52 protein-coding genes (1 of these 52 running past the window's edge) are annotated in these 57,671 nt (G+C 66.7%); 15 read left to right on the forward strand and 37 right to left on the reverse strand.

Annotation, left to right across the window (positions count from 1 at the left end; genetic code table 11):
• The 5 genes from A5733_RS14335 to mutA form a co-directional block, all read right to left on the reverse strand.
• The coding region (locus A5733_RS14335; protein ID WP_304528747.1) for a polyketide synthase at positions 1-1,014 on the reverse strand (1,014 nt) is incomplete at its 3' end.
• A gap of 959 nt (positions 1,015-1,973) precedes the next feature.
• Positions 1,974-3,239: a serine hydrolase domain-containing protein gene (locus A5733_RS14340; RefSeq protein ID WP_076240606.1), complete on the reverse strand. Its 1,266-nt coding sequence runs from the start codon at positions 3,237-3,239 to the stop codon at positions 1,974-1,976.
• Between the two features lie 111 nt (positions 3,240-3,350).
• Entirely contained in the window at positions 3,351-4,334 is a 984-nt protein-coding gene (gene meaB, locus A5733_RS14345) for a methylmalonyl Co-A mutase-associated GTPase MeaB (RefSeq protein ID WP_076240607.1), read from the reverse strand.
• Between the two features lie 2 nt (positions 4,335-4,336).
• Positions 4,337-6,598, reverse strand: a complete 2,262-nt coding sequence (gene scpA / locus A5733_RS14350) for a methylmalonyl-CoA mutase (RefSeq protein ID WP_076240608.1) — start codon at positions 6,596-6,598, stop codon at positions 4,337-4,339.
• A 1-nt stretch (position 6,599) separates the two neighbouring features.
• Positions 6,600-8,459 carry a methylmalonyl-CoA mutase small subunit gene (gene mutA, locus A5733_RS14355; RefSeq protein WP_198938822.1) on the reverse strand — a complete coding sequence of 620 codons (1,860 nt, stop codon included), beginning with the start codon at positions 8,457-8,459 and terminating at the stop codon, positions 6,600-6,602.
• 137 nt (positions 8,460-8,596) lie between these two features.
• On the opposite strand from mutA, the gene A5733_RS14360 reads away from it, so the two are divergent.
• Positions 8,597-9,352, forward strand: coding sequence for a TVP38/TMEM64 family protein (locus A5733_RS14360; RefSeq protein WP_067776467.1), 756 nt, complete (start codon positions 8,597-8,599; stop codon positions 9,350-9,352).
• Positions 9,353-9,408: 56 nt separating this feature from the next.
• Positions 9,409-9,894, forward strand: coding sequence for a nitroreductase family deazaflavin-dependent oxidoreductase (locus A5733_RS14365; RefSeq protein WP_369830940.1), 486 nt, complete (start codon positions 9,409-9,411; stop codon positions 9,892-9,894).
• A 5-nt stretch (positions 9,895-9,899) separates the two neighbouring features.
• Here A5733_RS14365 and A5733_RS14370 read toward each other — a convergent pair whose 3' ends face one another.
• Together A5733_RS14370 and A5733_RS14375 are read right to left on the reverse strand one after the other, a co-directional pair.
• On the reverse strand, positions 9,900-11,090 hold the full coding sequence (locus A5733_RS14370; protein ID WP_067776463.1) for an SPFH domain-containing protein: 1,191 nt from the start codon (positions 11,088-11,090) through the stop codon (positions 9,900-9,902).
• 20 nt (positions 11,091-11,110) lie between these two features.
• Positions 11,111-11,545 (reverse strand): NfeD family protein, encoded by a 435-nt coding sequence (locus A5733_RS14375; protein ID WP_067776461.1) that lies wholly within the window; start codon positions 11,543-11,545, stop codon positions 11,111-11,113.
• Positions 11,546-11,602: 57 nt separating this feature from the next.
• Between A5733_RS14375 and A5733_RS14380 the strand changes: the two genes are divergently transcribed.
• The gene (locus A5733_RS14380; protein ID WP_076240610.1) at positions 11,603-12,460 is read left to right on the forward strand and encodes a hypothetical protein; all 858 of its coding nucleotides are present in this window, start codon (positions 11,603-11,605) and stop codon (positions 12,458-12,460) included.
• 22 nt (positions 12,461-12,482) lie between these two features.
• Here the strand turns inward: A5733_RS14380 and A5733_RS14385 are convergent, their stop codons facing one another.
• The 9 genes from A5733_RS14385 to A5733_RS14425 form a co-directional block, all read right to left on the reverse strand.
• Positions 12,483-13,517, reverse strand: a complete 1,035-nt coding sequence (locus A5733_RS14385) for a ferrochelatase (RefSeq protein ID WP_076240635.1) — start codon at positions 13,515-13,517, stop codon at positions 12,483-12,485.
• Positions 13,518-13,604: 87 nt separating this feature from the next.
• The gene (gene inhA / locus A5733_RS14390) at positions 13,605-14,414 is read right to left on the reverse strand and encodes an NADH-dependent enoyl-ACP reductase InhA (RefSeq protein ID WP_076240611.1); all 810 of its coding nucleotides are present in this window, start codon (positions 14,412-14,414) and stop codon (positions 13,605-13,607) included.
• 60 nt (positions 14,415-14,474) lie between these two features.
• On the reverse strand, positions 14,475-15,239 hold the full coding sequence (gene fabG1, locus A5733_RS14395; protein WP_067776451.1) for a 3-oxoacyl-ACP reductase FabG1: 765 nt from the start codon (positions 15,237-15,239) through the stop codon (positions 14,475-14,477).
• A gap of 84 nt (positions 15,240-15,323) precedes the next feature.
• A complete protein-coding gene (locus A5733_RS14400) occupies positions 15,324-16,331 on the reverse strand; it encodes a VWA domain-containing protein (protein ID WP_067776449.1) in 1,008 nt (335 codons plus the stop codon).
• A 43-nt stretch (positions 16,332-16,374) separates the two neighbouring features.
• On the reverse strand, positions 16,375-17,322 hold the full coding sequence (locus tag A5733_RS14405) for a DUF58 domain-containing protein (protein WP_067776446.1): 948 nt from the start codon (positions 17,320-17,322) through the stop codon (positions 16,375-16,377).
• Positions 17,319-18,479 carry a MoxR family ATPase gene (locus A5733_RS14410; RefSeq protein ID WP_067776443.1) on the reverse strand — a complete coding sequence of 387 codons (1,161 nt, stop codon included), beginning with the start codon at positions 18,477-18,479 and terminating at the stop codon, positions 17,319-17,321. Before A5733_RS14410 ends, A5733_RS14405 begins: the two co-directional genes overlap by 4 nt.
• Before the next feature lie 134 nt (positions 18,480-18,613).
• On the reverse strand, positions 18,614-19,303 hold the full coding sequence (ripB, locus tag A5733_RS14415) for an NlpC/P60 family peptidoglycan endopeptidase RipB (protein WP_067776440.1): 690 nt from the start codon (positions 19,301-19,303) through the stop codon (positions 18,614-18,616).
• 10 nt (positions 19,304-19,313) lie between these two features.
• Positions 19,314-20,735, reverse strand: coding sequence for an NlpC/P60 family peptidoglycan endopeptidase RipA (ripA, locus tag A5733_RS14420; protein ID WP_076240636.1), 1,422 nt, complete (start codon positions 20,733-20,735; stop codon positions 19,314-19,316).
• A gap of 351 nt (positions 20,736-21,086) precedes the next feature.
• Positions 21,087-21,674 carry a DUF6676 family protein gene (locus A5733_RS14425; protein ID WP_076240612.1) on the reverse strand — a complete coding sequence of 196 codons (588 nt, stop codon included), beginning with the start codon at positions 21,672-21,674 and terminating at the stop codon, positions 21,087-21,089.
• 316 nt (positions 21,675-21,990) lie between these two features.
• Between A5733_RS14425 and A5733_RS14430 the strand changes: the two genes are divergently transcribed.
• Positions 21,991-24,819: an aconitate hydratase gene (locus tag A5733_RS14430; RefSeq protein WP_076240613.1), complete on the forward strand. Its 2,829-nt coding sequence runs from the start codon at positions 21,991-21,993 to the stop codon at positions 24,817-24,819.
• A gap of 70 nt (positions 24,820-24,889) precedes the next feature.
• Positions 24,890-25,480, forward strand: a complete 591-nt coding sequence (locus A5733_RS14435) for a TetR/AcrR family transcriptional regulator (RefSeq protein WP_067763602.1) — start codon at positions 24,890-24,892, stop codon at positions 25,478-25,480.
• 28 nt (positions 25,481-25,508) lie between these two features.
• Here A5733_RS14435 and A5733_RS14440 read toward each other — a convergent pair whose 3' ends face one another.
• The 13 genes from A5733_RS14440 to A5733_RS14500 all read right to left on the reverse strand — a co-directional run bounded on the left by A5733_RS14440 (position 25,509) and on the right by A5733_RS14500 (position 36,936).
• Positions 25,509-25,724, reverse strand: coding sequence for a helix-turn-helix domain-containing protein (locus tag A5733_RS14440; RefSeq protein WP_255376490.1), 216 nt, complete (start codon positions 25,722-25,724; stop codon positions 25,509-25,511).
• A 107-nt stretch (positions 25,725-25,831) separates the two neighbouring features.
• On the reverse strand, positions 25,832-27,460 hold the full coding sequence (locus tag A5733_RS14445) for an ABC-F family ATP-binding cassette domain-containing protein (RefSeq protein WP_076240614.1): 1,629 nt from the start codon (positions 27,458-27,460) through the stop codon (positions 25,832-25,834).
• Between the two features lie 12 nt (positions 27,461-27,472).
• Positions 27,473-28,303 carry an enoyl-CoA hydratase gene (locus A5733_RS14450; protein WP_076240615.1) on the reverse strand — a complete coding sequence of 277 codons (831 nt, stop codon included), beginning with the start codon at positions 28,301-28,303 and terminating at the stop codon, positions 27,473-27,475.
• Between the two features lie 18 nt (positions 28,304-28,321).
• The gene (trxA, locus tag A5733_RS14455) at positions 28,322-28,696 is read right to left on the reverse strand and encodes a thioredoxin (protein WP_067763611.1); all 375 of its coding nucleotides are present in this window, start codon (positions 28,694-28,696) and stop codon (positions 28,322-28,324) included.
• Positions 28,697-28,813: 117 nt separating this feature from the next.
• Positions 28,814-29,506, reverse strand: a complete 693-nt coding sequence (locus A5733_RS14460; RefSeq protein ID WP_076240616.1) for a heme peroxidase — start codon at positions 29,504-29,506, stop codon at positions 28,814-28,816.
• A 106-nt stretch (positions 29,507-29,612) separates the two neighbouring features.
• A complete protein-coding gene (locus A5733_RS14465) occupies positions 29,613-30,593 on the reverse strand; it encodes a hypothetical protein (RefSeq protein WP_076240617.1) in 981 nt (326 codons plus the stop codon).
• 82 nt (positions 30,594-30,675) lie between these two features.
• The gene (locus A5733_RS14470; protein ID WP_067763621.1) at positions 30,676-31,017 is read right to left on the reverse strand and encodes a metal-sulfur cluster assembly factor; all 342 of its coding nucleotides are present in this window, start codon (positions 31,015-31,017) and stop codon (positions 30,676-30,678) included.
• A complete protein-coding gene (gene sufU / locus A5733_RS14475; protein WP_197508146.1) occupies positions 31,014-31,487 on the reverse strand; it encodes a Fe-S cluster assembly sulfur transfer protein SufU in 474 nt (157 codons plus the stop codon). Before sufU ends, A5733_RS14470 begins: the two co-directional genes overlap by 4 nt.
• An 11-nt stretch (positions 31,488-31,498) precedes the next feature.
• Positions 31,499-32,746, reverse strand: a complete 1,248-nt coding sequence (locus A5733_RS14480; protein WP_076240618.1) for a cysteine desulfurase — start codon at positions 32,744-32,746, stop codon at positions 31,499-31,501.
• Between the two features lies 1 nt (position 32,747).
• A complete protein-coding gene (gene sufC, locus A5733_RS14485) occupies positions 32,748-33,512 on the reverse strand; it encodes a Fe-S cluster assembly ATPase SufC (RefSeq protein WP_067763630.1) in 765 nt (254 codons plus the stop codon).
• Positions 33,512-34,681 (reverse strand): Fe-S cluster assembly protein SufD, encoded by a 1,170-nt coding sequence (gene sufD / locus A5733_RS14490; RefSeq protein WP_369830941.1) that lies wholly within the window; start codon positions 34,679-34,681, stop codon positions 33,512-33,514. Before sufD ends, sufC begins: the two co-directional genes overlap by 1 nt.
• 15 nt (positions 34,682-34,696) lie before the next feature.
• Positions 34,697-36,127: a Fe-S cluster assembly protein SufB gene (gene sufB / locus A5733_RS14495; protein WP_067763636.1), complete on the reverse strand. Its 1,431-nt coding sequence runs from the start codon at positions 36,125-36,127 to the stop codon at positions 34,697-34,699.
• Entirely contained in the window at positions 36,124-36,936 is an 813-nt protein-coding gene (locus A5733_RS14500; protein ID WP_142254001.1) for a metalloregulator ArsR/SmtB family transcription factor, read from the reverse strand. The genes sufB and A5733_RS14500 overlap by 4 nt, the downstream gene beginning before the upstream one ends.
• A gap of 116 nt (positions 36,937-37,052) precedes the next feature.
• Here A5733_RS14500 and mptB point away from each other — a divergent pair, with 116 nt between their 5' ends.
• The 4 genes from mptB (at position 37,053) to A5733_RS14520 (ending at position 41,522) form a co-directional block, all read left to right on the forward strand.
• On the forward strand, positions 37,053-38,729 hold the full coding sequence (mptB, locus tag A5733_RS14505; protein ID WP_076240620.1) for a polyprenol phosphomannose-dependent alpha 1,6 mannosyltransferase MptB: 1,677 nt from the start codon (positions 37,053-37,055) through the stop codon (positions 38,727-38,729).
• Positions 38,730-38,815: 86 nt separating this feature from the next.
• Positions 38,816-39,724, forward strand: coding sequence for an ABC transporter ATP-binding protein (locus A5733_RS14510; protein ID WP_076240638.1), 909 nt, complete (start codon positions 38,816-38,818; stop codon positions 39,722-39,724).
• Positions 39,721-40,503, forward strand: a complete 783-nt coding sequence (locus tag A5733_RS14515; RefSeq protein ID WP_076240621.1) for an ABC transporter permease — start codon at positions 39,721-39,723, stop codon at positions 40,501-40,503. The genes A5733_RS14510 and A5733_RS14515 overlap by 4 nt, the downstream gene beginning before the upstream one ends.
• Before the next feature lie 98 nt (positions 40,504-40,601).
• Entirely contained in the window at positions 40,602-41,522 is a 921-nt protein-coding gene (locus tag A5733_RS14520; protein ID WP_198938826.1) for a heme A synthase, read from the forward strand.
• Here A5733_RS14520 and A5733_RS14525 read toward each other — a convergent pair.
• Complete coding sequence (locus A5733_RS14525; protein ID WP_076240623.1) at positions 41,519-42,457, reverse strand: RimK family alpha-L-glutamate ligase; 939 nt, start codon at positions 42,455-42,457, stop codon at positions 41,519-41,521. The two genes, A5733_RS14520 and A5733_RS14525, sit on opposite strands and share 4 nt — an antisense overlap.
• 32 nt (positions 42,458-42,489) lie before the next feature.
• Between A5733_RS14525 and A5733_RS14530 the strand changes: the two genes are divergently transcribed.
• Positions 42,490-43,464 carry a quinone oxidoreductase gene (locus A5733_RS14530; RefSeq protein ID WP_076240639.1) on the forward strand — a complete coding sequence of 325 codons (975 nt, stop codon included), beginning with the start codon at positions 42,490-42,492 and terminating at the stop codon, positions 43,462-43,464.
• Between the two features lie 92 nt (positions 43,465-43,556).
• Here A5733_RS14530 and A5733_RS14535 read toward each other — a convergent pair whose 3' ends face one another.
• The gene (locus A5733_RS14535) at positions 43,557-44,486 is read right to left on the reverse strand and encodes a DUF1254 domain-containing protein (RefSeq protein WP_198938828.1); all 930 of its coding nucleotides are present in this window, start codon (positions 44,484-44,486) and stop codon (positions 43,557-43,559) included.
• 51 nt (positions 44,487-44,537) lie between these two features.
• Positions 44,538-45,470 (reverse strand): heme o synthase, encoded by a 933-nt coding sequence (locus A5733_RS14540; protein ID WP_076195563.1) that lies wholly within the window; start codon positions 45,468-45,470, stop codon positions 44,538-44,540.
• 232 nt (positions 45,471-45,702) lie between these two features.
• Here A5733_RS14540 and tkt point away from each other — a divergent pair, with 232 nt between their 5' ends.
• The 5 genes from tkt to pgl are packed head-to-tail and all read left to right on the forward strand — an operon-like array spanning position 45,703 to position 52,133.
• The gene (gene tkt / locus A5733_RS14545) at positions 45,703-47,793 is read left to right on the forward strand and encodes a transketolase (protein ID WP_076240625.1); all 2,091 of its coding nucleotides are present in this window, start codon (positions 45,703-45,705) and stop codon (positions 47,791-47,793) included.
• 24 nt (positions 47,794-47,817) lie between these two features.
• Positions 47,818-48,933 carry a transaldolase gene (gene tal / locus A5733_RS14550; protein ID WP_076240626.1) on the forward strand — a complete coding sequence of 372 codons (1,116 nt, stop codon included), beginning with the start codon at positions 47,818-47,820 and terminating at the stop codon, positions 48,931-48,933.
• Positions 48,930-50,474: a glucose-6-phosphate dehydrogenase gene (gene zwf, locus A5733_RS14555; RefSeq protein ID WP_076240627.1), complete on the forward strand. Its 1,545-nt coding sequence runs from the start codon at positions 48,930-48,932 to the stop codon at positions 50,472-50,474. Before tal ends, zwf begins: the two co-directional genes overlap by 4 nt.
• Positions 50,475-50,493: 19 nt before the next feature.
• A complete protein-coding gene (opcA, locus tag A5733_RS14560; protein ID WP_076240628.1) occupies positions 50,494-51,405 on the forward strand; it encodes a glucose-6-phosphate dehydrogenase assembly protein OpcA in 912 nt (303 codons plus the stop codon).
• Positions 51,402-52,133 carry a 6-phosphogluconolactonase gene (pgl, locus tag A5733_RS14565; protein WP_067763673.1) on the forward strand — a complete coding sequence of 244 codons (732 nt, stop codon included), beginning with the start codon at positions 51,402-51,404 and terminating at the stop codon, positions 52,131-52,133. The genes opcA and pgl overlap by 4 nt, the downstream gene beginning before the upstream one ends.
• Before the next feature lie 192 nt (positions 52,134-52,325).
• Here pgl and A5733_RS14570 read toward each other — a convergent pair whose 3' ends face one another.
• The 5 genes in view from A5733_RS14570 to A5733_RS14590 are tightly spaced (at most 29 nt apart) and all read right to left on the reverse strand, a layout consistent with a single transcriptional unit that may run on beyond the window.
• Complete coding sequence (locus A5733_RS14570) at positions 52,326-53,606, reverse strand: ethanolamine utilization protein EutH (RefSeq protein ID WP_076240629.1); 1,281 nt, start codon at positions 53,604-53,606, stop codon at positions 52,326-52,328.
• Positions 53,607-53,635: 29 nt separating this feature from the next.
• On the reverse strand, positions 53,636-53,866 hold the full coding sequence (locus A5733_RS14575) for a hypothetical protein (protein WP_076240630.1): 231 nt from the start codon (positions 53,864-53,866) through the stop codon (positions 53,636-53,638).
• Entirely contained in the window at positions 53,863-54,702 is an 840-nt protein-coding gene (locus A5733_RS14580; protein WP_076240631.1) for an FAD-dependent oxidoreductase, read from the reverse strand. Before A5733_RS14580 ends, A5733_RS14575 begins: the two co-directional genes overlap by 4 nt.
• Entirely contained in the window at positions 54,699-56,156 is a 1,458-nt protein-coding gene (locus A5733_RS14585; protein ID WP_076240640.1) for an NAD(P)/FAD-dependent oxidoreductase, read from the reverse strand. Before A5733_RS14585 ends, A5733_RS14580 begins: the two co-directional genes overlap by 4 nt.
• On the reverse strand, positions 56,156-57,671 hold the 3' portion of the coding sequence (locus A5733_RS14590) for an FGGY family carbohydrate kinase (RefSeq protein ID WP_233152693.1). 47 nt of this gene lie beyond the right edge of the window; the window shows 1,516 of its 1,563 coding nt (coding positions 48-1,563); the start codon falls outside the window, past its right edge; it ends in the stop codon at positions 56,156-56,158. Before A5733_RS14590 ends, A5733_RS14585 begins: the two co-directional genes overlap by 1 nt.

Here is a 57,671-nt window from a genome sequence, read left to right on the forward strand (position 1 = left end):
CGCCCTGGCTCGGCTGAGCCCGACCCCCCGGGCCTGGCTCCGTTCGGGGGTCTGGGCCGGGCGGGGCGTGCCCGTTCCGTGCGCTTCGATCCCGACCGTGGCGGCATCGATCCCCCCGGCCGACAGCGCCGCCCGATAGACGGCGCTCTGCGCTGCCTCGGACGGGGTTGCGATGTTGATCGTGTGACCGTCTTGGTTGGCTGCGGTCCCGCGGATCACCGCGAGCACCCGATCACCGTCGCGCTCGGCATCGGCCAGGCGTTTCAACAGCACCATTGCCACGCCTTCGCCTGAGACGAACCCGTCGGCGCCGACGTCGAACGCGCGGCACCGCCCCGTGGGCGACAGCATGCCCTGGGCCGAGCCGGCCACCATCTTCTTGGGATCCAGCAGGAGGGAAGCGCCGCCGGCCAGCGCCAGGTCACTTTCCGATTCGTGCAGGCTGCGGCACGCGAGGTGAATGGCGAGCAGGCCCGACGAGCAGGCCGAATCAACCGTCAGCGCAGGTCCGTGTGCGCCGAGTGCGTAGGCGACCCGGCCTGACGCCAGGCTGAAATTGGTTCCGGCGAAGCCATATGCGCCGTCGAGCGCATCCGCCTCGGCAGCGACCATCTGATAGTCGTTGTGGGTCATTCCGAGGAACACGCCGGTCAGCGACTCCGCGATGTCGGCCGGGGCCAACCCCGCGTGTTCGAGAGCTTCCCACGACGTTTCGAGAAGCAGTCGGTGCTGAGGGTCGATGGACGGGGCCTCGCGCTCGCCGTAGCCGAAGAAATCTGCGTCGAAGCCGGCCACATCGTCGAGGAATCCACCCCACTTGGACACCGATCGCCCTGGTACGCCAGGCTCCGGGTCGTAGTACTCGTCGGCGTCCCAGCGATCGGACGGAACCTTCGTGACCAGGTCGTCGCGGCGCAGAAGGGCCTGCCAGAACCCGTCCGGTGAGTCGATCCCGCCGGGGAGCCGGCATGCCATGCCGATCACGGCAATCGGGGTGACGGGCGTCTCGGCCAAGCGGCTCAACCTCTCTCGATGTCATCGACGAGCAAAGTTCGATCAACGTACTAGGACTGCGGAAAAGAATGGGCCCTACGTCACCATCGGCGGGCCGTAACCGAATCCCCCGCATCCGACTCGGGTCGTTGCCAATGGCGCGCCGTAGCGTAACGCGTGAACCATCCTTCATGTTGGAAACAACCGTTCCCAAAAACTGCTCGCGTTCGCTGTGTCGCGCGTTTTCGGAAATTTGGCAGAGGCTGCCAATGTCACGGCAAGCAACAGACCAAAACCGCCTCAGGCCGCCATGGCTGCATAGTTATGTTGTGTAACAACATCTTTCGGACTACAACCCAAGGCGTGACCGAACTAATCGAGTGCATACCGCTAACCAGAAAAGCGGTAGCGCCACTTCACTGGACGCAATTTCACAGGTTGTCCATAGCTTGAAAACGATGACCATCTCGGACGGTGCGGCTAATTCAGCAAGGTATACGAAGCAGTTAGCCAGCCAATGGCACGCAAACGCGTATTCGTCTTTAGAACCGAATTTATGTTCCGCTCCGATTGGCCGCTCCAACCGGTACGAACACGTACCCAGGCGACCGCATCAGCTAATGGTTGACGTTGACAATGCAACGTAAGTGACCAGCGTCGATCATGAACCCCTGCCCGGCAGTCGCAACTCTGCCGTGGGGCACGAAACCGAGTTAGACAACGACGGGTGTCAGTTCGAGATCCAGCTCACGTTGACCATCTGCCGTGAGTGCCCGCACAGGCCCCACCCCGAAGCAAAGGCGCCCCGGTTAACGACACGCATCCGCTCCACAGACGGGAAGGTTTTCCCGCGGCCGGGACGCGATGTGACGCATGTCACTGACACTTGCAGGTACACAGCCGTTCCGCCACCGGGGCTGCCGGGACAACAAAAAGCCGACCTGACGTCGCACGTCAGGTCGGCTCAGGGCGAAATGGAGTCACCCGGCGACGGGCTTGGACACCTCGTATGGCGCAGCACCGAGTTCCGGCACCGCCTCGAACCCGCGTTGCCGGGCTCGAGCGACGTCCTTGCGGATCAGGGCGTTGAGCCCGACGAAGGTGGCCATGTCCAGAACCATCGGCGTCAACAGCCGGTTGTGGACGAAGCCGATCGCCAATCCGCTGGACGGGTCCGCCCAGCCCACCGATCCGCCCAGCCCGACGTGGCCGAACCCCGGCATCACCCCGAAGGGCACGGAGTGGTAACCGAGGTAGAAGCCGAGTGGGACGCCCAGGTTCCGGTCCGGCCGTAACCCGGGCGGACCGGTCAGACCTGCGACGGTGCGCTCCGACAGGTATTCCGTGCCGAGCAGCCGGCCGCGGTTGGCGATCGCGCCGTACATTCTGCCCAGCCCACGTGCGGTGGCGACGCCGTTGACAGCAGGTGCTTCCGAATCCAGGAACGGGGTTTCACCCTGGACCAGCGACATCACCCCGGGGAAGTACATCGATCCGAATACGCCGGAGAATTTCAAGGCCGCGACCCGCGGTGCCACGAAGTCGAAGAGGTGGTTGGGCCATTTCCCTTGCGGCCCCAGGATCTGGGCTGCCCGGGTGGGGGCATCAGCGGGCGGACGTCCCAGATGCAAGCCGTCGGTTCCCAGCGGTTCGGCCAACTCGATGCGGAAAAGTTCACGCATGCCCTGCCCGGTCACGGCGCGGGCCAGGCCCGACAGCAGCCAGCCGTAGGTCAGCGCGTGATAGGCGGACTTCCCGAACAGCAGCGAATTCACGGAAGCGGCGGCCACCCGGGCCTCCATCGCACGATGGTCCAGCAGATCAGCTTTGCTCACACCGTTCAGCTGCGATAGTCCGGCTTCATGCGCCATCACCTGCCGAACCGTGACCTCGGATTTACCGTTGACCCCGAACTCAGGCCAGTACGCGCACACCGGGCTGTCGTACTCGATCAGGCCGCGGTCGACGAGGCGATGGATGACCGTCGAGGCCATCCCCTTGGTCGCCGAGAACACCATCGCGCCGGTGTCGGCAGTCCAATGTTGGGTGCCTGCACGATCGGAGTACCCGGTCCAGACGTCGACGAGTGGCACGCCATCCAGGTAGATCGCCAGCGCGCCGCCCCCGTACTTGCGGCCCGGGAACAGTTTCGAGAAGCCGCGCACCGTGCAGGAAAAGTTTCGGTCCGCAGCACCTTGGACGCCGTGTGGGAGCGCCGCGTCGCACGCCGGATTGTGATCGGTCACACAGTCGAATTTACCTGGAGTCACAGCAAATTATTCAAGTGTTACCTACCTGTTAGCCAAGCATCGCGGCGGCAGGTCACGTGCGGTGCTTGGCCGCCAGCACCGCATCCCTCATCGTTTCGCCTCGGCCGCGTCGAGAATCTCCTGGGCCGCCAGTGCCGGGGTGAGTTCGCCCTCACGCACCCGGCGTTCCACCTCGGCGCGGATACCGCGTACCCCTGGATGCGACAGCACCCGATCCAGCACCGCGTCGCGCACCATCGACCAGGTCCAGTCCACCTGCTGAGCACGGCGGCGAGCCTCGAACTCGCCCGCCTCGGTGAGCACCTCGCGGTGCTTGTTCACCGTCTCCCAGAGCTCGGCCAGCCCGTGCCCCTCGATCGCGCTCATCGTGAGAACCGGTGGCCGCCAGAGTGTTTCACGCGGATAGATCAGCCGGATGGCGCCGGTCAGCTCACGTGCGGCCTGCTTGGCCTCGATCGCGTGCTCTCCGTCCGCCTTGTTCACGACGATGACGTCGGCCAGCTCGAGCACACCCTTCTTGATGCCCTGCAACTGATCGCCGGTACGCGCAAGGGTGAGAAAGACGAAGGTGTCCACCATGTGCGACACCGTCACCTCAGACTGGCCCACCCCGACCGTCTCGACCAGGATGACGTCGTAACCCGCTGCCTCCAGCAACACGATGGTCTCGCGGGTGGCCTTGGCCACCCCACCAAGCGTTCCAGAGGTCGGTGACGGCCGGATGTAGGCGTCGGGATGCACTGCCAGGCGGGCCATCCGGGTCTTGTCACCCAGGATCGAACCGCCGGTGCGGGTCGACGAGGGGTCCACGGCCAGCACCGCCACCCGGTGACCGGCCTCGATCAGGAACATGCCGAGCGCTTCGATCGTCGTCGACTTACCGACCCCCGGCACGCCGGTGATACCGATGTGTTGGGCTTTGCCGGCGTCGGGCATCAGTTCCAGCAGCAACTGCTGAGCCTGGTCACGATGGTCGGCCCGGGTGGACTCGACCATGGTGATGGCCCGGGCCAGGGCAGCGCGGTCACCGCCCCGGATCGCGGCCGCGAGCTCGGTAACTGAGAGCGCCACGGCTAGCTCAGCTGGTAACCGAGCCGCTGGGCCAACTTCTGCAACAAGCCGACCGCGGCATCGGCGATCACGGTGCCCGGCGGGAAGATCGCGTTGGCCCCCGCCTCATACAGCTCGTCGAAGTCTCCGGGCGGGATCACGCCACCGACGACGATCATGATGTCGGGCCGGCCCACCTCGGCCAGCGCGTCCCGCAGCGCGGGCACCAGCGTGAGATGTCCGGCGGCCAGGGACGACACCCCCACCACATGCACGTCGTTGTCGGCGGCCTGCCGGGCCACCTCCTCCGGCGTGGAGAACAGCGAGCCCACATCGACGTCGAAACCGATGTCGGCGAACGCGGTGGCGATCACCTTCTGCCCGCGGTCGTGCCCGTCCTGGCCCATCTTGGCCACCAGGATGCGCGGCCGGCGGCCGTCGGCCTCGGCGAACTTGCCCACGAGCTCGGTCGCCTTGGAAAGCGGAGTGATGTTCCCGGCTCCAATCTCATCGCGGTAGACGCCCGAAATCGTACGGATCTCGGCCTGATGGCGTCCGTATACCTTCTCCAGGGCGTCGGAGATCTCACCGAGGGTGGCCTTGGCCCGGGCGGCGTTGATGGCCAGCGCCAGCAGGTTGTTGCCCAGCCCGTCCTCGCCCACGGCCCCGGTCGCCTCGGCGGCGCGGCTCAACTCGGCCAGTGCGGCCTGCGTCGCCGACTCGTCACGGTCGGCCCGCAGCTGCTGCAACTTGGCCAGCTGCTCGGCCCGCACGCGACTGTTCTCGACCTTGAGGACCTCGATCTCCTGGTCCTCTTCCACCTGGTACTTGTTGACCCCGATCAGCGGCTGGGCGCCGGAGTCGATCCGAGCCTGGGTGCGAGCAGCGGCCTCTTCGATGCGCAGCTTGGGGATGCCGTCGCTGATGGCCTGGGCCATGCCGCCGTGCTCGTTGACCTCGTGGATGTGAGCCCGCGCCTTGTCGGCCAACTGATGCGTGAGCCACTCGACGTAGTACGAACCGCCCCACGGGTCGATCGGCCGGGTGGTACCGGACTCCTGCTGCAGCAGCAGCTGGGTGTTGCGGGCAATGCGCGCGGAGAAATCGGTGGGCAGCGCCAGCGCCTCGTCGAGCGCGTTGGTATGCAGCGACTGCGTGTGGCCCTGGGTGGCGGCCATGGCCTCGATGCACGTGCGCGCGACGTTGTTGAACACGTCCTGCGCGGTCAGCGACCAGCCCGAGGTCTGCGAGTGCGTGCGCAACGACAGCGACTTCTCGCTCTTGGGGTCGAACTGGGCCACCAGCTCGCTCCACAGCAGGCGCCCGGCCCGCAGCTTGGCCACCTCCATGAAGAAGTTCATGCCGATGCCCCAGAAGAAGCTCAATCGCGGCGCGAACTTGTCGATGTCCAGCCCGGCGTCGAGGCCGGCCTTGATGTACTCGACACCGTCGGCCAGCGTGTAAGCCAGCTCCAGATCCGCTGTGGCACCGGCCTCTTGGATGTGGTAGCCCGAGATCGAGATCGAATTGAACTTCGGCATCTTGGCGCTGGTGTAGGCGAAGATGTCCGAGATGATCCGCATCGACGGCTTGGGCGGGTAGATGTAGGTGTTGCGGACCATGAACTCTTTGAGGATGTCGTTCTGGATGGTCCCGGCCAGCTTCTCCGGCGGCACCCCCTGCTCCTCGGCCGCGACGACGTAGAGCGCCAGGATCGGCAGCACCGCGCCGTTCATCGTCATCGACACACTGACCGTCGACAGGTCGATCCCGTCGAACAGCTGGCGCATGTCGAGAATGGAATCGATGGCCACACCGGCCATTCCGACGTCACCCTGTACGCGCGGATGGTCTGAGTCGTAGCCACGGTGGGTGGCCAGATCGAAAGCCACCGAAAGGCCCTTCTGGCCGGCGGCCAGGTTGCGCCGGTAGAACGCGTTGGACTCGGCCGCGGTGGAGAATCCGGCGTACTGCCGGATGGTCCACGGCTGGTTGACGTACATGGTCGGGTAGGGCCCGCGTACGAACGGCGGCGCGCCGGGGAAGGTGTCGAGCGGATACCCCGCCTCGGCCGCCGCGTCCCGGTCGGCGGCGATGTACACCGGCTTGACGTCGATGCCCTCGGGCGTGGCCCACGTCAGTTGTTCCGGGGCGTACCCGTGCGCGGCGGCTGCTGCGGCGACGTGCTGCTCGACGGCGTCCGGGGTGGCCGGCTGCGCCTGCGCGTCACCCTTGAGCGGTACGTCGGCGAAACTACGGATCTCTGATCCTGTTGTGGCAGTCATGTCAGGCCCCCAGTCCGGTGAGCAGGTTCGACAGTGCTTCGACCGCGTCGATCTTGGCGGTCAGATATCCGTCGGGTTTCGAATCGGCTTCGGCCACAGCCTTTTCCGGGCCGGCCAGCAGCACCTGCCGGACACCGGCCGCGCGGGCGGCGGCCACCGCATCGGAGGCCTCGGCCCCGTAGCGGGTGTCGGCACCGCACAGCACCGCCACCGTGGGCGCGCCGGCATCGGCGACCGCCGCGGCGATCGTGGCCGCATCCAGGGGTCCGGGATTGACCGCCTCGATGCCGCCGGAAGCCAACAGGTTCGCGGCGAAGGTGGTGCGGATGTTGTGCTCGGCCAGCGGTCCCAGCGGCAGCAGCAGAACCTTGGGCCGGGATCCGTTGGACGCCAGGAAGGCATCCGAGCGGTCCCGCAGCGCCTCGAATCCGGCGGCGTACCGAGCGATCGACGATGCCGAATCGGCCTGCGGGAGCGGCTTTTCGTCGAGGTTGGGGAATTCGTTGACCCCGGTGATCGCGGTGCGACGGTGCGCGATGTCGTCGCTCCGTCGTGCGGCGACCTCGGCAATCTGAGTCGCGATGTAGTCGCGGGCGGCGACGAAACCGCCGCGTGCCTCGATGTCCTGGAAATGCGCCCAGGCCTGTTCGGCGAGCGCAGCGGTCAGGTCCTCGACGAACCACGATCCGCCGGACGGGTCGAGCACCTGTCCGATGTGTGACTCCTCGAGCAGCAGCAGCTGCGTATTGCGGGCGATGCGCCGCGCGAAACTCGTGGAGGTACCTGGAAGTCCGCCGGGGATCGCCGCGTCGAACGGGTGCACCTGGACGGTGTCCGCTCCCCCGACACCCGCGGAGAAGGCGGCCAGCGTCGTGCGCAGCATGTTCACCCACGGATCGCGCTGGGTCATCATCGGCAGCGAGGTGACGGCATGAATCCGGGCGGCTCCCGCGTCCGGGGCGCCGACCACTTCGGCGACGCGGGCCCACAACTGGCGTGCCACCCGCAGTTTGGCGATCGTCATGAACTGGTCGTCATCGGCGGCGTAGCGGAAGCTGATCTGGCGCAACGCATCCGGTGTGGCGACCCCGTGATCGCTGAAGATGCGGAGGTAGGCGACGGCTGCGGCGACCGATCCTGCGAGCTCCCAGGCGGCGCTGGCGCCGAGATTGTGGAAGGCCGGACCGTCGACGGTGATCGCCCGTACCCCGCCGCCGTGCCCGACGAGCTTGCCGACCGTGGCACCCAGATCCGACTCAGTGGTGGCCGGCCGGCCCGAAAGCGGCGCGGTCAGCGGGTCGACGCCCAGGTCGATCGACAGGCGCGAACGCTGATCGTCGTCAAGGTTCGCCAGCAGGGGCAGCACCGCGTCGGCGGTGGCGGCCAGGTCGGCAACGCCTTCGAAGATGACCGGCACCAGATCGAGGAACACACCGTCGAGCAGACGGTCCAGCTCGGCCAGGTCGATACCGTCCTCGCCACCGACTCGCACCGCCAGCGCGCTGGCTCCCTCGGTCAGGGCCACCAGCACCGCGCCGTTGACGGTGCCCACGGCCGAACCGGCAACGGCCGGGAAACTTTCGACGACCTTCCAGCCGGACTTCACGTCGCGAAGGGCGTCACCGCCACGCACAAAGGGCCACTGCCCGGGAAGCCCGGTCTCGGGCCGGGCGTCCAGGCTGGTGTACAGCGGCCGAATCGGGAAGCCCTCGTACGTCTGCGAATCCAGCAGGCGTTCCGGTTCGGCCGGCAGATCCGCCGCGTCACGCCGGCTGCTCTTGTCCAGCACGCCGGCGACCGCCGTCCGCCATTTCTGGCGGTCCGCTTCGACCGCACTAGTCCCCTGTAATGACACCCGCATCTCCTGTTATCGCAGCGTGTGACCTACCCACTGGCCATCAGGCTAAATGATCGCCATCACGGCCCTGACCGCCGGGCAGCAGACTCACGGCGCTGCCGGACGGTGTTCGGTGGCCGCGGCCCGTACTCTGGTAAGACGTGAAACCCGTCGTCAGAACCCTGCGCGTCGTGCGCGCCGCGGTGATCGCGACGGCTTCCCAGTTGCCACCACGGCGCATCGTCGGCCTGTTGGCCGGCATTGTGATTCTCGTCGCAGTCGCCGTGCTCGTCCCGCTGCCCACCGCCATGCAGATGCGGGATTGGGCCACCTCGGTCGGACCGTGGTTCCCGCTGGCATTCCTCGGCGCGCACATCGTGGTGACGGTCTTTCCGTTCCCCCGTACCGCGTTCACCTTGGCCGCCGGCCTGCTGTTCGGGCCGGTCCTGGGTGTGGCGATCGCGGTGGTGGCGAGTTCGGTCAGCGCGGTGCTGGCATTGTTCCTCATCCGCGCAGCCGGCTGGCAGCTCAATCGCCTGGTGTCGCATCCGCGGATCGACTCACTCGATACCCGGCTGCGCCGACGTGGCTGGCCGGTGGTGCTGTCCATGCGGTTGATACCGGCCGTGCCGTTCTCGGTCCTCAACTATGCGGCGGGCGCGTCGGCCGTGCGGGTCCTGCCCTACACGCTGGCAACCGTCGTCGGACTGTTTCCCGGTACGGCGGCCGTCGTCATCCTCGGCGACGCCCTGACCGGCAACATCAGCCCGGCGCTGTTCCTGGTGTCGCTGAGCACCGCGGCGCTCGGGGTGGCCGGCCTGGTCTACGAAATGCGCCTGCACCGCCGCGAACGTGCGCGTCTGCAGGCCGACACACCGAAATCGGTAGGCATTACGGGCACGCTCAGCGAACCGTGAGCGCCCGCTGCCGCGTCGGCGTGACCTTCGCGGCCCGTGACGAGAGGAGCCAACGAATGAGCGGTATGAGCGCACTGGCCGACATCGGTGCTCGACTGCTCCGCAACCGCCACCTCGTGCGTGCCCCGATCTGGCTCTACCGGATCCGCGCCGGGGCGCTGCTCGGATCGCGGGTGATGATGCTCGAACACATCGGCCGCACCTCCGGGCAACGGCGCTATGTGGTGCTCGAAGTCGTGGACCGGCCGAATCCCGACACCATCATCGTGGCGTCCGGTTTCGGCACAAAAGCCCAGTGGTACCGCAACATTGCCGCTGATCCCCACGTCCGGGTGTGGCTCGGCAGCCATCCACCGGTCGCGGCCATCGCCCATCCACTCGACCGACACGGCGTCGACCGCGTCCTGGCCGATTACCGCAGACGCCATGCCAAGACCTGGGATCAGTTCAAGCTTGTGCTCGAGCAGACGCTCGGCCAACCGATCACCGACACCGATTCCCCGCTGCCGATGGTGGAGATCGCGCTACAGCGCCGTCGTTGACGGCCTCACTGTGCGCGGTGCGCACCGCCGGGAAGCTCGTGGGACGGCGGGTTCTCCAACGACGCCTGTGATGAGGGGGCGCCCAGCGGCGGTGTGCTCGCCCGCGCCTCGGCCTCGGCCTTGGCCACGGCTTCGGCGATCGCCGGATCGGTGTCCGTGGAGAACCACTCGGCGACCTCGTCGGTGTCGTCCTCGGGCTTGGGCAGATTCTCCTCGACCGGCGAGGGCGTGTACCGGAACACCCCGTCCTCGCCGGGAGCCCCGAGCAACTTGGTGAAGCCCTGCAACGCCGCACCGAAGTCGCTGGGCACCAGCCAGACCTTGTTCGCCTCGCCCTTGGCCATCTGCGGCAGCGTCTGCAGGTACTGATACGCCAGCATCTCCGGGGTCGGCCGGCCCGCCTTGATCGCGGCGAACGTCTTCTCGATGGCCTTGGCCTGGCCCTGAGCCTGTAGGTACTGTGCGGCCCGTTCGCCCTGGGCCCGCAGCATCCGCGACTGCCGGTCGGCCTCGGCGGCCAGGATCGCTGCCTGCTTGGCACCCTCGGCCGCCAGGATCTGCGACTGCTTCTGTCCCTCGGCCTGCTTGATCGACGACTCTCGCACACCTTCGGCGGTCAGGATCATGGCCCGCTTCTCGCGGTCCGCCTTCATCTGCTTTTCCATCGACTCCTGGATCGACGGGGGCGGGTCGATGCTGCGCAACTCCACCCGGGCCACCCGCAGGCCCCACCGCCCGGTCGCCTCGTCGAGCACACCCCGCAGCTGCTGGTTGATCGAATCGCGGGAAGTCAACGTCTGTTCGAGGGTCATGCCGCCGACCACGTTGCGCAGCGTGGTGGTGGTCAGCTGCTCCACGCCGACGATGTAGTTGCTGATCTCATACACCGCCGCCTGCGGGTTGGTGACCCGGAAATAGACGACGGTGTCGATGGCCAGGGTCAGGTTGTCCTCGGTGATCACTCCCTGCGGCGGGAACGACACCACCCGCTCGCGCAGATCCACCCGCGCCCGGATGCGGTCGATGAACGGCACGAGGAGGGTCAGCTGACCGCTGACGGTCCGGCTGTACCGGCCCAGCCGTTCGATCACCGCGGCCTCGGCCTGAGGAATGAGCGCAACCGATTTGGCCACGATGATGATCGCGAAGACCACCAGCACGAGCAGCACGATGAGCCCGGCTACGGCACCTTCCATGGCGATTCCCTCCCTGGGTCCTACGTCGTTTTGAAGACCACCGCGGTGGCGCCGTCGATTCGCACGACGGTCACATGGTCACCCGGTTCGTACACATCGTCGTCATTGAGCGGTCGCGCCGTCCAGACCTCGCCGTCGAGCTTGACCTGGCCGCCGTGCTCGGCCACCCGGTCCAGCACCAGAGCGGACTTGCCCTCCAGCGCCTTGACCGGGTCGGGAAGCCCCTGGCCCGCTTCGAAACGCCGTCGCAGCGCGGGCCGGACCAGCACCAGCAACAGCACCGACACCACGAGGAACACCACGCCGTCGGCCCAGATCGGCAGGTCGAACAGCCAGCTCGAACCGGTTGCCGCCAGCGCACCACCGGCCAGCATGAGCAGGAACATGTCGCCGGTCAGCGCCTCGGCTCCGGCAAGTCCCAGCGCCACGATGAGCCAGATCAGCGGTGCCGCCATGGACCCACCCTAGCGAATACCGCCTCACCGGCGACCGGCAATTACACTGCCAACATCATGTGGTGTCCAAGTGCAACGCTCTCGATGTGGGTCAACGCCTGGCTCGCCGGCGCGGCCGCGCCCGACGACGTGCTCGACGCGTTATCCCAATGGGCACCAATACATTCTGTGACCGCCTACGACTCGCAGGCGGCGGTCCGCACCGGCCTGCCCTGGCCCGAATTGGAGGACTCGGGTTCGGTGTCGTTGCTGCAGACCCTGCGCACCGCGGTCGGCCGATCCGGTACCAGACCCTCCATCAGGGTGGCCTTGCCCGTCCCCGGTGACGTACGCGGACTGCCCGCAGGCACCCAATTCCAGCGGGACGCCCTCACCGTCGGCGAAGCAGTACTGGTCACCCACGACGAATTGGACGGCGTCGGCCTGGTGCCGGAGTTCGAGTACTTCGAATTCGATGACCCGGAAACCGAATCCACCTTCGAGCCCGAGCCGCGGGCACTGTCGTGGACGGTGTACTCCCTTCCAGTACTCCCGCCGGCGCAGCACTACGATTTGGGCGAGGCCGAGTACGAATTGCGCTCGGCAGTACGCTCGGCTGCCGACACCCTGGGCGCGTTGCAAGCCGGCGCCGCGGCCGATGTCGACGATCCGCGCGGCCTGGTGCGCGACATCATGGAAGCCACCCAGATGCACAGGATCCCCGACCACGCTCCCACCCGCGCGGTGCGGGTGCTGGAGACTGCTGCCCACGTGGACGCGATCATCACCGTGAGCGCCGGGCTGATGCCGATCGGCCTGCAAAGCTCCTCCGAGCTCCAGATTGCCGGCGACGCCATGCGACCACTGGCGCTGGTGGTCCGCTCGGCACGGTTGGCCGCACTTGAGGCGATCCTGCAATCCGCTTGGCGTGACTGAGTTCTGGGCCCGAGCAGTCGAGTCAGGACACGGTGCCGCAGCACTCCGGTGCGCACGGAGCGCCGTTGACGCTGAATCCGTAACCGGCCACCGGATCGGGGCCTGCGACACGCAGCGGCGTTGCGCCGCTGCGTAGTTCATCGATCAACCCGGCGACCAGCCGGGCGAAACGCGCGTCGGCGTTGGGAGTGCCGGCCCGAGCGAAAGCGATGCCGGCCTGCTCCGCCTGCAGCCGCAGCTCGTAGTCGAGATCCCAGACGACCTCGATGTGGTCGGCCACAAAACCGATCGGACAAACGATTACCGCCCGGGTTCCCTTTTGTCCCAGCGCGGTGAGGTGATCGGCGACATCGGGCTCCAGCCACGGGATCCGGGGCGGACCCGACCGCGACTGCCACACCTGGTCGTAGTCCGCGTAGCCTGCTGCCGCGGCCACCAGTCGGGTCGCGTAACCGACCTGCCGGCTGTAGAGCCGTGGGCCGTGCCGCTCGTCGGCGGCGATCGGCACCGAGTGCGCGGTGAATACCAGCCGGGCCTCGTTGCGTAGCTCCTCGGGCAGTGAGGCGGCCGCGGCGCCGATGGCGTCGGCGAACATTTCCACGAACAACGGATGGTCGAAATACTGTCGTAGCTTGACCAGTTCCGGGGCGTCAGCGCCCACCGCGGCCCGTGCCCGAGCGATGTCCTCGACATATTGTGTGCAGCTGGAATAGCCACCCCAGGCCGATGTGGTGAACACAGCTGCGCGCCGAATACCGTTGTCGCGCATCGCCGCAACAGTGTCTTCGACGTAGGGTTCCCAGTTGCGGTTACCGAAATAGACGGGGAGGTCGGGCAATTCACCCCGCAACTGCTCGATCAGTGCCCGGTTGATGCCATTGATCGGCGATACCCCACCGAAATGCAGGTAGTGCTCCGCCACATCGGCCAACCGCTCGGCCGGGATGCCGCGCCCCCTGGTCACGTTCTCCAGGAACGGCATCACCTGCTCCGGCGCCTCCGGGCCCCCGAAGGACAGGAGCAGGACGGCATCGAAGCCTGTTTCATCGCCGGCCATCATCTCGCCTCCCTCATACGGCGAAACCGCATTCCAGCAGTACTTGTGCGGGTGCGCACCGGCCGGAATGCGGTTTCGACCAAAAGATCACAGCAACTGCGTGCTGGCGCCGCCGTCGGCGTAGATGATGGTGCCGGTGGTGGCGGGCAGCCAGTCGGACAGCAGCGCGCACACGGTCTTGGCGACCGGCGTCGGGTCCTTCATGTTCCAGCCGATCGGCGCGCGCTGATCCCAGCCCTCCTCCAGCAGCTGCATCTGCTGGCCGGCCTCGTCACCCAGCGCACCGCCGACGATCGCGCTCATCGCCAGGGTCCGGATCGGCCCGGCGGCAACGAGATTGGAGCGCACACCGAACTTCCCGGCCTCGCGGGCCACGAAGCGGTTGACCGACTCCAGCGCGCTCTTGGCCACCGTCATCCAGTTGTAGGCCGGCATCGCCCGCGTGGGGTCGAAGTCCATGCCGACGATGCCGCCGCCTTCGTTCATGATCGGCAGCAGCGCCTTGGCCAGTGAGGCGTAGGAGTAGGCCGAGATGTGGATGCCCTTGGCGACATCCTCATACGGAGCGTCGAAGAACGGGTTGACGCCCATGCCGCTCTGCGGCATGAACCCGATGGAGTGCACCACACCGTCGAGTTTGTTGCCCTCGCCGATCACCTCGGTCACCCGGTCGGCGAGCGTGGCCAGGTGCTTCTCGTCTTGCACGTCCAGCTCCAGCAGCGGCGCCTTGTTCGGCAACCGGTCCGCGATGCGCTGGATCAGCTTCATCCGGTCGAACCCGGTGAGCACCAGTTCGGCACCGGCCTCCTGGGCCACCTTGGCGATGTGGAATGCGATCGACGAATCGGTGATGATCCCGGTTACGAGAATGCGCTTGCCTTCGAGCAAACCTGCCATCAGTGGGACTCCTTCTTCACAGAAATTTGGGGAAAGGTTCGGTACACCAAGGCTTCTGGATCAGTGACCCATGCCCATGCCGCCGTCGACCGGGATCACGGCGCCGGCGATATAGCCGGCGTCCTCAGAGGCCAGGAAGCTCACCGCCCCGGCCACCTCCTCGGCGGTGCCGACGCGCTTGGCCGGGATGAAATCCAGAGCGCCGGCCTGGATCCGCTCATCGAGGGCACGGGTCATCTCGGTGTCGATGTAACCGGGCGCGACGACGTTCGCGGTGACCCCGGCCTTGGACAGTTCCCGGGAGATCGAGCGGGCCATGCCGATCAGGCCGGCCTTGGCGGCGGCGTAGTTGGCCTGGTTGCCGATGCCCCACATGCCCGAGACCGATCCGATGAAGATGATCCTGCCGAAACGCTTGCGCTGCATGCTGCGCGAGGCCCGCTGCGCCACCCGGAACGCCCCGGTCAGATTGGCGTTGATGACGTTCTCGAAGCGCTCCTCGGTCATCCGCATCAAAAACGCGTCCTGGGAGATACCGGCGTTGGACACCAGCACCTCCACCGGCCCCTGGTGCTCCTCGACCTCTTTGAACGCACGGTCGACGGCCTCGTTGTCGGTGACGTCGCACACCACGCCGAACAGTCCGTCGGGGGCGCCGGAGCCACGGTGGGTGACGGCCACCTTGTGACCGTCGGCGGCCAACCGCTGCGCGATCGCCAGACCGATACCCCGGTTACCACCGGTGACCAGTACGGAACGGGAGACGAACGCCGGTCGACCGCCGGCTTCTGCGGGGGCACTTTCAGTGGCGACAGTGTCACTCATGCCCGTCAACTTATCTCCTCACCGGCAGGGTCTGAAAATCGCATCGCTCGTGGTGACCGCGGTCCGCGGGCCCGGGATCGACGGCTAACCAGGCAGTCTGCGGTTGATCACCAAGGCCGCCACCCCGGCGACGGCCAGCACCAACGCGCCCAGCCGCAGCCAGCCGAGGCTGGCATCGCCCTTGATGGTCTCGTAGCCGATCTGCTGCTGCAGCGAGGTGAAAACCTGCTTGAGCTGCTCCAAGCTGGACGCAGTGAAGGCGTCACCACCGGACAGTTTGGCGATCTTGTCGAGCATCTCGTCGTCGACCGGAACCGGCTGCCGCTGATCGTTGATCTCGACGTAGCCGTACGGGGTTCCGAAGGACACCGTGGAGATCGGGACACCCTGGTCCTTGGCCGTGCGCGCCGCGGTGTAGGCGCCCTTGGGGTTGTCCGGGTTGGACGGCACAGTCTCCTTGCCGTCGGACATCAGCACGATGCGCGCGGGAGGCTTCTCGTCACCGCCGCCGATCACCGCACCCACCGTGGCGATCGCCTGCAGCGCGGTGAAGATGCCCTCACCGGTGGCGGTGCGATCGGCCAACTGCAGTTTGTCCAGGCCGTTCTTGGTCGCCTCGCGGTTGGTGGTCGGCTGCACCAGCACCGTCGCCGTCCCCGCATAGGCGATCAGACCGAGGTTGATACCCGGTGTGAGCTGATCGGCGAACTGCTTGGCCGCCTCCTGCGCGGCCACCAGCCGGCTCGGCGACACGTCAGTGGCCCGCATCGACTGCGATACGTCGATCACCAGCATCACGACCGCCCGATTGCGTGGGATCCGCACGTCATGCGTGGGACCGGCCATCGCGACCGTCAGGAAGACGAGCGAGATCGCCAGCAGGATCGCCGGAAGATGTCGCCAACGCGTGGGCTGTTTGGGTGCGACGCTCTCCAGCAACTCCATGTTGGCGAACCGCAGGATCCGCTGCTTACGCGCGCGCTGCACCACGACGTAGTAAGCGATCAGGCCCGCCACCACGAACAGGAACAGGAACCACCACGCATGCGCGAAGCCCGACAGGCTCATCGGACCGAGTATCGGTAAAGTCATGTGCTAGAAGTCATTTCGGTTTGGTTGCTGATCAGGCATTCGTCTACCGCTGGCCGGCCAGGGCACCCCGCCGCCGATTCGCGACAAACCGCACCACGTCGGCGATCCAGTCACGGTCGGTGCGCAGGCTCAACAGCGGTGCGTCGCAACGCCGCAACGTGCGGGCAACCTCGGCGCGGTGCGCCGCAGCGGCCCGCTCGAAATCGCTGCGCAACTGTTCGTCGATGGTGAACTCGCGGGTGGCCCCGGTCTCGGTGTCCTGCAGCACCACATCGCCGACGGCGGGCAACTCCACGTCGCGCGGATCCAGGACCTCGATGCCGAGCACCTCATGCCGACCGGAGATCGCCCGCAACGGCCGCATCCAGTTGATCGGCCCGAGGAAGTCGCTGATGATCACCGCCATGCCGCGGCGCCGCTCCGGCCGCCGCAGGGCGTCGATCGCGGCCGCCAGGTCACCGCGGACGCCGACCGGCGCCCGTGGGGTGGTCGCAATCGCCCGCAACAGTTCCTGCTCGTGCACTCGGCCACTCAGCGCCGGTACGCGGCGCGTGGTCTCACCGTTGGAGATCACCGCGCCCAGCCGGTTGCCGCCGCCGCTGTTGAGGAAGGCGATGGCGGCCGCGGCGGCCACGGCCAGGTCGCGCTTCTCACAGCCGGTGGTGCCGAAATCCAGGCTCGCCGACATGTCGACCACCAGCCAGGTCTCCAGCTCACGGTCGGCGATCATCTGCCGCACGTGCGGCGTCATCGTCCGCGCCGTCACCGACCAGTCCATGCGCCGGACGTCGTCGCCGGGCTGGTAGATCCGTGAGTCCCCAGGCTCCGAGCCGGGGCCCGGAATCAGACCGAGGTGATCGCCGTGCAGCACACCGTCGAGCTTGCGCCGCACGGTCAGCTCAAGTTTGCGCAGCGCAGCGCTCAGCGCGGGGTCACGGATCTCACCGCGCTGCAACGACGGCAGGTCCACGGTGCGCCGCGAAGTGGTCACCGACCACCCGCGCCGGCCGCGGCGGGAACGGCGGGCGGAACCGAATGTCCTTGCTGCGGAAGGGCATTCACCTGCGGAAGGGCAACCGTCTGCAGGATCCGGTTGACCACGGTCTCGGCCGAGACTTCGTCGGCCAGTGCGTCGTAGGTGAGCACCAGACGGTGCCGCAGAACGTCGGGGATGACCTCGACGACGTCCTGCGGGATGACGTAGTCCCGCCCGCGCACCAGGGCCAGCGCCCGCGCTGCCGAGATGATGCCCAGCGAGGCACGCGGCGAGGCGCCGTAGGCGATCCAGGCCTTGGCGTCGGGCATGCCGAACTTCTCCGGCTCACGGGTCGCGGTGACGATCCGCACCACGTAGTCGACCAGCGCGTGGTGCACAAAGGTGTTGGCGGCGAGCTCCTGGAGCCGCAACAGATCGCCGGTGTCCAGGATCTGCTTGGGCTCCGGCGGCTTGACGCCCATCCGGTAGATGATCTCGCGCTCTTCTTCCGGCGACGGGTAGTCGACGTTGAGTTTGAACAGGAAGCGGTCGCGCTGGGCTTCCGGCAGCGCGTAGACGCCCTCCTGCTCGATCGGGTTCTGCGTCGCCATCACCAAGAACGGGCTGGGCAGCGGGAAGGTCTTGCCGCCGATCGAGATCTTTCGCTCGGCCATCACCTCCAGCAGCGCCGACTGCACCTTGGCGGGCGCGCGGTTGATCTCGTCGGCGAGCAGGAAGTTGACCACGACCGGGCCCAGCTCGATGTCGAAATCTTCCTTGCCCTGGCGGTAGATGCGGGTACCGATGATGTCGGTAGGCACCAGGTCGGGCGTGAACTGGATGCGGGCGAACGTGCCGCCGACCACCTTGGCGAACGTCTCGACGGCCAGCGTCTTGGCCACGCCGGGGACACCCTCAAGCAGGACGTGACCTTTGGCGAGCAGACCGACGAGCATGCGCTCGACGAGCTGGTCCTGGCCGACGATGATCCGCTTCACCTCGAAGATGGCGCGTTCCAAGGTGTGCACCTCGGCCTGCAGACTTCCGTTGGTCGCGCCCTGCGGCGCGGCCGGCGCAGCGTGGGAGCCCGTTGACCCGGGCGGGAAGCCCGGCGCCGGGCTCGAACCGGGATAGCCTCCGGCGCCCTGCGGCGGTCCACTCGGTGACGTCATCAACTTCCTCCCACGGTGTTCGACTACATAACGCTGGTCATGCTCGTTGCTCAGTGGGCACACGGGTGCCCGCCGTCAACTATTCCAGGCACTTCGAGATCCGTCGACGCTGCCCGGAAGAGTTCAGCTTCCGCTCAGGATTCGACGATGCGTGCGGCATAGGGCTGAATGCCCGCGGTACGTACGGGACTTACGGTCACCTTGCCCGCGCTGCCCGACGCCTCGAGCATCTTCCCGCCACCGAGGTACATCGCCACATGTTGGCTGCCGCCGGGACCCCAGAACAACAGGTCACCGCGTTTGGCCTGGGCCACCGGCACCTTGCGGCCGGTGTTGTACTGGTCGCCGGAGTACTTGGGGATCAACACCCCCACCCCGGCGTACGCGAACTGAGTCAGCCCCGAGCAGTCGAAGCCGACGGTGTTGGCACCGGACTCGATACCCTTGGTCGGTCCGCTGGGCTTACCGCCGCCCCAGGAGTACGGCACTCCCATCTGCGAACCGCCCCGACGGATCGCGTACTCGATGGCCTGCGGGCCCCGGACACTGCCGACCGCCACGCTGGCCGGTTCATCCTTGACCAGCCCGAGGCTGGCCAGGAACTTGTGCCCCAAACCCATGGTCACCTGGGTGGCCTGCGCCGTCGCGGCCAGCGACGCGTTCGCGATGGCCAGCGGATCCCCCGGTGCGCCCGCGCTGATCAGCTTCGGCAGCGTCGGATCCCATCCGTCATCTGGTGCGGCATTGGCCGGCGCCACGAGACCGATCGCCGCAAATGCGATTGCGGCGATCAGGGTCAGGCAACGTAAGGCGAAGAAGCGCAAGGTATTCCCATCAATATTCGATGTAGCGGACGACGTACGGCGTCATCCCGCTGGTCCGGACCGGCGAGATCTTGACGTGCGAACCCGTGTAGGGCGCCTCGAGCATTTGGCCGTTACCCAGGTAGAGCGTCACGTGCTGGCTGCCGCCGGGGCCGTAGAAGATCACGTCGCCGCGGCGCATCTGCGAGGACGGAATCTTGCGGCCGGCGTTGTACTGCGAGCCCGAATAATGCGGCAGTTTGATACCGACACCGGCGAACGCGTAAAGGATCAGACCCGAGCAGTCGAAGCCGACGGTGTTGGCGCCCGAGTCGATGCCGCGGCTCGGGCCCGCCGCGTTGCCGCCACCCCAGGAATACGGCACACCCATCTGGGAGCCGGCCCGCTGGATGACGTACTCGGCGGCCTGTCGGCCGTACACCCGCGGGATCGCCCCGTTGGTGTAGCCGGTCGGCGTCGGCAGAATCCCCAGCTTCTGCAGGAACTGGCGACCCATGTTCTGGGTCACCTGGGCCGAGGTCGCCGAAATCCCGAGAACGGTGTTGATGATCGCGATCGGGTCGCCGCTGACGAAGGCACTGGGAATCGCCGGCAGCGTGGGATCCCATGCGGTGTCCCAGTTTTGACCCGATTGGACGGGCGCGCCAGGTTGACGATCCCAATTGCCCGCTGCCGCCTGCGGCGGTGGCGCCGACGTGGCCGGCCCGGTCGAGGCCGAGGCCTTCTGCACCTGGGCGAGTTGCGCTTGCGCGGAGGCACGCTCGGCGGTCAACCGCTTCAGCTCACCCTGCTGAGAGTTGAACGTCTCCTGAGCCTGGCGTAGCGCGTCGACGGCGTTGTCCTGGCTGGTCTGCGCGTTGACCGTGGCCTGATCGGCGTTCTGCTTGGCCAACCGTGCCGCCGACTCCCGGTTCACCTGTTCGGTGCGGGCCCGTTGCAGATCGGCGATCACCTTGTCGGCGCTGGCAATCAGGGTCTGGCCGGTGGCGGCCGTGTTGACGATGTCGGAGGGATCCGAGGCGGTCAGATACGAACTCGACGGTCCGTTGACGTACGTCGCGGCAGCGAAGGTGTCGAATCGTTTCTGCGCCTGGTCGATGGCCACGTTGGCGTCGGTGATCGCCTGTTGGCTGGCCTCGACCTCCTGTTGCGCGGTCGCGGCGGCGTCGCGGGCGTCCTGGACTTCGACGATCGCCTTGTTGACGGCTTCCTGCTGGGTCTGAATGGCGGCACCCAACTCCTGCAGCTTCTGGTCTGCGTTGGCCACCGCCGCCACGAGCGTTGCCAGCTGATCGGACCCGCCCGGTTCAGCGGACGCCGGGGCACCGCCCGACATCGCCGTCGCCACCAGCAACGCAGCGGTCAGCGGCACAGCCCAGATCCGACCGAATACTTTCGCGACAACAGAGCCATCCGCTCCTCGCGTGCGCAGAGACTGTTTCGCTCCTCGCGTGCGCAGAGACTGATCCGCTCCTCGCGTGCGCAGAGACTGATCCGCTCCTCGCGTGCGCAGAGACTGTTTTGCTCCTCGCGTACGCGGGACGCCAACGGTGCGTCTCATTCGACTCAAGTCTCCTATGGCTCAACGGGCGGCGTACCGGCTGATTGCTCGGAGCCTTTGCGCAGAAGTCACACGAAGCACAACTACAACAATGGGTACCGTTTGCACCGTACGTCACATCTGACGCCAAAGAAACTTTAGTCACAAACTACATTTATGTAATTGCGCAGAGTGTGACCAATTAGTGATATTGAGCGTTATTCCGAACGAATGTTCGAGCGACTACGAGGATTCAGCGGACGATGCGTCCGACGCCTCTGACCGGGCGAATCGTTTGCTACGCACCTGCAAAACCCGGGTGAGAGCAGCCGCTGCGGCAACACCCAAGACGAGCGTGATCGCGAGCGCTGTCCAGGGAAAATCGGGAGTCGAGATCTCCCCCACGAAATTCTTCGCCGACAACACGGCATTACCAGTTTTCGCCACATCCTGACCGGCTTCCAAAGTCACCCGATCGATTGTCGGACTGTAGGTACCGGCAAAAGACGGGCTCAACACCAGGACGGTGGCACCCGGGTTCGCGTGCCCGACCTCGCTGGCGATGTCACGCAGCGGGGTATCGATGCCGGGGTTGTTCGGCAACACGACGATCTTGAGGTCGACGCCGTTCTGGCGGGCATCACTGACGACCTGACGCAGACCCGCGACGTCGGCGTCGGGCGCACTGACACCGTCATCACGGACGTCGGCCTGCACAGCATCCATGCACTTGGCCACGCCGTCCGGTTGAGCCGGGTCCATCCCAACCGTCTCGCACACCTCGACCGGGATGTAGGCCGGCAGGAACGGGATGACATGGGGTCCGGTCACAGGGGCACGGTACGCCGCAACCGCCCTGCAGGAGAAAGCGGCACGGCCATCGTCACCGCTTCGACCGCCGATCGTCACGCCGGCGTGACGCTCGGTCAGGCCCCCCGGCTTTCTACGCCAAGGTCGTTCGTCGGCCGGGTTGGCGACCGTGACGTAGAAATCGGCGTGGGCCAGGGTTCGGGCCGGGGGGTAGCACCGCGCACACGACTGGAGAAGACTGGACCCCGGCCCGCTGGGCATTGCAGGACAAGCGTACTGTTAAGGTCATAACGCCGCCGACACAGCCCGTCGCGGTGAGATCTAGCCGGGAGTTGATGTGAGCAGCGAGAATACGGAAAATTCGTCCCTTAACTCATTTGGTGCCCGCGACACACTGACCGTCGGGGATCAGAGCTATGAGATCTACCGCCTCGACGCGGTACCCGGCACCGAGAAACTTCCTTACAGCCTCAAGGTGCTGGCCGAGAACCTGTTGCGCACCGAGGACGGTGCCAACATCACCAAAGAGCACATCGAGGCCATCGCGAACTGGGATCCCTCGGCCGAGCCGAGCATCGAGATCCAGTTCACCCCGGCCCGCGTGCTGATGCAGGACTTCACCGGTGTGCCGTGCATCGTCGATCTGGCCACCATGCGCGAGGCCGTGGCCGCCCTCGGCGGCGACCCGGACAAGGTCAACCCACTCTCCCCCGCCGAGATGGTCATCGACCACTCCGTCATCCTCGACGTCTTCGGCAACGCCGGCGCCTTCGAGCGCAACGTCGAACTCGAATACGAGCGCAACTCCGAGCGCTACCAGTTCCTGCGCTGGGGCCAGGGCGCCTTCGACGACTTCAAGGTCGTCCCCCCGGGCACCGGCATCGTGCACCAGGTCAACATCGAGTACCTGGCACGCGTCGTCATGGTCCGCGATGGGAAGGCCTACCCGGACACCTGTGTGGGCACCGACAGCCACACCACCATGGAGAACGGCCTCGGCGTACTCGGCTGGGGCGTCGGCGGTATCGAGGCCGAGGCGGCCATGTTGGGCCAGCCCGTCTCGATGCTGATCCCCCGCGTCGTCGGCTTCAAGCTGAGCGGTGAGATCAAGCCGGGCGTGACCGCCACCGACGTGGTGCTCACCGTCACCGACATGCTGCGCAGGCACGGCGTGGTCGGAAAGTTCGTGGAGTTCTACGGCAAGGGTGTGGCCGAGGTGCCCTTGGCCAACCGCGCCACGCTGGGCAACATGAGCCCTGAATTCGGCTCCACCGCAGCCATTTTCCCGATCGACGAGGAGACCATCAACTACCTGCGGCTGACCGGCCGCACCGAGGAGCAGTTGGCCCTGGTCGAGGCGTACGCCAAGGCGCAGGGCATGTGGCACAACCCGGACAAGGAGCCGGTCTTCTCCGAGTACCTGGAGCTCGACCTGTCCACCGTGGTGCCCTCGATCTCGGGCCCGAAGCGTCCGCAGGACCGCATCGAGTTGTCCGACGCAAAGAACGCCTTCCGCAAGGACATCCACAACTACGTCGAGGAGAACCTGCCGGCCCCGGAGACCAAGCTCGACGAGGCTGTCGACGAGTCCTTCCCGGCCAGCGACCCCGTGTCGCTGTCCTTCGCCGACGACGGTGCGGTAGATGTGCGTCCGTCGGCGGCCAACGGCGCCGAGGGCCGGCCGTCGAAGCCGATAACGGTCAAGTCCGAGGAGCGCGGTGAGTTCGTGCTCGACCACGGTGCCGTCGTCGTCGCCGGAATCACCTCGTGCACCAACACCTCCAACCCCTCGGTCATGATCGGCGCCGCGCTGCTGGCGAAGAAGGCGGTCGAGAAGGGCCTGACCTCCAAGCCGTGGGTCAAGACCAACATGGCCCCGGGCTCGCAGGTGGTCACCGACTACTACAACAAGGCCGGGCTCTGGCCGTACCTGGAGAAGCTGGGCTACTACCTGGGCGGCTACGGCTGCACCACCTGCATCGGCAACACCGGTCCGCTGCCGGACGAGATCTCCAAGGCCATCAACGACAACGACCTGTCGGTCACCGCGGTGCTCTCGGGCAACCGCAACTTCGAAGGCCGCATCTCCCCCGACGTGAAGATGAACTACCTGGCGTCCCCGCCGTTGGTCATCGCCTACGGCATCGCGGGAACCATGGACTTCGATTTCGAGACCGACCCGCTCGGACAGGACCAGGACGGCAACGACGTCTTCTTGAAGGACATCTGGCCGTCGGCCGCCGAGATCGAGGAGACCATCGCCTCCTCGATCAACCGCGAGATGTTCTCCGAGTCCTACGCCGACGTGTTCAAGGGCGACGAGCGCTGGCGTTCGCTGTCCACCCCGGAGGGCAACACCTTCGAGTGGGACGACGCCTCCACCTACGTGCGCAAGGCCCCGTATTTCGACGGCATGCCCGCCGAGCCGGAGCCGGTCTCCGACATCAAGGGCGCCAGAGTCCTTGCCCTGCTCGGTGATTCGGTGACCACCGATCACATCAGCCCGGCCGGTTCGATCAAGCCCGGCACTCCCGCGGCGCAGTACCTCGATGCCAACGGCGTGGAGCGCAAGGACTACAACTCGCTGGGGTCGCGGCGCGGCAACCACGAGGTGATGATCCGCGGCACCTTCGCCAACATCCGCCTCAAGAACCAGTTGCTCGACGACGTCTCCGGCGGCTACACCCGTGACTTCACCCAGCCCGGTGGGCCGCAGTCGTTCATCTACGACGCCTCGGTCAACTACAAGGAGGCCGGCATCCCGCTGGTCGTGCTGGGCGGCAAGGAATACGGCTCGGGCAGCTCGCGCGACTGGGCGGCCAAGGGCACGGTGCTGCTGGGTGTGAAGGCCGTCATCACCGAATCGTTCGAGCGCATCCACCGGTCGAACCTGATCGGTATGGGTGTCATCCCGTTGCAGTTCCCCGCAGGCGAGTCGGCCGCGAGCCTCAAGCTCGACGGCACCGAGACCTACGACATCACCGGCATCGAGGAGCTCAACAACGGCAAGACCCCGAAGACGGTGAAGGTGACCGCGACGCGCGAGAACGGCGAGAAGGTGGAATTCGACGCCGTGGTCCGCATCGACACCCCCGGCGAGGCCGATTACTACCGCAACGGCGGCATCCTGCAGTATGTGCTGCGCAACATGCTGAAGTCGAAGTAATCCTGACCGGACTGACCGAAGCAGGTAAGGGACAGCGCCGCGACCGGCGCTTGCGCGAGGAGTGGTCTGAATGCCCCGGGTGACGGACGACCATCTCGCGGCCCGGCGCCGTCAGATCCTCGACGGCGCCCGGCGCTGCTTCGGTCAGTACGGATATGAGAGTGCGACCGTGCGGCGGCTCGAAGAAACCATCGGGCTGTCGCGCGGCGCGATCTTCCACCATTTCAAGGACAAGGACACCTTGTTCTTCGAACTGGCCCGCGAAGACGCCGAGCGCATGGCCGACGTGGCCGCACGCGAAGGCCTGATCCAGGTGATGCGCAACATGCTGGCCGCACCCGAGCAGTTCGACTGGCTGGCCACCCGGCTCGAGATCGCCCGAAAACTCCGTAACGATCCGGCTTTTCACCAGGGCTGGGCGGAGCGATCGGCCGAACTGGACGCCGCCATCACCGAGCGTCTCCGTCGGCAGAAGCAGGCCGGACGCCTGCGTGATGACGTACCGAGCGCAGTCCTGCACATCTATCTGGACCTGGTGCTCGACGGCCTGGTGGCCCGGATCGCCTCGGGCGAGGATCCGAAGAACCTCACCGCTGTCCTGGACCTGGTCGAGGCCAGCGTGCGCCAGCCGGACGCGCACGGACTAGCCGCGGAAGCCTGAATCCCCTACCGCACAGCGGTGCTGATCCTCACGCCCTGGATCGGGTGCGGTGGTTGGGTCCGCCGCGGCTGCGCATCGTCGTCCCCGACTCACGCAGCAAGCTGTGAATCGAACCGTAGGAACGCCCGGTCGAAGCCACCAGCGAGCGGATGCTGGCGCCCCCCTCATACGCCTTGCGCAGTTCGGTCAGCAGTTCGTCGCGATTCTTGTTCATATCCCTCATCGACATCTCCACGCTCGTGATGTCCCGACGGTTACCCACAGTAGAAACCGCCCACACACCCGGGCGAAGATTTGTCCAACGTCTTAATTGACGTCCCCGAAGATGCGGTGGTACTTGAGGTTTCGCGATCAGGCGAGCTCGATGAGGTCGCGATATTCAGTCGACCAGAAGTCCTCGGTACCGTCCGGCAGCAGCACGACCCGCTGGGGGTCGAGTGCCTCGGCCGCACCCGGATCGTGGGTCACCAACACCACCGCCCCGTGGTAGCTGCGCAGCGCATCGAGAACCTGCTCGCGGGAGGCGGGATCGAGGTTGTTGGTCGGCTCGTCCAGCAACAACACATTGGCCGTCGAGGCGACCAGACCGGCCAGTGCCAGGCGCGTCTTCTCACCGCCGGACAGGGTGCCCGCAGGCTGCTCCAGCTGAGAGCCGGTGAACATGAACGCACCCAACAGCCCGCGCAGGTCCTGCTCGCCGGTGTCCGGGGCGGCATGGCGGATGTTCTCCCAGACCGTCGCCTCGTTGTCGAGGGTGTCGTGCTCCTGGGCGAAGTACCCGATCTTGCAGCCGTGCCCAGGCTCGAGCACTCCGGCATCGGCGGTCTCGGCACCGGCGAGCAGTCGCAGCAAGGTCGTCTTGCCGGCACCGTTGAGACCGAGCACCACCACGCGAGAGCCGCGGTCGATCGCCAGATCGACACCGGTGAAGATCTCCAGCGATCCATAGGTCTTGGTGAGGCCCTTGGCCACCAGTGGGGTTTTGCCGCACGGAGCCGGGGTGGGGAACTTGATCCGGGCCACCTTGTCGGCCACCCGCTCGGCATCGAGCTCGGCGATCATCCGCTCGGCGCGCCGCAACATGTTCTGGGCGGCAACAGCTTTGGTGGCCTTTGCGCCCATCTTGGCGGCCTGGGCCCGCAGTGCACCGGCCTTCTTCTCGGCATTGGCACGTTCGCGGCGACGACGCTGCTCATCGGTGGCGCGGGCGTCGAGGTACTTTTTCCACCCCATGTTGTAGACGTCGGCCTCACCGCGCACCGCGTCGAGGAACCACACCCGGTTGACGACCTCGTCGAGCAGGTCGACGTCGTGGCTGATGACGACGAGGCCGCCGGTGTGGTTGTGCAGGAAGTCCCGCAGCCAGCCAATCGAGTCGGCATCGAGGTGGTTGGTGGGCTCGTCGAGGAGCAGCGTGGTGGCCGATCCAGAACCGGTGTCGCTCGCCGCAAACAAGATGCGGGCCAACTCGACGCGTCGGCGCTGACCGCCCGAGAGAGTGCGCAGCGGCTGGGTCAGCACCCGGTCGGGCAGGCCCAGGCTGGCGCAGATCCGGCCGGCCTCGCTCTCGGCGGCGTAACCACCCAGCGCCGAGAACCGCTCCTCGAGCTGACCGTACTTGCGGACCGCCTTGTCGCGAGCCGCGTCGTCGGCCACCTCGGCCATCAAAACCTGCTGCTTCTCCAGGTCGGCCAGCAGCGTGTCGAGACCGCGCGCGGAGAGCACCCGGTCGCGGGCCAGCACGTCGAGGTCACCCTCTTTGGGATCCTGTGGCAGATAACCGATCTCGCCGGTCGTGGTGACAGATCCGGCGTAGGGCTCGCCTTCACCGGCCAGAATTCTCATCGTGGTGGTCTTGCCGGCGCCGTTGCGTCCGACCAGCCCGATCCGGTCACCGGGCTGCACCCGCAGCGCCGAGCCCTCGAAGGACAGCAGCGTGCGCGCGCCGGCGCGGACCTCCAGGTCCGTTGCGGTAATCACGCTGCGGTCCTCCTATTTCTCGTCGGTAAAGGCCGGGGGACGCTTCTCCGCGCGCGCAGCAACCGCTTCCTCGAAGTTTGCGGTGAGCAGGCGCACGAAGAGTTGTCCCAGGCCCTCGGCCTGCATGTGCCCCTCCAGGCTAGCGGCGTCCAGTCCACTCCAAAGTGTGCGCTTGGTCAACTCGATTCCCGGCCGGGAGAACGCCGCCATCCGCTCGGCCATCGCGTAGCAGGTATCCAGCAGCACCTCCTCGGCCACGACGTCGGACACCAGGCCAATGCGTGACGCCTCCTGGGCGTCCACGTCGCGGCCGGTCAGCATGATGTCGAACGCCCGCGAGGAGCCGATGGCCCGCGGCAACAGATAGGACAAGCCCAGCTCACTGGCGGTAAGCCCGTTGTTGATCCCGGCCGCGCGGAAGTAGGCGCCCGTGGCGGCGACGCGGATGTCGCAGGCCAGCGCCAAGCACAGGCCGCCCCCGATTGCCGCCCCGTTGACCGCGGCGATCACCGGCTGATGCAACCGGCGTAGGGCGAGAATCACATCGTCGAGGATCTCCATTGACCGCAACGCGTACGTCGGCCTCGTCAGCCCGGCCACATGCGGCACCGCCCCGGCCGATTTGTGGTCGGCCCCGGATGAGAACCCGCGGCCCGCTCCGGTCAGCACCACCACGCGCACGCTGTTGTCGTAGCGCAGCTCTTCCAGGACACTCTTGAGCGGCACCATGACGTCGAACGCCATGGAGTTCATCCGCTCGGGACGGTTGAGCGTCACCAGGGCCACGTCCGGTCGTGGCCGGTCAACCAGTATGAACTCGTTTTGCGCAGTCACGCCCAGCACGCTATCGCGTGCCGGTCATCAGACCTGTTCAGCGTCGCCCTGAGCCGCCTGTTCCTTTAACGCCGCCTCGACGTCGAACTTCTTGAGCTGTTGAATCACGTCCTCCAACGCTGCCGGCGGCAGCGCCCCGGCCTGGTTGAAGACCAGGACACCCTTCTTGAACGCCATCAAGGTGGGAATCGACCGGATATCGGCCGCGGCGGCCAACCCCTGCTCGGCCTCGGTGTCAACCTTGGCGAAGACGACGTCGGGGTGCTTTTCCGAGGCCGCCTTGAACGTCGGCGCAAACGCCCGGCACGGTCCGCACCACGACGCCCAGAAATCGACCAGCACGATCTCGTTGTCCTTGACGATGCTGTCGAACTGTTCTGTGGTGATGTCCTGCGTAGTCACGATTGTCCTAACGTCGGGGCGTAACGGCCTGTTCCCACCATATGGCCAACATGAGCGGGCAGCAGGCTTTCGACGGGCGGGATACCCGCCGAAAGCCTGCGCTATCCGCCCCGATCGTCAGGCCGGCACGTCGCGCTGGTAGGGACGTTTCGACTCGAACCGCCAGATCGCATGGTCGAGATCGATCACGTTCCAGCCACGCGCCTCGGCCACTGCGCGGAGGAGTTCTGCGGCCCGGCCCGCATCGATTGCACCGACTTCCCGGCAGACGTAGCCGAGCACGATCCGGTCGGCCTTCACGCCAGGTACCCGCGCCAGCATCCGGGCGTAGTCCCAGGTGATGCCCGACCGTTGCCCCGGTACGGCACACCAGGCCGCCTTGACCTCGCCGCTGCGGCCCTCGTCGGAAGTGACCGCCCGCAGCTCCTCGGTACTCCGGACATCCAGGGACACAAGGATTTCCGCGACCTTCGCCAGGGCCACAGCCTTCAGTGGGGCACCGGCAGCGGTGGACGTCGGCCTGCGGTTTCCGATCTGGGAAGCCCACTGCTCCGGCCCACCCACCTCGGCGATGTTGTGCAGGAGCTCCTCGGCACCGTCGGTCTCCGGATCGGCGCCTTGGGCACCGCGATAACCGCGGTAGCGCGCGATGATCTTCTCGACCGTGACATACCGCGCCCCGGGCGAATAGATCGCGTCGATCACGCACAGCGCCAGCGAGTCGGGGTAGCCCCGCGGGGCGAACCAGCGCTGCGGGTCACCCAGATCGCGATCGCAGGCTGCAAGCAATTTCTCCACATCCGACGGCATCTCAATTTCCTTCCGGCTGGGGAACGTCGACCGTTCCCGGTTGAGTCGGAAGCTAACGCTGGGAGCCGACAAATTTCGGTGTCGAGCCGCAGTTATCCACAGGCTGCTACCACTGCCCGTCGGTGACGGTGTCCCCGGGCGCACCGTTGAGCGTGACGACGCTGGCGGAATCGACTGGTACGAACGACTTTTCGTCGTGTCCGAAGCACTCCCCCACACTCTTGACGTTCGCCAGCGGGTCCGGGGCCGGCAAGTCGTCGGCATCGGCGTCGTAGTAGTCGAACCACGGCAGCCCGGCAGCGACATACGCGTCGCGGTCCACCGGAGTCGACGGTGGCACCTCGCCGGTGATGGCAGTCCACTGCACCGCACTGCACAGATGCACGAACACCCGCCACGAGCGGTCCTCGTCGTAATCCGACAGCGGACGGTCGTCGGCGTACACCTCCTGGCGCATCCGACCACCGGCACCCAAGCCCATGTCCGGTGCCCCACATGGCACCGGAAGAATGTCGCACAGGCTGTCCTCCAGGATCAGGTCGTCGAACCGCGGCCGGGCCTGCCAGGCCCGCAGCGCCTGGGCGGTGAGCCCGACGGCGCGCAGCTGCACCCCGCCGTGGATTTCCTGACCGGTCAGCTGACCTTCGACGGTGGCCCCGGCCCCGAGCGGCACCGCCACGAACTGGCGGATGAATCCCTCACCGGCATTGATGCCGTCGAGCCACGGTTGCTCCGGCAGCGCGACGTAGTTCTGGGAATCCTGGACCAGCCGGTCCTGCCAACCGCCGCCACTGATCGCACACACCTTGCCGATGCCGACCTGCAGCGCAGCGGGCTCGGCAGAGTGGAACGACAGCCACATCGCCTCGCGTTGGTAGATCGGCAGCATCACGCCGCCGTGCGCCAACCACTCGGGCGGTACCCGATCGGGATAGTCCTGCACCCGGCGCAGCGGGAACGAGCCCACACTCGGCGGCAACGGGTGCAATCCGACCTCGGGGATACGAAGGGTCCGCTCGAAACCGACCGAAACCGGCCCCAACACCAACTGGTCGTCGATGACCTTGACCTCAGTACTGTCCGCCATGTGCACCTCCGTTGTCGCTTGCTGGCGACATTGGTAGCACCGGACACCGACAGTCCGTCGGTCGATCGAGAGCCGTTCGCGACTAGACGGTGAATCCCAGCGCGCGCAGCTGCTCGCGACCGTCGTCGGTGATCTTGTCTGGGCCCCACGGCGGATTCCAGACCCAGTTGATCTTGATCTCGTCGACCAGACCGGCACCCACCAACGCCGTGCGTGACTGATCTTCGATGACGTCGGTCAACGGGCACGCCGCGGAAGTGAGTGTCATGTCGATCAGGGCGACCGACCCCTCCTCGCCTTGCTCGACGTTGAGGCCGTAGACCAGCCCGAGGTCGACGACGTTGATGCCCAATTCCGGGTCCACCACGTCGCGCATGGCCTCCTCGACGTCGGCGAGAAATTCTTCGGAAGTAGCCTCGCTCATCGCTTGTCCTCCACGTCGTGGCCGGCCTCCGCCAGCTCATCTGTCAATGGCCTGGCCTCCGCCAGCGCGGCCTTGAAAGCCATCCAACCCAACAGGGCACATTTCACCCGTGCCGGATATTTGGCGACACCGGCGAACGCGATGCCGTCACCGAGTACATCTTCGTCCCCCTCCACGTTGCCGCGTGAGGAAATCATCTCGGTGAACGCCGCCACCGTCTTGAGCGCGTCGCCGACACTCTGGCCGATCACCTGATCGGTGAGCACAGAGGTGGCGGCCTGGCTGATGGAGCATCCCTGGCCGTCATAGGAGATGTCGGTGACGGTCTCCTTGTCCTCCGACAACGCCACCCGCAGAGTGACCTCGTCGCCGCAGGTGGGGTTGACGTGATGCACTTCGGCGGCGAACGGCTCCCGCAGCCCGCGGTGATGCGGATGCTTGTAGTGGTCCAGGATCACTTCCTGGTACATCTGGTCGATTCTCACGCGAAGAACTCCACAGCCCGCTTCACTCCGGCCACCAGCCGATCGACCTCGTCAAGGGTGTTGTACACGGCGAACGAGGCGCGGGCAGTGGCGGCGATACCGAATCGACGGTGCAGCGGCCAGGCGCAGTGGTGCCCGACGCGCACCGCGACGCCTTCGTCGTCGAGCACCTGGCCGACGTCATGGGCGTGGACCCCGTCGAGGACGAAGCTGACCGGTGAGCCGCGGCCGACCATCGACTGCGGCCCGATGATGCGCACGCCCGGCACCGCACCGAGGCCTTCCAGCGCGGCGGCGACCAGTTCAGCTTCGTGCGCCTCGACCGCGTCCATCCCGATGTCGCTCAGATACCGTGCGGCAGCGGCCAACCCGACCACCTGAGAGGTCATCGGGGTGCCTGCCTCGAACCGCTGTGGGGCCGGCGCGTAGGTGGTCTGCTCCATCGTGACGGTCTCGATCATCGAGCCGCCGGTGATGAACGGGGGCATGGCGTTCAGCAGCTGCTGACGGCCGTAGAGCACCCCGATACCGGTGGGACCGAGCATCTTGTGCCCGGAGAACGCCGCGAAATCGACGTCGAGCGCATGGAAATCGACCGGCTGGTGCGGCACCGACTGGCAGGCGTCGAGCACGGTCAGCGCCCCCACCGCCTTGGCCTGCGCCACCAGCTCGGCGACCGGGGCGATGGCGCCCGTGACGTTCGAGTGATGGCTGAACGCAACGACTTTCACGCGCTCATCGAGCTGGAGGGAATCCAGGTCGATCCGACCGTCCTCGGTGACGGAATACCAGCGCAGCGTCGCACCGGTGCGCTGGGCCAGCTCCTGCCACGGGATCAGGTTGGCGTGGTGCTCCAGCTCCGTGGTGACGATGACGTCGCCGGGGCCGACGGCATGCTCGAACCGCTTGTCCCCCAGTACGTATGCGACGAGGTTGAGCGACTCGGTGGCATTCTTGGTGAACACCAACTCGTCCGGCTCGGCACCGACGAACGACGCAATGTCGGCGCGGCCCTGCTCATAGGCGTCGGTGGCCTCTTCCATCAACTGGTGCGCACCGCGGTGCACCGCGCCGTTGGACGTGGTGAGGAACTCGCGTTCGGCATCGAGCACCTGCATCGGTTTCTGCGACGTCGCCCCGGAATCCAGATACGCCAACTGTTTTCCGCCGCGCATGACCCGGTTCAGAATCGGAAAGTCAGCTCTGATCCTGGCCAGATTCACCGTCTCCGCCGAGGCCGTCACATCAGGCTCCGACGGCTTGGGTGAAGCGCACGTATCCGTTCTCTTCGAGTTCGTCGGCAAGTTCGGGGCCACCCGATTCCACGATCCGGCCACCGACGAACACGTGCACGAACTGCGGGCGGATGTAGCGCAAGATCCGGGTGTAGTGGGTGATCAGCAGGATGCCACCGTGCTCGGCCTCGGCGTAACGGTTGACGCCCTCGCTCACGATGCGCAGCGCGTCGACATCCAGACCCGAATCCGTCTCGTCGAGGATGGCGATCTTCGGCTTGAGCAGACCGAGCTGCAGGATCTCGTGACGCTTCTTCTCACCGCCGGAGAAGCCCTCGTTGACGCTGCGCTCGCCGAAGGCCGAGTCGATCTCCAGCTCGTCCATCGCGGCCTTGACTTCCTTGACCCAGTGCCGCAGCTTCGGGGCCTCACCACGCACGGCGGTGGCAGCGGTCCGCAGGAAGTTCGACATCGACACCCCGGGCACCTCGACCGGGTACTGCATGGCCAGGAACAGGCCCGCGCGCGCCCGCTCGTCGATGCTCATCTCGAGGACGTCCTGTCCGTCGAGGGTGATCGAGCCGGAGGTGACGGTGTACTTGGGGTGACCGGCAATCGCGTAGGACAGCGTCGACTTGCCGGAACCGTTGGGGCCCATGACCGCATGGGTCTCGCCGGACTTCACGGTCAGGTCGACGCCCTTGAGAATCGGCACCTCTTCGCCCTCGGGCGTGAAGACCGATGCGTGCAGGTCCTTGATTTCCAGTGTGGTCATTACGCAGTTCTCGATTCGGTGATAGCTAGTTCTCGTTCGATGGCTTCGGTAAGGCGCTCACGCACCTCGGGCACGGCGATCTTGGCGATGATCTCGTTGAAGAATCCACGCACGACCAGTCGCCGGGCCTGATCCTCGGGGATGCCGCGGGCGCGCAGGTAGAACAACTGCTCGTCGTCGAAACGTCCGGTGGCACTGGCATGCCCGGCGCCGGCGATCTCGCCGGTCTCGATCTCCAGGTTGGGCACCGAATCCGCGCGGGCGCCGTCGGTCAACACCAAGTTGCGGTTCACCTCGAAGGTGTCGGTTCCGGTGGCCTCGGCCCGGATCAACACATCGCCGATCCACACCGTGTGCGCATCGGGCTTGTTCGACTCCGGATCCCCTTGCAGCGCACCCTTGTAGAGCACATCCGACTTACAGTGCGGGACAGCGTGATCGACCAGCAATCGGGACTCGAAGAACTGGCCGTCGTCGGCGAAATAGGTGCCGAGCATCTTGGCGTCGCCACCGGGGCCGGTGAACCGCACGGTGGCCGAGGTGCGCACCACGTCGCCACCGAGGGTGACGTTGACGTGGCCAAGCACCGCGTCCTTGCCGAGCTTGGCATGGTGAGCGCTGACGTGGACCATGTCGTCGGCCCAGTCGGCGATCCAGATCAACCCGAGGCCGGCCGAATCGCCGACGATGATCTCGACGTTGTCGGCGTAGGTGCCGCTGCCGCGCAGGTCGACCACGACGATGGCCCGGGAGAGTTCCTCGACCCGGATCTGCAGGTGGCCGTAGCCGACGTTCCCGGCTCCGGGTCCGTCGATGACGATCTCGATCGGTTGGGCCACCTCGGTGTCACGCTTGACGGTCACCACCGTGGCCGTCTCGAACGACGAATACGCCTGCGCCGCAACGCGGTCGGCCGGTACCCCGGCCTCCCCGAGTCGCTTGTCGTCCCGGCCGACCGTCTCGATGGTGACACCCGGTCGCTCGGTCACGGTGATACCCGCGTTGCCGTTGGCGACCGCCGACCCGTCGTGCAGGCCGCGCAGCCGCTTCAGCGGGGTGAACCGCCACAGCTCATCGCGTCCGCCGGGCACCTCGAAGGCATTGACGTCGAAGGAGGCGAACAGCTCGCCCTTATTGACGGCCACCCCTTCTTTAACCGCCTCTGCCACGTTGTTCTGTGTCACTTAACCGACCGCGCCTTCCATCTGCAGCTCGATGAGCCGGTTGAGCTCGAGCGCGTATTCCATTGGCAGTTCCTTGGCGATGGGCTCGACGAACCCGCGCACCACCATCGCCATCGCCTCGTCCTCGGTCAGGCCACGGCTCATCAGGTAGAAGAGCTGATCCTCGCTGACCTTGGACACCGTGGCCTCGTGCCCCATCGTCACGTCGTCCTCACGGATGTCGACGTAGGGGTAGGTGTCGGAGCGGCTGATCGTATCGACCAGCAGCGCATCGCATTTCACGCTGGACTTGGAGCCATGAGCACCCTTGTTGACCTGAACCAGGCCGCGGTAGGACGCCCGGCCACCGCCGCGGGCCACCGACTTGGACACGATGTTGCTCGACGTGTGCGGGGCCAGGTGCAGCATCTTGGCGCCGGTGTCCTGATGCTGGCCCTCACCGGCGAACGCCACCGAGAGCACCTCGCCCTTGGCGTGCTCGCCGGTCATCCAGACCGCCGGGTACTTCATGGTGACCTTCGACCCGATGTTGCCGTCGATCCACTCCATCGTCGCGCCGGCTTCGGCCCGGGCCCGCTTGGTCACCAGGTTGTAGACGTTGTTCGACCAGTTCTGGATGGTCGTGTACCGAACGCGCGCACCGGGTTTCACCACGATCTCCACGACGGCCGAGTGCAGCGAGTCCGACTTGTAGATCGGCGCGGTACAACCCTCGACGTAGTGCACGTAGGAGCCTTCGTCGGCGATGATCAGCGTCCGCTCGAACTGGCCCATGTTCTCGGTGTTGATCCGGAAGTAGGCCTGCAGCGGGATGTCGACGTGCACGCCCGGCGGCACGTAGATGAACGAACCGCCCGACCACACCGCGGTGTTCAGCGCCGAGAACTTGTTGTCGCCGGCGGGGATCACGGTGCCGAAGTACTGCTTGAAGATCTCCGGATGCTCGCGCAGGCCTGAATCGGTGTCCAGGAAGATGACGCCTTGGGCCTCAAGGTCCTCGCGGATCTGGTGGTACACCACCTCCGACTCGTACTGGGCGGCGACACCGGCGACGAGCCGCTGCTTCTCGGCCTCCGGGATACCCAGCCGGTCGTAGGTGTTGCGGATGTCCTCGGGCAGATCCTCCCAGGACGCCGCCTGCTTCTCGGTGGAGCGCACGAAGTACTTGATGTTGTCGAAGTCGATGCCTTCGAGGTTGGAACCCCAGTTCGGCATGGGCTTCTTGTCGAAGGTGCGCAGCGCCCGCAGCCGGGACTCCAGCATCCACTCCGGCTCGTTCTTCTTCGCCGAGATGTCACGCACCACGGCTTCGGACAGCCCGCGCTGTGCGCTGGCGCCGGCCACGTCGGAGTCCGACCAGCCGTAGCCGTACTTGCCCAGCGACGCGATGGTCTCTTCCTGCGTGAGTGCCGTTTCGGGCGTGGTGGTCATGTCGCCGCTCCTTGGTTGATTGTGGCGGTCGTCCGAGTGCGGGCTGTGCCCCGAACTTTGGTTGTGGTGCCGGCGTTTTCGGTGCCTTCGGCATCGAGGGGAACGTGCGTGGTACACGCGCAGTCGCCGTTGACGATGGTGGCCAGGCGTTGTACGTGGGTACCCAGGATCTCGGCGAACGCCTCGCTCTCGGTCTCGCACAACTCCGGGAATTCCTCGGCCACATGCGATACCGGACAGTGATGCTGACAGATCTGCACACCGTGGATGGGCCCGGCCACCGGCGCCGTGGTGGTGGCATATCCGGCCCTGGTCAGGGCATCGGCAACGCGATCGGCGGTTTCGGCCACCCCGCCGGACCCTTCGGTGACGCCGGCCAGGATGGTGTCCATCCGCCGTCGTGCAAAGGTCCGAACGGCATCCTCGCCACCGATCTCACGAAGTTGCCGGATCGCGGCGACGGCCAGGTCGTCGTAGGTGTGGCCGAGTTTGGCCCGCCCGGCTGCCGTCAGCCGATAACGCTTGGCCGGCCGGCCCCGACCGCTGTGCTGCCACGCAGCGGCCGCGCTGGCCTGCGCGTCACCGGCTTCGATCAGGGCATCGAGGTGGCGACGCACACCTGCCGCCGAAATACCCAGCCGCTCACCGATCTGGCCGGCCGTGATGGGACCCTCGAGCAGCAAGTGAATGATCGCGCGGCGGGTATGCCCGTCAGACGCCGGGACCACGTCATTGACCGGTGTCGGCACACCGGTCGAAACGGAGCTCGGCACCGGGCTCAACACTGGGCCCGTCGTCTCGCGACGCATTTTCACAACACCATTGTGACGGAATTCGTCCGTCGGTTCTAGCAAGGGCACCCTTACGTGACCGGGGCCACCCTTGCCCGACGGAAAGCCCCTCGGTCGGCAGTTAGGCTGCCCTGATGGCAAGCCGCCTGTCGTCCTTCAGCTCATCGATCGCCCGGTGGCACGGCGATGAACGGGCAGTCGGGTCACCACTGAACCCTGCCGAGGTCGTCGCGCAACGCCGGACCCGGCTGTTCGGGGCCACCGGAACCGTACTGATGGCGATCGGCGCCCTCGGTGCCGGCGCCCGTCCCGTCGTCCAGGACCCGACATTCGGGGTGCGGCTGCTCAACCTGCCCTCGCGCATCCAAACCGTATCGCTGACGATGACCACGACGGGTGCGGTGATGATGGCGCTGGCCTGGCTGATGCTGGGCCGGTTCGCGCTCGGCCCGCGACGCATGTCCCGCAGCCAACTCGACCGCACCCTCTTGTTGTGGGCCATCCCGCTGCTCATCGCGCCACCGATGTACAGCAAGGACGTCTACTCCTACCTCGCGCAAAGTGAAATCGGCTACATCGGGCTCAACCCGTACCAGGTCGGCCCCGCCACAGGCCTGGGCCTCGACCACGTGTTCACGTTGTCGGTGCCCAGTCTGTGGCGCGAGACACCGGCCCCGTACGGACCGCTGTTCCTATGGATCGGCGAGAGCATCTCGGCACTGACCGGGGAGAACATCGTCGCGGCGGTGCTGTGCCACCGGATCGTGGTGTTGCTCGGCGTCGGGCTCATCGTGTGGGCAACGCCGCGGCTGGCCCGTCGCTGCGGGGTCGCCGAGGTCAGTGCGCTGTGGCTGGGTGCCTGCAATCCCCTGTTGTTGATGCACCTGGTAGCCGGAATCCACAACGAGGCCCTGATGCTCGGGCTGATGCTGGCCGGTACGGAGTTTGCGCTCCGCGGCATCGATGCTGCGGCGGCGATCATCCCCCGGCCGATGGCCTGGCCCCACACCCGTGCGGACTGGCAGCGCTGGTATCCGGCCGCGATGCTGACCGTAGGCACGGTGCTGATCACGTTGTCCTCGCAGGTCAAACTGCCGTCCCTGCTGGCTCTCGGCTTTGTCGCAATGGCGCTGGCCTGGCGTCTCGGCGGCACCGTCAAGGCGTTTTTCGCCGCGAGCGTCCCGCTCGGCGTGATCTCGCTGGCGGTGATGGCTCTGATCGGCTGGGCCAGCGGGCTGGGCTTCGGCTGGCTGTCCACCTTGGGCACCGCCAACGTGGTGCGCAGCTGGATGTCCCCGCCGACGCTGCTGGCGCTCGGTACCGGCCAGGTCGGAATCCTGCTCGGGCTGGGTGACCACACCACCGCGGTACTCGCGCTGACCCGCGCGATCGGCGTGTTCCTGATCGCGATCCTGGTCAGCTGGCTGCTGCTGGCCGTGCTGCGCGGCCGACTGCACCCTGTCGGCGGCCTGGGCGTCGCCCTCGGCGGCACCATTTTGCTGTTTCCCGTGGTGCAGCCGTGGTATCTGCTGTGGGCGGTGATCCCGTTGGCGGCCTGGGCGACACGGCCCGGGTTCCGCGGCTCGACGATCGCGATCACGCTGGTGGTCGGCATCTTCGGGCCGACGGCCAACGGCGACCGATTCACGTTGTTCCAGATCGTGATGGCCACCCTGGCCAGCACCGTGATCGTGCTGATCCTGATCGGGCTGACCTGGCGCCGGTTGCCGTGGCGCGCGTCACCTCAGCGGGACACAAGCCCACCGCCGACACCGGCCCAGTCTCCCGACGCCTACGCTGAATCCCCGTGACCTCGCGTTCCGAAGCCGACGGCTCCTCGCGCAAGCGCTCGTCGGCAGCCGACGGCTCCTCGCGCAAGCGCTCGTCGGCTCCACCTGTGCTGCTGCGCGGCGTAACCAAGCGCTTCGGTTCCACCACAGCGGTGTCAAACCTGGACCTCGAGGTGCAACGCGCCGAGGTGTTGGCGCTCCTGGGCCCCAACGGCGCCGGCAAGACCACCACCGTCGAGATGTGTGAGGGATTCATCCGTCCGGACGACGGCCGGGTCGAGATCCTCGGTCTGGACCCTGTCGTCGACAACGCCCGGGTGCGCGAACGGATCGGGGTGATGCTGCAGGGCGGCGGTGGATACCCCGCGGCCCGCGCCGGCGAGATGCTCAAGCTGGTCGCCTCCTACGCCGCCGATCCGCTCGATCCGTCCTGGCTGATGGACACGCTCGGGCTCACCGAGTCGGCCCGCACCACGTACCGCCGGCTCTCGGGCGGCCAGCAGCAGCGGCTGGCCCTGGCCTGCGCCGTGGTCGGCCGGCCCGAGCTCGTCTTCCTCGACGAGCCCACCGCCGGAATGGACGCCCATGCCCGAATTGTGGTGTGGGAATTGATCGATGCGCTGCGCCGTGACGGTGTCACCGTCGTGCTGACCACCCACCACCTCGCCGAGGCCGAAGAACTGGCCGACCGGATCGTGATCATCGACCACGGGGTGGCCGTCGCCACCGGCACACCGGCCGAGCTGACCCACAGCGGCGCGGAGAACCAGCTGCGGTTCAGCGCGCCACGCAAGCTCGACCTGTCGCTGCTGACCGCCGCCCTCCCCGAGGGCTACAAGACTGTCGAGACGGCTCCCGGGGAGTACCTCGTGGAGGGCCAGATCGATCCGCAAGTGCTGGCCACGGTGACGGCCTGGTGCGCGCGGCTCAACGTGCTGGCCACCGGCATGCGGGTGGAGCAGCGCAGCCTCGAAGATGTATTCCTCGACCTCACCGGACGGGAGCTGCGGTCATGACCGGCGCGCCGAACCGATTCGCCCCCGGAACGTTTTCGCCGGACCCGCGTCCGGCGAAGGTGCCGGCCATGCTGGCCGCCCAGTTCGGGCTGGAGCTGAAGCTGTTGCTGCGCAACGGTGAACAGCTGCTGTTGACGATGTTCATCCCGATCACCCTGTTGGTCGGTTTGACGCTGTTGCCACTGGGATCGTTCGGCGATCACCGCGCTGCCACGTTCACCCCGGCCATCATGGCACTGGCCCTGATCTCCACGGCGTTCACCGGACAGGCCATCGCAGTGGCGTTCGACCGCCGTTATGGCGCCCTCAAACGGCTCGGTGCCACGGCGCTTCCGGTCTGGGGAATCATCGTCGGCAAGTCGCTGGCGGTGGTGACCGTGGTGTTCTTGCAGGCAATCCTGTTGGGGGCCATCGGTTTTGCGCTGGGGTGGCGCCCATCGCCCGTGGGGTTGGCGCTGGGTGCGGTGGTGATCGCATTGGGCACCGCCACCTTCGCCGCGTTGGGACTGCTGCTCGGCGGCACGCTCAAGGCCGAGATCGTGCTGGCGTTGGCGAACCTGTTGTGGTTCGTTTTTGCCGGCTTCGGCGCGCTCACCATCGACGGCGGCCCAGTGCCGTCGGCCCTGCGGTGGGCAGCCCGGCTGACCCCGTCGGGCGCCCTCACCGAAGCCCTGACCCAGGCCATGACGGTGTCGGTGGACTGGTTCGGCCTGGCCGTGCTGGCGGTTTGGGGCGCGGTGGCCGCGGCGGCCGCCTTGCGGTGGTTCCGGTTCACCTGATCCGGCACCGCCCCTACTACGGGCTGTAGTTCCTGATCAACTACGATCAGGCCGTGCCCGTCGGAAGAGCGTTCCAGCGACTGGTCGACCTGCTGCCCATGCCGAGCCTTCGGGCTCAGCGGGTGATTGCGTTCCTGGTGATCCTCACCCAAGGCGGTATCTCGGTCACCGGAGCGATCGTCCGGGTCACCGCGTCCGGCCTCGGGTGCCCGACCTGGCCGCAGTGCTTCCCCGGGAGTTTCACCCCGGTGCCGCACGCCGAGGTCGCAGTCGTGCATCAGGTGGTCGAGTTCGGCAACCGGATGATCACCTTTCTCGTCGTCCTGACCGCCATCGCCGCCGTGCTGGCCGTCACGCGCGCCCGCCGGCGCCGCGAGGTGCTGATCTACGCCTGGCTGATGCCGGCCTCGACCGTGGTCCAGGCGATCATCGGCGGCATCACGGTACGCACCGGCCTGTTGTGGTGGACGGTGGCCATCCACCTGTTGGCCTCCATGGCGATGGTGTGGCTCGCCGTGCTGCTGTTCGTCAAGATCGGCCAGCCCGATACCGGTGCGCCGACCGAGACCATACCGAAACCGCTGCGCCAGTTGACCGTTCTGAGCGCGGTGATCCTGGCGGCGGTCCTGGTGACCGGCACCCTGGTCACCGGCGCCGGCCCGCATGCCGGCGACAAGAGCCTCGATCGCGTGGTCCCGCGGCTGCAGGTCGAGATCACCACGCTGGTCCACATGCACTCGTCGCTGCTGGTGGCCTACCTGTCGCTGATCGTCGCGCTCGGCTTCGCGCTCGCCGCGGTGCGCGCGCCCCGTCCGGTGATGATCCGTCTCGCCGTGCTGTTGGTGGTGGTGTGCGGGCAGGGGCTCGTCGGGATCGTGCAGTTCTACACCGGGGTTCCGGCAGCGCTGGTCGCGGTGCACGTCGCCGGCGCGGCCGTCTGTACCGCGGCCACTGCCGCACTGTGGGCGTCGATGCGTGAGCGGGTCACGCCGGCGTCAGAGCAGAAAACGTCGGGCTAGAAAGCCCGGTGCGACAGCGGGCCGAGGCCCAGGTGCTCCAACGCCCCTTCGATGCCCACGGCGAACCGCCGCTCGGCCTCGGCGCGTTCTGCCTGACCGAGCTGACCGAACCCGAGTGACGGCTCGACCAATTCCAGTTCGAGCAGACGGGGATTTGCCGGGACGCCGATCACATCGACCCGGGCATACACCAGATCCGCACGATCCAGATCGAACGACCGCCTCACTGCGTCCAGCGCCCGGCGACCGACCTCCCAGACTTCGTCGTCAGGATCGGCCGGTGACAACGATTCCTGCGCGTAGGTGCCGGTCTCCTCGAATTCGGGAATCTGCCCGGGTGGCGGCAGAATCGGCGCCTTGGTGAACGCGTGGGATTCCTCACCGGCCAGGAACACCAACGCCGTCTCACCGTCGGCGATGCGCGGGTCGTACGGCTGCACCAGCACCGCGCGGCCGTGGGCTTGCAGTGCCGCCGCGTGCGCCAGCGCCTCCGATGCCTCCACGAACCGCTGCACACCGGCTGAACCGGCACCCACCGCGGGCTTCACCACCACCTCGCCGTCAGGAAGGCTGACCCGCTCGCCGGCCGCGAAATATCGCGTAGGCACGACAGGGACGCCCATGCGCTGCAGGTCGCCGAGATAGCGCTTGTCGGTGTTCCATTGCACGATCTGCACCGGGTTGATCAGGTGGCGCACCGACCGGGCCCACGCCAGAAATTCGTCGAGACGTTCGGCGTAATCCCACGTGGCCCGCAAGATCACCACGTCCGCCTCGAGCGTGCTCGGATCGTCCCACGGCAGCCAGCGGGCGTGGAGCCCGCGGTGACGCAGAGCCGCGATCAGGCCGGCGTCGTCGCCGTCGCCCTCCGGCAAGGCCGCGCAGCCGGCCAACACGATGCGGGGATGGAACACATCCGGACGGGCGAGCTTCACCTCCGCGATGATAGGTGTGGATGATGGGTGGCGTGTATGCCATCGAAGTTGCCGAGACCGGCGGACCCGAAGTCCTGAGCTACGTCGAGCGTTCCGAGCCGTCCCCCGGCCCGGGCGAGGTGCTGATCAAGGCCGAAGCCATCGGCGTCAACTTCATCGACACGTATTTCCGATCCGGGCAGTATCCGCGCGAGCTGCCGTTCGTCGTCGGGTCCGAGGTGTGCGGCACTGTGGCGGCCGTCGGCGACGACGTGGCCGCCCTCGCCGTCGGTGATCGTGTGGTTACCGCGAATGCGACGGGTGCCTACGCGGACTTCTGTGTCGCGCCAGCCGATTTCGCCGCGTATGTGCCCGAAGGTGTGGCGCCCGACGCGATCGCCTCGGCGCTGCTGAAAGGCATGACCGCCCACTACCTGATCAAGTCCACCTACGCCGTGCAACCGAACGACACGATTCTGGTGCACGCCGGCGCCGGCGGGGTCGGCCTGATCCTGACCCAGTGGGCCACCAGCATCGGCACCCGGGTGATCACCACCGCCTCGACACCGGAGAAGGCCGAACTGTCCCGGCAGGCCGGTGCCGTCGAAGTCCTCGAATACCCTGAGGATCCCGACGAGTTCGGCGCCAAGATCCGTGATCTCACCGGCGGCGTGGGGGTGGCCGCGGTCTACGACGGTGTCGGTGCGTCGACCTTCGATGCCAGCCTGGCCAGCCTGGCGGTGCGCGGCACCCTGGCCCTGTTCGGCGCCGCCAGCGGACCCGTGCCGCCCGTCGACCCGCAGCGGCTCAACTCGTCGGGCTCGGTGTTCTTGACCCGGCCGACACTGGCCCACCACACCCGTACTCCCGACGAGTTCTGCTGGCGGGCAGGCGAACTGATCAATGCGATCGCCGATGGGTCGATCACCATCACCGTCGGTGGGCGTTATCCGTTGGCCGAAGCCGCCCAGGCCCACACCGACCTGCAGGGGCGAAAGACCGTCGGCTCGATCGTGCTGGTGCCCTGAGCTTTCGAAGCCTCAAAGCCACGCCGAATTCCACCTCAGGGCTGTGCTGACGACCGGTCAACCGCCCTGTCGTGGAAAGCGGTGTGATCTGGCTATTGCGGTTGGGCGTGCGGGAACGTCCAGGACCCGTCGAGGATCTCGGACCTCGGCCGGTACAACCGCACGAGGTAGTTCCACCCGTCGGTGATCGGCAACACGTTGCCCGCGCCGCTGCCGCCGAACTGCACCGTGATGGCGCCGTCGCGGTCTTTGACGGCGGTGACGTTGTTCACCGAATAGGCGTTCTGCGGGTTCGAGGTGAAATAGCCGTCCCGGTTGTACACCGTCACCGACCAGAACCCGTCCACCGGAACATCGTTCACGGTCAGTCGGTGCACGGTCGCGCCGTCGTTTCGGGGCGGCACCACCGTTTGATAGAGCGCGTCGCGTTCCGGGTTGCCGCCCCAGGCGAACGCCGAGCCGATCAGGTGGCGCACCGGGTCCACCTCGTACTTGGCGCCGAACATTGCCTTGGTGTCCGTCAGCGTGGTGGACAATGTGACGAGCGCATCGCGAACGGTCTTCTGGCTGGCCGGATCCCAGTGCGGAATCTCGAAGAACCCCGGATCTGCCTGCGACACCACGATCGCGTCCTGCAGCGCGTGCACCGCGGCCAGGTCGTCGGAGTCACCCGGATCGACCAAGGTCCGCACCGCGACGATCGCATATCGGGTGTCCACCGAGTCACGGCTGAACGTCACCTCGGCGGGCGCGTAGGCGACGTTGGTGGTGTAGTGGTCTTCACTGATCACCTGCAGCGACATGAACCGGCCCGCGCTGTCGGGCAGCGCGACGGTGACCGGACCGGCGTCGAGGTCGAACACCGCTGCCGAATAGAGCGTGTCGCGGTTCTGCCGGATCACGAGCTGGTGGTCGATCGGGGTCAGTTCTCGGATGTGGAAGAACTGGCCGAAGCCGCCGTCGGCAACCGCGCCGGCGAAATACCGGTCGGATTCGGCGCGGGCGAAGTTGTCGGGGCTCACCAACTGTGGCATCACCCCAACGTGCCACAACTCGCCGCGGGGCGGCGGGCGTTAGTTGCCGAAGATCGTCGGCAGGGCGAGCGCCGAGTCGATGGCCAGCGCGCAGAACACCACCGCGAGGTAGTTGTTCGACTGCAGGAACAACCGCAGCGGCTTGACGGGTTCACCGCGCTTGACCCCGGAGTACAGCTGGTGGGCCATGATCAGGAACCAGGCACCGGCCAGCAGCGCGACGGCGCCGTAGAGCCACCCGGTGGCCAGGGCCAGCACCAGCGTGGTCAGCACCGTCACCCAGGTGTAGATCAGGATCTGTCGGGTGACCTCGCGCTCGGTGGCCACGGCGGGCAGCATCGGCACCCCGGCCGCCTTGTAGTCGTCCTTGTACCGCATCGCCAGGGCCCAGGTGTGCGGCGGCGTCCAGAAGAAGATGATCAGGAACATCACCAGCGCCGGCCACTGGATCGTGCCGGTCACCGCCGACCATCCGATCATCACCGGCATGCAACCGGCCGCCCCGCCCCAGACCACGTTCTGTGAGGTGCGGCGTTTGAGTATCAACGTGTAGATGAAGACGTAGAACGCGATGGTGGCCACCGCCAGCAACCCGGAGAGCAGGTTCGACGTCCACCACAGCCAGCAGAACGAGACCACCGACAGCACCAGACCGAAGATCAGTGCGTGCCGGGTGGGCACCGAGGCCTGGGCCAGCGGGCGGCGAGCGGTCCGCTTCATCACCTTGTCGATGTCGGCGTCGGCCACACAGTTCAGGGTGTTGGCGCCGGCCGCCGCGAGCCCGCCACCGATCAGCGTGTTGAGGATCAGCAGCGGGTCAATCGTGCCGCGGTCGGCCAGCAGCATCGCCGGAATGGTGGTGACCAGCAACAACTCGATCACCCGCGGCTTGGTCAACGCCAAATACGACAGGAAGGTGGACCGTATTCGGCTCGGCGCCCCATTGATGAGCCGGCGCTCGCGAATGCTCACGCAAATAACTCCTCGGGTGGCGTCACGCGGCTTCTACTACAGACGATGGTAGACCGCCGCCCGAAAACCTCAGAATCGCAGGGTCTGTTCGGGGCGGCGACGGGGTAAACGACCGGGTATCGGTGTGCGAACCAGTCTGCATCGGATGAGTCCGCCCCACTAGGGTGTTTGAGGTAGCAGCATGGCAACTGCGCGCACCTATCAGCAGTTTGACGACGAGGAAGTGAGCTTAGTGACCACCGCCGAAGAGATCACCGCTCTCACCCAGCCCAACCATCCCGAGGATTGGACCGACCTCGACAGCCGCGCAGTCGACACCGCGCGGGTGCTGGCGGCTGATGCGGTGCAGAAGGTGGGCAACGGCCACCCGGGCACGGCGATGAGCTTGGCACCACTGGCCTACACGTTGTTCCAGCGGCAGTTGCGCCACGACCCGAGCGACACCCACTGGCTGGGGCGTGACCGGTTCGTGCTGTCCTGCGGCCATTCCAGCCTCACGCTCTACATCCAGCTGTATCTCGGCGGATTCGGCTTGGAGTTGTCCGACATCGAGGCGCTGCGCACGTGGGGTTCCAAGACCCCCGGCCATCCGGAGTTCCGGCACACCAAGGGCGTGGAGATCACCACCGGCCCGCTGGGCCAGGGCCTGGCCTCTGCGGTCGGCATGGCGATGGCCGCCCGCTACGAACGTGGCCTGTTCGACCCGGACGCCGAGCCCGGCACCAGCCCGTTCGACCACTACATCTACGTGATCGCCTCCGACGGCGACATCGAAGAGGGCGTCACCAGTGAGGCGTCGTCACTGGCGGGCACCCAGCAGCTCGGCAACCTGATCGTCTTTTACGACAAGAACCACATCTCGATCGAGCACGACACCGACATCGCGTTGAGCGAGAACGTCGCCGACCGCTACCGCGCCTACGGCTGGCATGTCCAGGAGATCGAGGGCGGCGAGAACGTCGTCGGGATCGAAGCGGCCATCGCCGAGGCCAAGAAGGTCACCGACAAGCCGTCGTTCATCTCGATCCGCACGATCATCGGCTACCCCGCGCCGACCAAGATGAACACCGGTGGCGTGCACGGCTCGGCCCTGGGTGCCGACGAGGTGGCTGCCACCAAGAAGGTGCTGGGCTTCGACCCGGACAAGACGTTCGAGGTCGATGACGACGTCATCACCCACACCCGGGAGCTGGTCGGCCGCGGCAAGCAGGCCCACGACGAGTGGCAGGTCGATTTCGACGCCTGGGCCAAGCGAGAACCCGAGCGCAAGAAGCTTCTCGACCGGCTGCTGGCCCAGGAACTGCCCGAGGGCTGGGATGCCGACCTGACCTACTGGGAGCCGGGCAGCAAGGCGGTGGCCACCCGCGCCGCATTCGGCCAGGTGCTCAACGACGTGGCCCCGAAGCTGCCCGAATTGTGGGGCGGTTCAGCAGATCTCGCCGGCAGCAACAACACCACGATCAAGGGGGTCAAGTCGTTCGGCCCGCCGTCCATCTCGACCGACGACTTCACCGCGGACTGGTACGGCCGGGTGCTGCACTTCGGCATCCGTGAGCACGCGATGGGGTCGATCCTGTCGGGCATCGTGCTGCACGGCCCCACCCGCGCGTTCGGCGGCACGTTCCTGCAGTTCTCCGACTACATGCGGCCCGCGGTCCGCCTCGCCTCATTGATGGACATCGACACCATCTACATCTGGACCCACGATTCGATCGGCCTCGGCGAGGACGGTCCCACCCACCAGCCGATCGAGCATCTGGCCGCCCTGCGGGCCATCCCCCAGCTGGCCGTGGTCCGTCCGGGTGATCCGAACGAGACCGCCTACGCGTGGCGCAGCATCATCGCGCGCGGCAACGGCAGCGGACCGGTCGGCTTCATCCTGACCCGCCAGGGAGTGCCGGTGCTGGAAGGCACCGACGCCGACGGCGTGGCCCGCGGCGGTTACGTCCTGGGCGGCACCCCCCAGGAGAATCCGGACGTGGTGATCATCGCCACCGGCTCGGAACTGCAGCTTGCCGTCGAGGCACAGAAATTGTTGGCCGACAAGGACATCAACGCCAGCGTCGTCTCGATGCCCTGTGTCGAATGGTTCGAAGCGCAGCCCAAGGAGTACCGCGATTCGGTGCTGCCCCCGGCGGTTTCGGCCCGGGTGGCGGTCGAGGCCGGCGTGGCGCAGAGTTGGTACAAGCTGGTCGGAGACACCGGCGAGATCGTCTCGATCGAGCACTACGGTGCCTCCGCCGACGACAAGACGCTGTTCCGTGAGTTCGGTTTCACCCCGGAGGCTGTGGCGGCCGCGGCGGAACGATCCTTGGACAACTGACAGACGAACAGGAGAAGGCGAACCATGACTCAGAACCCGAATCTCGCGGCGCTGAGCGCCGCGGGTGTATCTGTCTGGCTTGATGACTTGTCGCGCGAGCGGCTGCAAACCGGCAATCTGCAGGAACTGATCGATACCCGCAGCGTCGTGGGTGTCACCACCAACCCGTCGATCTTCCAGGCCGCCCTGTCGAAAGGCACCGCGTACGACGCGCAGGTCAAAGAACTTGCCGAACGCGGCGCCGACGTCGACGCGACGATCCGCACCGTCACCACCGACGACGTCCGCAACGCGTGCGACGTCCTGGCCAAGACGTACGAGGCCTCCGACGGTGTCGACGGCCGGGTCTCCATCGAGGTCGATCCGCGGCTGGCGCACGACACGGACAAGACGATCCTGCAGGCCATCGAGCTGTGGAAGATCGTGGACCGGCCCAACCTGCTGATCAAGATCCCGGCCACGCTGGCGGGCCTGCCCGCGATCACCGCGGTGATCGCCGAGGGCATCTCGGTCAACGTGACGCTGATCTTCTCCGTGGAACGGCACCGCGCGGTCATGGATGCCTACCTCGCCGGGTTGGAGAAGGCCAAGGAGGCCGGCCACGACTTGTCGAAGATCCATTCGGTCGCCTCGTTTTTCGTCTCGCGCGTGGACACCGAGATCGACAACCGGCTGGACAAGCTCGGCAGTCAGGATGCACTGGCGCTGCGCGGCAAGGCCGGCGTGGCCAACTCACGTCTGGCCTACGCCGCCTATGAGGAGGTCTTCGGCGGCGAGCGGTTCGCGGCACTCAAGGGCGACGGCGCCCGGGTGCAGCGGGTGCTGTGGGCCTCGACCGGCGTGAAGAACCCGGACTATCCAGACACCCTGTATGTCACCGAGTTGGTGGCCGCCGACACGGTGAACACCATGCCGGAGAAGACGATCGAAGCCGTGGCCGACCACGGCAAGATCACCGGGGACACCATCAGCGGCACCGCAGCGGCGTCACAGGAGGTCTTCGACAAGCTGAGTGCGGTCGGCATCGATGTGGCCGACGTGTTCAAGGTGCTCGAAGACGAAGGCGTCGAGAAGTTCGAGAAGTCGTGGCAGGAACTGCTCGACGCGACCCAGGGCCAACTCGACGCCGCCGCACGATGACGGTCGCCGACGCGGGCACCACGTGGCACAACCCGCTGCGGGACAAGCGCGACAAGCGCATGCCCCGCATCGCCGGGCCATGCGCGGTGGTGATCTTCGGGGTTACCGGTGACCTGGCCCGCAAGAAGCTGATGCCGGCGATCTACGACCTGGCCAACCGCGGCCTGTTGCCCCCGAGCTTCGCGCTGGTGGGCTTCGCGCGACGCGACTGGCAGGACGAGGACTTCGGCAAGATCGTGTACGACGCGGTCAAACAGCACGCGCGCACGCCGTTCCGCCAGGAAGTCTGGGACCGATTGGCCGAAGGTTTCCGGTTCGTGCAGGGCACCTTTGATGACGACGCCTCCTTCGAGCGGTTGAAAGAGACCCTGGAAAAACTCGATGTGGAGCGCGGCACCAGCGGCAATCATGCGTTCTACCTGTCGATCCCGCCGAAGTCGTTCCCTCAGGTCTGTGAGCAGTTGTCGAAGTCGGGGCTGGCCGACAAACCGGAGGGTAGTTGGAGCCGAGTCGTCATCGAGAAGCCCTTCGGTCACGATCTGAAGAGCGCCGAAGAGCTCAACGCGGTGGTCAACAGCGTGTTCCCGGAGTCCTCGGTGTTCCGCATCGACCACTACCTGGGCAAGGAGACCGTCCAGAACATCCTGGCGTTGCGCTTCGCCAACGAGTTGTTCGAACCGGTGCTGAACTCGCACTACGTCGACAGCGTGCAGATCACGATGGCCGAGGACATCGGTCTCGGTGGCCGCGCCGGCTATTACGACGGTGTGGGTGCGGCCCGCGACGTCATCCAGAACCACCTGCTGCAACTGCTGGCGCTGACGGCGATGGAAGAACCGGTCAGCTTCTCCCCCGCCGAACTCCAGGCCGAGAAGATCAAGGTGCTCTCGGCCACCCGGCTGGCCGAGCCGCTGGACGAGACCACCTCGCGGGGGCAGTACGTTGCGGGCTGGCAGGGCGGCGAGAAGGTTGTCGGGCTGCTCGACGAGGAGGGGTTTTCGAAGACCTCGACCACCGAGACGTTCGCCGCCATCACCCTGGACGTGGACACCCGCCGCTGGGCTGGTGTCCCGTTCTATCTGCGGACCGGAAAACGCTTGGGCCGCAGGGTCACCGAGATCGCCCTGTTGTTCAAGCGGGCGCCGCACCTGCCCTTCGATGCCACGATGACCGATGAACTCGGCCAGAACGCATTGGTGATCCGGGTGCAACCCGACGAAGGCATCACCTTGCGGTTCGGGTCCAAGGTTCCCGGCCACATCATGGAGGTCCGTGATGTCAGCATGGATTTCTCCTACGGCTCGGCGTTCGCCGAGGAGTCACCGGAGGCCTACGAGCGCCTGATCCTCGACGTGTTGCTGGGCGAACCGTCGCTGTTCCCGGTCAACGCCGAGGTCGAATTGTCGTGGAAGATCCTCGATCCCGCGCTGGAGTACTGGGCCACGCACGGAAAGCCCGACCCGTACGAGGCCGGAACGTGGGGCCCTGATTCGGCGTTCGAGATGCTGCGTCGGACGGGGCGGGAATGGAGGCGGCCGTGATCCGCGAAGGAGCCGAGCCATGATTGTCGATCTGCCCGACACGAATACCGGAGCGATCAACAAGAAGATCGTCGCGATGCGGGAAGAGGGTGGCGCGATCACCCTCGGCCGGGTGCTGACGCTGGTCATTTCCACCGATTCCGAGGCGATGCTGGAGGAGTCGATCGACGCGGCCAACGTCGCCAGCCGGGAGCATCCGTGTCGCGTGATCGTGGTCATCCCTGGAGACCGGCTGACCACCGAGGCCCGGTTGGACGCCCAGCTGCGGGTGGGCCGTGACGCCGGCGCCAACGAGGTGGTGATGCTGCGTTTGTCGGGTCCGCTGGCCAACCATGCCAGCAGCGTGGTGACGCCGTTTCTGCTTCCCGACACGCCGGTGGTGACCTGGTGGCCCGATCTGGCGCCTGCGGTACCGGCCCAGGATCCGTTGGGCAAGTTGGCGGTTCGCCGGATCACCGACGCCACCAACGGTGCCGATCCGCTGTCCTGCATCAAGAGCAGGCTGGACGGATACACCCCGGGCGACACCGACCTGGCCTGGAGCCGCGTCACGTACTGGCGGGCGTTGCTCGCCGCGGCGGTCGACCAGCCGCCGCACGAGCCCATCACCTCGGCGTTGGTCTCCGGACTCAAAGACGAACCGGCACTGGACATCATGGCCGGCTGGTTGGCCCGGCGGATCGACGGACCGGTGACCCGCGCGGTCGGTGAGTTGAAGGTCGAACTCACCCGGCCCAGCGAAACCGTGACTCTGACCCGTCCGCAGACCGGCGTGACGGCGGTGTTGAGCCGTACCGGCAAGCCGGATGCGTTGGTGCCCTTGGCCCGCCGCGAGGCCAAGGAATGTCTGGCCGAGGACCTGCGTCGCCTCGACGCCGACGAGATCTATTACGACGCACTCAAGGGAATCGACAAGGTCCGATACGTATGAGCACAGTGATCGAACGTCATGCCGACGCCGACACCCTGGTGGCCGCCACGGGCGACCGGTTGGTGGACACCATCAAGTCGGCGATCGCCGAGCGGCATCAGGCGACCATCGTGCTCACCGGTGGGGGTACGGGGATCGGCCTGCTCAAGCGCGTCGCCGCGCGCGGTGACGAGATCGACTGGACGAAGGTGCACGTCTACTGGGGTGACGAGCGGTTCGTGCCGCAGGACGACGACGAGCGCAACGACAAGCAGGCCCGTGAGGCGCTTTTGGACCATGTCGGGATCCCGGACGTGAACGTCCATGCCATGGCCGCCAGCGACGGCGAATTCGGTGACGACCTCGAAGCGGCCGCCACCGGCTACGCGCAGCTGTTGGAAGCCAACTTCGATGCCCCGGGCCCCGGGTTCGATGTGCATCTGCTCGGTATGGGCCCAGAGGGACACATCAACTCACTGTTCCCGGACACCGCCGCGGTGCGCGAAAGCCGGCGTCTGGTCGTCGGGGTCTCCGACTCCCCCAAACCGCCGCCGCGGCGAATCACGTTGACGCTGCCTGCCGTTCAGAACGCGCGTGAGGTGTGGCTGGTGGTCTCCGGTGCGGCCAAGGCCGACGCGGTGGCCGCAGCCTTGGGCGGGGCCGAACCGACCGACATCCCCGCAGCCGGCGCGATCGGTCGCGAGCGCACCGTGTGGTTACTCGACGACGCGGCCGCAAGCAAGCTCTGAGCCGACATCACTCGTCTGTGCCGCCGCGGCACTCGCCGGCGTCGGCCAATGCCTCGGCGTAGCCGGCCAGATAGTCGGCGACCAGTTGATCGGAAGCCACCCGGTCAGCCGTGACGGCCGACCGGGTGGGGGGTTCGCAGAATTGCCGCACATTCATTCAGACGTAGTTCGTCCCCGTTTGGTTCCCTGGCATCACGACCGTGCGGGTTCCGGGGCCTGCTGGTCCTCGTCGTCCGTGCGCTCGGCGTCGTCGTCGGTGAGATCGGTTTCGATTTCGGCGTCCTCGCGCTCCAGACGCTTGGCGGTCGGCACGGCGATCCACAGCGCCAAGAGCATCGCCGTGACGCCCGCGACGACCTTGCCGATCATCAACGGGGCGATGAGGTTTGGCTGAAAGTTGGCGGTGAAGGCCAGATGGTCGCCGATCAGTGCCGAACTCGTGGTGCCGAAAGCGACGACGAGCACCTTGTCCTTGGCCGGCATGCTGCGGATGAGGTGGAAAGCCGCCAGCATGTTGGTGGTGGCAGCGAGCAGCCCGGCGGTGCCCTCGGTGCTGATGCCCAGGCGTTTGCCGATCACCGTGAGCGGCTTGTCCACGTAGGTGCGGATCGCATAGACCAACGGAAACGCCCCGGCCAACACGATGGCGATGTTGCCGACGACCTCCAGGGCCCGCATCTGATCGTCCGCGGTCGCGATGATCGGTTCGAATCCCCACCAACTGAGCCGTGAGCTGAAGAAGCCGGTGACGTGGTCGACGATCGAGACCGCCAACACCAGATAGATGGCGGCGTTGAGGATACGGCCGAACCAGATGAACCCCGTGATCATGGCCCGGGTGGCGAAGTACAACCCGGCCGCGATGGCCACCGTGACAATGATGACCGGCAGCATGTTGATCAGGACGTCGCCGATGCCGAAGCCGTCGAGGGTCGCCGTCGAGGCACCGTCTGTGGTGACCGAGTCACGGACTGGCGAGTGGGTGGTGATCAGGATGCCCATCGTGACCAGGACACCGATCGGGACGGTGAGGATGCCGCTCATGATGCCGAGCGCGAAGTACTTGTGGTCCCGCACATTGAGGATCGCCAGACCGACCGGGATGATGAAAGAGATTGTGGCTCCGGACAGGAAGCCGGTGATCGACGCCGTCATCCAGGCTCCGGTGGAATCAGCGGTCGCCTTGGCGAGTTGGTAGCCGCCCATGTCGCTGGCGATCAGGGTGGTCGCCGCCATCGCCGCATCGGCCCCGAAGGGGGCATAGATCTTGCCGAGGACGTGTTCGACGAACCAGGCCAGGTACGGCAACCCGGCCATGATGCCGGCGACGGGCACGAACAGCGGGCCGAGGGCGTAAATCCCCTCTTTGAACTCCCGGCCGATTCCTCGATCACCGCGGAATGCCAATGCGCACGCACCGATGACGACGAACGCCATCATGAGATAGATGACGATGTTTCCCAATGTGGCCATGTCTGAGGCTCTTTCGGACGGAGTGGGGTCTAGGGGTTGAGCTGCTTACGATTTCGGTACCGGCGCGCCCCGACGGTGAGGGCGGCGCCGAGCGCAGCGGCCGCCATACCGCCACGGATCGCCGCGGGGATGTCGGAGACACCGACTTCGATGCGTGCCGGCCACGTCCCCATCCGGCCCTCGGCCACGATGCGCATGCCGTCGATCCGGATGCGCTCGAAGGTGTAGGGGAATTCGCCGACGGGCGAGGTTACTTTCATCGGGGCAGTCCAATCCTGGGAAGCACGGGTATGTGGGTGTGGGGTGCGGCCCGGCCGACGGCGAGCGCGTGTCGGGCCGCCAACAGGCCGATCCGTGCGGAGCTGTCCGTGGTTTCGGGGTGTCGTTGGGCGAACACGGCAGGTTCGTCGTCCAGGACGGCACCGTCGATGTTCCGGTACGCCACGGCCGGACCGGCCAGGATCAAGCAGTCGCAGACCACCTGCTCGACGGCCGGCGCGGATTCGACGGTGACCCCGGTGATCCTCGGCATCCCATGGGTCGCGGTGACCCTGGCATCCGGCAGCACCGTCACGCTCGGGTGTGCGGGCCGGGCCGCGGCACCGACCCATACGATCGAGGCGTGGTCCTGCTGCGCCGTCATCAGCGCGATGCACTCGGCCGCCCAGTCCGAGTCGCCGACAACGACGACGTGATGACCCAGATCGACCTGTTGTTGGAGCAGGTGTAGCGCCAGCGTGGCCGGTACCACTCCGGCGCAACGGTTTCCGTCGATCCGTAGTTCGGCGCGGGTAGGAGGCCGGTGACCGGTGGCGACGACGAGTGCGTCGGCAGCGGCGATCCCGCCTCCTTCGCCGACGGCCAGCAGCCGATCACCTTCCCATCGGACCACCTGGGTGCCCGCGGCGAATCGGACGCCGCCGCGCCGCGCCTGACGTACCAGGGCGTGGTGTTCGCCGTCCTCCCAGTGTTCACCGCCGGGGACCGGCAGCCGCTCGTAGACGGTGACCTCGGCCGACGACGCCAGGTTCACGGCGCAGTGCAGGCCGGCCAGACCCGAGCCGGCGATGGCGATGCGGGGTCGGACAGTGCTCATCGGGCATCGGTCTCCCACTGCGATCCGGGTTCGCCTTGGCGAACCTCACCAGGTTGTTCTCCGGTGGCTGCGGACAGGATGAAGCTGACGCCCACCGCGCAGTACGCGCCCTGACACCGTCCGGCGGTCGCCCTGGTGCGTTTACGTATTCCGTCGACGGATGTCGCGGGCACCGGCCCCCGGCATTCCGCGGCGATCTCGGCTGCGGTCACGTGCTCACACGCGCACACCACCATGGGGTGTTGATCGGGGGCAGCACCGGGTGCGCTCACGAACCTGCCGGCCGCAGTGTCGGTGTCCAGCTCAGCCAACCGATCGAGTACCGGAATCGATTCGGTAACTCGGCTTTTGGGCTTGAGCGCCAGGATCTCGGCGGAAACGAGGTTCGCCACATAACGCGCGACCTCCGGAGCCGCAGAGACGCCGGTGGAGCGGATTCCCGCGGCATGCACCAGGTTCGGCACCTTCGGGGACACCTCGAGCCGGTAGGTGCGGTCACTGGCCGGACGCAGACCGGAAAACACCTTGGTCACGTGTCTGCGGCGGATACCGGGCGGCAGTAGTCGTCTGGCCCGTTCCCACACCTGATCGAGGGTGTCCCCGTCCGTGGCCTTGTCCGCACGATCCTGTCCGTCCACCGCGGTGGGCCCCACCAGGACAGTCCGGTTCGTGGTGGGCACCGCGTAGATTCCCCGGGTATGCGGCGTGGGTGCGGTGCACATGATCTTGGGTACCGAATGCCCCACCGCGCGGTCGAGCAGCAGGAACTGACCTTTGCGGGGCCACATCGTAAACGGCTCCGCGGCAGCCGCTTCGGTGATCAGATCCGCGTTCACCCCGGCGGCGTTGACGACCGCGCCGACGGCATATGCGCCGGAGGAGGTCACGACATGGCTGATCTCCCCCGATGCGTGATGCCAGAATCCGGTGACCGGTGTCGAGCGGCGCAGCTCGACCCCGTTGAGCACAGCCAGTTTCGCCAAACCGATCGTCAGCCGGATCGGATCGATGATCCCCTCGGCTGGAACGTGGAGCGCCTTGGTGGCAGCGGGTGCCGCGGTCTGCGCCAGTTGGCGCAGAGCGGCACCGTCGACCATCTCGACGTCGATGCCGGCTTCGCCGGCTTGAGCGGCAAGGAGATTCAGCGATTCACCGTCCTCGTCGTCAAACGCCAGGGACAACGCGCCGATTCGGGAAAACGGTACGTCCAGGGCGCGGCACAACTCTTCCCAGTGCGGGCTGGTCTGCCGGATCAGGTCGGATTCCAGGCTTCCCGGCGGCATGTCGTATCCGCTGCAGGCGATGGCGGAGTTGGCCTTGCTGGCACCTTCGGCAACATCATGGGCCGCCTCGAACCACACGACCCGCACCGAGTGGCGGGACAGCTCGGCGGCGATCGCCGCACCGATCACCCCGGCTCCGATCACCGCAATGTCATAGTGCTGTGTACTCATCACTTCCGATCACCGTCCTGCCCCCGGGCAGCCTGGTTCAATACCGGTGGGTCGAGAGCCCTTGTCGCCCCGATGAACTCGTTCCACCGGGCCCGCTCGACGGTGCGGTATCGGTCACTCAGCTTCGGTTCCACGGTGTGGGTGAACCTGGCCCGCGCGGCCAGGCCGGCCAAGTCGAGTTCACCGGCACCGATCGCCGCCAGCCCGGCAGCGCCCGCGGCGGTGTTGTCGTGATGATCGGCGATGGCGATCGGCCGGCCGCACAGATCTGCTTGCCGTTGCATCAGCGCCGCGTTGACGCTCAGTCCCCCGTCAGCGCGCAGCCCGGCGACGGCGCCGAGTTCGGCGTCGACGGCATCGACCACGTCGGCAACCCGGTGGGCGATCCCGTCGAGCACGGCGAAGGCGAGATCGTGCCGATCGGTGGATGCCCGGAGCCCAGCGAACACGCCTGCGGCATCGGCACGCCACCACGGCGCGCCGATCCCGGTGAAACTCGGTGAGAACAACGGATGTTCCATCCGCAGGTCGAAATCCGCCGCCGCCGCGCAGGCCGCGGCGAGCTCACCCACGTGCGAAGCATCGTCGGCGAGGCCAAGCCCGACCAGCCAGTCCACGGCCGTCGCGGCGCTGAACACCCCACCTTCGACCGCCCATGCCTTCGGCTCCCCTGGAATGGCCCACGCGTAGGTCGGCATCAGACCGTGGCCGGGCCGCCGCGGGCTCGGACCGACGTTCGCGTCGATGAAACACCCGGTGCCATAGGTGATTTTCGTGTCGCCGGGAGAGACGGCGCCGAGGGCGGCCATCGCGGCCAGTTGATCGGTGGCGCTGGCGTACAGCGGCGCGCCCAGTGTGGTCGGCAGCGGTTCGTCGAAGACGGTGTTGACCATCCACGGCAGCAGATCGAGATCGATGCCGAATGCCGCAGCGCAGTCCTGGTCGAACTGCAGCTGGTCGAGATCCATCAACTGCGTTCGGCTACCCGTCGACGGATCGGTGACGAAGGCGCCCCCGGCCAGCCGGAACATGAAAAACGCGTCGAGCGTTCCGATCGCAAGTGTTCCCGCTGCGGCCGCAGCGGCCACCTCGGGCACGTTGCGTAGCGTCCAGGCGATCTTGGCCGCCGAGTAGTACGGGTCCAGCTGCAGACCGGTGACCTGTGCGATTCGCGTGGCAGCTACCGTGCCGAGCATCGGCTCGACAACCGCACCGGCACGGCGGTCCGACCACAGAATTGCCTTCGAGAGCGGTTCCCCGGTACGCCGGTCGAAGGCGATGATCGATTCGCCCTGATTCGCCAGGCCGATGCCGCCCAGTTCCGCCCCGGCCACCGACGCCAGTGCCTCGCGCAGCGTCTCCTCGATCGCCGCGACCAACGCATTGCCGTCCTGCTCGTCCCAGCCCGGGAACGGATGGGTGGTCGAGGACTGGCGACGGGCCGTGGCCACGCAATTGCCGGCGTCGTCGTAGAGGTTGGTCCGGGTACTCGTGGTGCCCTGGTCGATCCCGGCC

This window comes from Mycobacterium sp. NS-7484 (assembly GCF_001953975.1).
In the GTDB taxonomy this organism is placed as follows: domain Bacteria; phylum Actinomycetota; class Actinomycetes; order Mycobacteriales; family Mycobacteriaceae; genus Mycobacterium.

Excerpts from the sequence above, each read along its gene's own strand:
- A5733_RS14385 (WP_076240635.1), bottom strand. The coding sequence starts at position 13,517 with ATGGCCGGCGATGAAACAGGCTTCGATGCCGTCCTGCTCCTGTCCTTC.
- A5733_RS14375 (WP_067776461.1), bottom strand. The coding sequence starts at position 11,545 with ATGGCGGCACCGCTGATCTGGCTCATCGTGGCGCTGGGACTTGCCGGA.
- inhA (WP_076240611.1), bottom strand. The coding sequence starts at position 14,414 with ATGGCAGGTTTGCTCGAAGGCAAGCGCATTCTCGTAACCGGGATCATC.
- A5733_RS14465 (WP_076240617.1), bottom strand. The coding sequence starts at position 30,593 with ATGGCGGACAGTACTGAGGTCAAGGTCATCGACGACCAGTTGGTGTTG.
- fabG1 (WP_067776451.1), bottom strand. The coding sequence starts at position 15,239 with ATGAGTGACACTGTCGCCACTGAAAGTGCCCCCGCAGAAGCCGGCGGT.
- A5733_RS14585 (WP_076240640.1), bottom strand. The coding sequence starts at position 56,156 with ATGAGTACACAGCACTATGACATTGCGGTGATCGGAGCCGGGGTGATC.
- A5733_RS14400 (WP_067776449.1), bottom strand. The coding sequence starts at position 16,331 with ATGACTTTACCGATACTCGGTCCGATGAGCCTGTCGGGCTTCGCGCAT.
- A5733_RS14365 (WP_369830940.1), top strand. The coding sequence starts at position 9,409 with ATGAGCGGTATGAGCGCACTGGCCGACATCGGTGCTCGACTGCTCCGC.
- A5733_RS14580 (WP_076240631.1), bottom strand. The coding sequence starts at position 54,702 with ATGAGCACTGTCCGACCCCGCATCGCCATCGCCGGCTCGGGTCTGGCC.
- pgl (WP_067763673.1), top strand. The coding sequence starts at position 51,402 with ATGAGCACAGTGATCGAACGTCATGCCGACGCCGACACCCTGGTGGCC.
- A5733_RS14500 (WP_142254001.1), bottom strand. The coding sequence starts at position 36,936 with ATGCGTCGCGAGACGACGGGCCCAGTGTTGAGCCCGGTGCCGAGCTCC.
- sufC (WP_067763630.1), bottom strand. The coding sequence starts at position 33,512 with ATGACCACACTGGAAATCAAGGACCTGCACGCATCGGTCTTCACGCCC.
- A5733_RS14570 (WP_076240629.1), bottom strand. The coding sequence starts at position 53,606 with ATGGCCACATTGGGAAACATCGTCATCTATCTCATGATGGCGTTCGTC.
- sufB (WP_067763636.1), bottom strand. The coding sequence starts at position 36,127 with ATGACCACCACGCCCGAAACGGCACTCACGCAGGAAGAGACCATCGCG.
- A5733_RS14515 (WP_076240621.1), top strand. The coding sequence starts at position 39,721 with ATGACCGGCGCGCCGAACCGATTCGCCCCCGGAACGTTTTCGCCGGAC.
- A5733_RS14520 (WP_198938826.1), top strand. The coding sequence starts at position 40,602 with ATGCCGAGCCTTCGGGCTCAGCGGGTGATTGCGTTCCTGGTGATCCTC.
- zwf (WP_076240627.1), top strand. The coding sequence starts at position 48,930 with ATGACGGTCGCCGACGCGGGCACCACGTGGCACAACCCGCTGCGGGAC.
- mptB (WP_076240620.1), top strand. The coding sequence starts at position 37,053 with ATGGCAAGCCGCCTGTCGTCCTTCAGCTCATCGATCGCCCGGTGGCAC.
- sufU (WP_197508146.1), bottom strand. The coding sequence starts at position 31,487 with ATGTACCAGGAAGTGATCCTGGACCACTACAAGCATCCGCATCACCGC.
- opcA (WP_076240628.1), top strand. The coding sequence starts at position 50,494 with ATGATTGTCGATCTGCCCGACACGAATACCGGAGCGATCAACAAGAAG.
- A5733_RS14380 (WP_076240610.1), top strand. The coding sequence starts at position 11,603 with ATGTGGTGTCCAAGTGCAACGCTCTCGATGTGGGTCAACGCCTGGCTC.
- mutA (WP_198938822.1), bottom strand. The coding sequence starts at position 8,459 with ATGCGGGTGTCATTACAGGGGACTAGTGCGGTCGAAGCGGACCGCCAG.
- A5733_RS14470 (WP_067763621.1), bottom strand. The coding sequence starts at position 31,017 with ATGAGCGAGGCTACTTCCGAAGAATTTCTCGCCGACGTCGAGGAGGCC.
- tal (WP_076240626.1), top strand. The coding sequence starts at position 47,818 with ATGACTCAGAACCCGAATCTCGCGGCGCTGAGCGCCGCGGGTGTATCT.
- A5733_RS14370 (WP_067776463.1), bottom strand. The coding sequence starts at position 11,090 with ATGGAAGGTGCCGTAGCCGGGCTCATCGTGCTGCTCGTGCTGGTGGTC.
- A5733_RS14460 (WP_076240616.1), bottom strand. The coding sequence starts at position 29,506 with ATGCCGTCGGATGTGGAGAAATTGCTTGCAGCCTGCGATCGCGATCTG.
- A5733_RS14575 (WP_076240630.1), bottom strand. The coding sequence starts at position 53,866 with ATGAAAGTAACCTCGCCCGTCGGCGAATTCCCCTACACCTTCGAGCGC.
- A5733_RS14410 (WP_067776443.1), bottom strand. The coding sequence starts at position 18,479 with ATGACGTCACCGAGTGGACCGCCGCAGGGCGCCGGAGGCTATCCCGGT.
- A5733_RS14435 (WP_067763602.1), top strand. The coding sequence starts at position 24,890 with ATGCCCCGGGTGACGGACGACCATCTCGCGGCCCGGCGCCGTCAGATC.
- scpA (WP_076240608.1), bottom strand. The coding sequence starts at position 6,598 with ATGACTGCCACAACAGGATCAGAGATCCGTAGTTTCGCCGACGTACCG.